Source organism: Neorhizobium phenanthreniclasticum (genome assembly GCF_040066075.1).
GTDB lineage: Bacteria > Pseudomonadota > Alphaproteobacteria > Rhizobiales > Rhizobiaceae > Neorhizobium > Neorhizobium petrolearium.
On sequence record NZ_JBEAAL010000001.1, the window covers coordinates 455,591 to 512,371 of the forward strand.

Here is a 56,781-nt window from a genome sequence, read left to right on the forward strand (position 1 = left end):
ACTGCGCGGCTCGAACAACGAGATCAGGGAATGCGTACTTTCGGCGATCAGCCCGCGCCAGCGCCGCATGATCGAAAGCGATCTCGCCGTCCAGGCTCCGAACCTCAATCCGCGCGAAGTGGCGATCGCCCGCCGCGCCGTCGCACAGGAAGCAATCCGGCTCGCCAACTCCGGCCAGATTCTTCTCAAGGAAGAAAAGAAGGACGAAGAAAAGCCGGCGGAAGCCGCCTGATACGGAATGATGCACGAGGAAGGGAAACGGGGTGGGAGCGATCCTCACTCCGTTTTCGTTGCGGTTGGCGCTGCCATCAATCCCGCAACCCACAGTCTTTTTGTTGACTCGATTAGCGGGTAGCCGGCGATGCGATAACATCGCTGGCGGCGGCGGCCGATTCGTTTGAGCCACGTCCCCGCAACCCAAGATCGATTGGTCCCGCGCCGTGTCGGATGAAGACAAGGACAGCAAAACAGAAAACCCCACCGCCAAACGAATGACCGAGGCGGCGGAAAAGGGTAACATACCCTTTTCGCGGGAAGTGCCGCTCTTCGCCTCCATCCTTGCCTTTTATGTCTTCCTCGTCTTCTTCCTTCCGTCAGGGATAATGCGGGTCGGCGAAACGCTGAAGGACCTTTTCGAGCAACCGGATCAATGGCGGCTGGAGAACACGCCGGACGTCGTCTCGCTTGGTGTCCACCTTGCCTGGGCGATCGCGGCCTTGCTGGTTCCGGCCATGCTGCTCTTTATTGTATTCGGGCTGGCTTCGTCGTTTGCGCAGAACATGCCGTCGTTGGTGCTCGAACGTGTGCGGCCACAAATTTCCCGGCTTTCGCCGATGAAGGGCTTTAGCCGGATCTACAGCATTCCGGGGCTGGTGGAGTTCGGCAAGTCGCTCTTCAAGATCCTGATTGTCTCGATCATCATGTATTTCGCATTGCGGGGCGAGTTTTTCGCCTCGCTGGATGCGATGTTCTCCGATCCTCAGGTCATTCTCGTCAAGCTGGACACGATTATCAGAAAGATGGTGATCGTCGTCATCCTTTCCGCCGGCTTCCTGGCGGTCGTCGACGTCCTGTGGACCCGTCATCACTGGTACAACCAACTCAAGATGACCAAACAGGAGGTCAAGGACGAATATAAGCAGGCGCAGGGCGACCCGATCGTCAAGTCACGTCAGAAATCGGTGGCTCGCGACCGAGCACGCCGCCGCATGATCAACAATGTGCCTCGCGCCACGCTCGTCATCGCCAACCCGACTCACTATGCCGTTGCCTTGCGATACGTGCGCGAGGAGAACGATGCGCCCGTGGTCGTGGCCAAGGGGCAGGACCTGATTGCCCTCAAGATCCGTGAAATAGCCGAAGCCAACGGCATCCCTGTTTTCGAGGATCCGCCCCTGGCACGCTCCATGTTTGCGCAAGTCTCAGTGGATAGTGTCATTCCACCAGCCTTCTACAAGGCTGTGGCAGAACTTGTGCACCGGGTCTACGCATCCCGGTCTCTGAAAAAACGGGCACGCTGAGCGTCATGAAAAAATGCACCTATTCCATCGAACGGGAAAAAATCGTCGCACAAGCAATCAGTCCGGTGGCTTCCGAGCTTCGCCTGCTCGATGCAGGCGACCTCATCTCGCTTTTACGCCTGGAGTGCTACGGCAGCCTTGCCGATCTCGTATCGTCTGCTGCCGAACTTTATTTTCATCCCGGTACGGTGAGCTTTGGCGCTGGTGGCGATTACAAGCTCGAATGGGACGGTGCGCCGGAGGTCGTCCTTGATCTCGAAATCAAGCCGCGCGGCGTTTCGGTTTACGCGCGCCTGACGCTAGCCTACAGCAAGGCCGGCCTGGAGATCGACCACATCTCCTTCCAGGAGCCCATGGACAATCCGGACGACAACACCGCGTTCCTGGCGAGAAGCCTGCAGGAAGCCAAGTTTGCGAGAACCGGCGCATCCTCCATGTGAGGAACGTTCATGTGAGGAACGTTACGGGGCGGCATCCGGGCCGCGCTTCTGTTTCCGGAAAATCAGTGGATATAACCGAGCCGAATGGCCTTGGCGATCGCCTGGATACGATTGACCGAATCGAGCTTTATGGTCGCCGAACCCAGATAGGCATTGACGGTATGGACGGACAGGCCGAGCTTCTCGGCGATCTCCTCGCTGATCCGGCCGTCGCCAGCGAGCTGAAGGCAGGCAATCTCGCGTTCGCTCAATGACTCGGCCGGCACGCTGCGGCGCTCATCGAGCGCCAGCAGATCCATCATGACCTGGCAGCTTCTGACATGCTGATCGATGATGGCATCACTCGATAACTCCATGGATGTGGCGACAAATGTCACATATCCGTTGCCGAGAGCTCCAAGTCGCACCGGAAACGCAATTCCCGAAAAGGGCACGACATCGGAAGGCAGCCGGCGCGTCAGTGGGGAAAATTCCCCCGCGTCGGCAAAACTGGTATTCTCCGATCCATTCCAAATCAGCGGCAGCAGGGAAATTTCGATATGGTCGAGCAGGATTTCCCCATAACCGCTGATCAGCTGGTTGCCGCTTTCGACCATGCCGGCCGCCCAGTTGTCCAATTCGCAGACGAGCTTGCGCTTGTTGGGCAGACCGGCGCCGGCGATGCGGAAAACCGCAAAATTGCGCGCCTTGAGATTCTTCTGCATGGCGGTGAGCTTGGGAAAGATATCCGACCGGCTCGAAGCGCGTTGGAGGCGCAGATACTGGATGCTTCCAGGTCCGTCTGCCGTGCCGCTGCGCGAATAACCCATTGAAAATCAGCCCCTACACCAGATTGTTCCGTACCGCGTAGGCAATCGCCTCGGAACGGGTTTTTGTTGCGGTCTTGCGCATCACGCTTGTGATGTAGTTGTTGATGGTGTTGCGCGATATGCCCAGGATCACGGCAATCTCGTCACTGGTCTTTCCCTCTGCGATCCAGAAAAGACACTCCAGTTCCCGCTCCGTCAACTCGAAATCCCGCTCGGTCCTGACGTCAGCACTCTCGGCAAAACTCGCGCCATAGGCGGCCAGCAGCCCTACTTCCCTCAGACGCTCCTGCGACAGTATGGTGCCTTCCAGGAAAAGCAGCATCAGCGAGAACCGCGTTCTGCCAACGCAGAACGTCAAAGAGCAGTATTGGCGGCTGATGTCGTCGGGCGGTGTCACATCGTCCGGTAAAAGCGCGAAACTCGGAGTCAGCAGGGAAAGGCATTTCTCAAGCTCGGTGGAGCGCGCGTAACCGCTGGCGAGTTCAGAGCCCAGACGCCGAACGAGATCGAAAGGCCAATTCGACGTGACGATAAAATCGAGGCCCTGTTCCTGGATCAAATCATAGCGGGCAAGAAGGAAGTGGGAAGCGCCGACATAATCCGCCAGCAGGCGCATCACCCCTTGAACATTGTTCGAACTCGTCACCACTGCGAGGCGGCGAGCCAGTTGCTCACGCGACAGGACCCTGGAGCCGGCAGCCTCTCTCAGGGAGAGCCCTTCCGTTGTCTTGTCTACCCCCGATAACTCCATCCGTTATCCACTCCCCGCCACGCCACGCATTTCCTGATGAATACGCGCATCGCGGCACTTCTGACTGACGCACAACCGTCCCAACGCCGAAACGATCCCGAATTTCCGGACGAATCACCCAAAGGGGCCTTGTTCATAGCCGCTTCTGCTTCTCGCCCGTAGCTGGATAGCGCGGCAGGTCCACCCTCCTCGGACCCTCAGAACTCACCGTGCGAATCATGGTCATTGTAGGAGAGACGTTATCAATTACCATCATCCGAAGGCAGGATTTCCCCAGTTGCCCTCCTCCTCCACTGATTCGCGGTTCAGAAGAATTGGCCAAGTGTGTGGCACCACTGAAAAGAAAGGGGCCGGAATGTATCCGGCCCCGCACGATCATATTTTCGTGATAGGTTGTCAGGCAGCTTTTTCGATGGCCCATTTGCGAAGAATCTTTGCGGCGCGCTCTTCGGAAATCTCGACCATCCGGGCAAGACGTTTCTCCGGGCCTTCCTTGACGCGACGGTTGAAGCCTTCGCCTTCGCCGCTGCCCAGAATATCGTCCGAACTGTCGAAGCCGAAATCTGCGCCGAACCCTTCCATAAGCGACGGACTGCCGCCGGCCGGAGAGAAATCCGGCAATTCGAGCCCGGCGCCTTCGGTCGCAACTTCGCCCGCCACGCCGGTGCCGCTGACGGTGCGGATGAGCGGGCGCAGACCGAGCCAGACCACCAGGAAGGCAACGAGGACAAAGGCGAGCGAATTGATGATGCCACCCACGTTGCGTGTCAGCGTCTCCATGAAACCCGGGCCGCTGGCAGCCTCTTCCAGAAGCTGATTCTCAAGGAAGTCCATAGCAGTCAACGTTACGACGTCGCCGCGCTCTGAACTGATGCCGGCAGCCGAAGAGACGATCTTCTGCATTTCGGCGAGATAGGCATCGATCTTGGCCTGATCGACCGGTTCGCCGACCATCCTCTCGATGCGCCCCTTGTTGACCACGACTGCCACCGAGACCTTTTCGATCTGATAGCTGTTGCGCGTCGTGGCGACGGTCCTCTGATTGATCTCGTAGTTGGTCTGCTCTTCCCGCTTGTCGGACTGATCGGAAGATTGCGGTCCTGCTGGACCTCCCTGCTCAGGAGCCGCCTGCGGTACGTTCTGCTCAACGGTTGCGGCGTTGTCATTCTGCATCTGCTGCGACTTCGCCGCTTCCTTGGTGGTGCGGACCGAACGCTCGACCCGGGAATTCGGATCATAGATCGTTTCCTGGATCTGCTGGCTGTCCGTGTTGAGCGTGGCCGTCACGCTGGAGCGGAAATTGTCCATGCCGAGGAAAGGAGCAAGCGCCTTGTCGATACTGTTTTCAATTTCCTGCTGCACATTCTGGACGATGCCCAGCGACTTGTTCAGCTCGCCGCCGGTCTCGTCACCGGAAGCAAGCAGCTGACCAGTGGAATCAAGAATGGTCACGTCATCCACATCGAGGCCGGGGACCGCAGATGCGACGAGATGACGAATCGATGAAGCGGCCTTGCGGCCGGCCGTTGCGCTCGCCCGGATCATCACCGAGGCGGTCGGCTTCTGCTCACCTCTGCGGAAGTTTCCGACATCCGGCATTACGATATGAACACGGGCGGCGGTAACGCCGTTGATCTGCTGGATCGAGCGAGAGATCTCCCCTTCAAGGGCACGAACGCGAGTCACCTCCTGCATGAAGGAGGTGAGGCCCAACGAACCAACGTTGTCGAAGAGTTCATAGCCGGCATTGGTGCTGTTGGGCAGGCCACGTTCGGCGAGCAGCAACCGGGCTTTGCTTGTGCTGCCGACCGGAACCTGGATGCTCGAGCCATCCGTGCCGACTTCGAACGCCATGTTCGCTTCAGCCAACGCCATGCTGACCTGATTCAGGTCGGCGGTGTCCAGGTTGACATACAGCGTCTCGTAGGCGGGCTTGTTCACAAAGATGGCCGCAGCAAGAACGATCGCAATCGAAACGACGCCGACGGCGCCTAAAGCAATAAGTCGAGTCTGGCCGAGATTGGCCAGATTTTTAAAGACTTGTGAAAATTGAGCTAACAGATTCATTCTGTTCCCACATCGCCAAACACGGATATAGAGCTTCTGCCCAGGCGCACCCTAGAAAGCGAAGCTTGTGCGAGCGTTTCGCAGGCAAGAAGCCTTTGACGATTACGGATGGGATTTGAAGAAGGCTTCCGAGCTTCGATAGCTGGAAGAAAATGCGTCAGAAGAAATCGAAATCTCCAGCCGCCTTGCTCAGCGGCTGAGAATGACCGTGACGCAGGCCGTTTGCCAGTGCCTTCTGCATGTCGGCAAGCTTGACGAGGCTGAGCGCGGTGGAAACATCGACTGTCCAGTTGTCCGGAATCGTGCCGGTGATCGTGTCGATGAATTCGGCGATGCCGCGGGTCTTCTGGACCGCAAGGTCGATGCCCTGGAGAACCTTCATGCTGTCCGGCGACTGCAGGATGTCCTGACCGCCGATCTCTATCAGCTGAGGTTCGACCCGCTCGATCAGATAGGCGATGTCATGGAGTTCCGACACCAGCCGCATCAGGATTTCGGGAAGGGATTCCTCAAGGGAAGCAATAGACGGCGTGGCGATATCGTTCATAGCTTCCTCGTGATCAAAAGAATTCGATAGAGCTTTCGACCGGCTTTGGCGGCATGCGTATGGGACGCTCTTCCATAGCCACGGTCCGTTGGGTTTCAGCACCCGTCAGCGGATATTGACGAGCCCGGCCGCTGACTGGCCAGAACTCGAGCTTGCGCCCGTGCTCCCCGCCCGTTGAGGACCCGACCACCGGGATACCTTCATCCTTGAGAAACTGCATGGCGAATGCGGCATTCTGTTCGCCGACATTCGAGAAACTGGCAATCGTCTTGGCACCGCCGAAAATCTTCGCTTCCAAGCGGTCCCGCCGCGCCCCTTGCTTCAGAAGGCCGTTGATCAAAAGTTCCATCAGATGCACGCCGTAGCGTGTCGCATCACCGCCCGATGCCGTGGAACCTCCCGAGCCCGGAAGCAGGAAGTGGTTCATGCCGCCCACACCGGCGACAGGATCGCGAAGACAGGCAGCCACGCATGAGCCCAGGATCGTTGACAGGACGACGTTCGGATCGTTTACGACCTTGTACTCTCCCTGAATAATATGGACACGCCTGGCTGCAGCCGCGTCATTCATTTCAATGCTCCAAACACCGCTTCGATGGCGGCCTTCATCTTTTCGATGGTGAACGGCTTGGCGAGAACGTTGTTCGCGCCGAGCTGAGCCGCTTTCTGAACCAGGGCACGGTCGCCCTGGGCCGTCAGGATGATGAAAGCGGCCTTCTTGGTGTTCGGATTGCTGCGAACGGCCTGCAGGAAGCCGATGCCGTCCATCTTCGGCATGTTGAAGTCCGAAATCACCAGATGATGGGGCTGTTCGGCCATGATCTTCATGCCCTGCTCGCCGTCGCCGGCCGCAGTGATCTGTTTGAAGCCGAGCTGTGTCAGAGCATCGCTGAGCAGCAGGCGGCTGGTCACCTGATCATCGACGATCAGAACTTTGATTTTTTCAGCGAGAGACATTATTCGGTACCTTCTTTTCGGGCGGCAGTTAACTTCAACACTTCTTCTCCAATGGAGCCCAGCGGCAGTTGCTGCTCGACGGCCCCCATTTCATGGGCGACCCTCGGCATGCCGTAGACCACACAGGTCTTTTCGTTCTGTCCGATGGTGCGCGCACCTGCGCTACGCATCTTCAGCAGACCGGCGGCTCCGTCGCGTCCCATGCCGGTCAGGATAACCCCGACCGCATTGCGGCCCGCCAGATCCGCGACTGAATCGAAAAGGACATCCACTGAGGGCCTATGGCCGTTCACGGGTTCCTTTTCGATCAGTCGGCAACAAGGCGCCGACGGATTGACTACCTGCAGATGCCGGTCACCACCGGGCGCGAGATAGATCCTGCCGATCTCCAGCCGCGCGCCATCGGTTGCTTCCTGCACCACAGGAGCGCAGATACGATTAAGCCTGTCGGCAAAACTTTTCGTAAACGTCGACGGCATATGTTGAGTAATCACCGTCGGTGGGCAATTTTTCGGGAACTTTTGAAGTACCGCGATGAGAGCCTCCACGCCCCCGGTCGATGATCCGATCGCCACGACCTTGCGGCCGACGCGATATTCGGCTGCAGGAGCAGCAACCGGAGCCGGAGCCGGTCCGTTCCTGCGGTGACCGGACCGGGCAGCAGCCTTCACCTTTTCGGCGAGATCCATGAAGGGACGCACGTCCCCGGGAGCCGGCTTGCCGACGCAATCGAAGGCGCCGATCTCCAGCGCCGCGAGCGTCGCGTTGGCTCCCTGATGGGTCATGGCGGAGACCATGATGACCGGCATCGGACGCAGGCGCATGATCTTTTCGAGGAAGTCCAGCCCGTTCATGTTGGGCATTTCGATGTCAAGCGTGACGACATCGGGGTTGAGCTGCTTGATCGCCGCACGCGCCTCCAGTGCGTCGCCGGCCTGCCCTACTACACTAACCTCCGGATCGGAATTCAGGACGGCCGTGATCAATCCCCGCATGGTGGGCGAATCGTCGACGACCAGGACTCGTGCCGGAGCGCTCATGCTTTCCTCCCCGCGTTCTGACCGACATAGCGATAAGTTGTTATACCGATGTTATCGAACAGGTTTTTCGCGTCGCCAGAGACGCGTTCGGAATGGCCGATATAAAGATGTCCGCCTTCGGCCAGCAGCGAGGCGAACCGCGACCAGATCTTCATCTGCGTCGGCTCATCGAAATAGATGACCACGTTGCGGCAGAAGATGACATCGAAATTACCCTTGAATGGCCACTGCGCCATCAGGTTCAATTCGTTGAAAGTGATGAGTTTCTTGACGCGCTCATCGATCTGGAACTTGCGGCGGCCGTTCACCTCGACTTCGCGGAACCATTGCTTGCGCATGGCCGGCGTCATGGTTTCGAGCGCATTCTCGTCGTATATGCCGGCCTTGGCTGCTGCGAGGATTTTCGGATCTATATCCGTCGCGAGAATACGGAAGTCGTAATCCGCGGCATTGGGCAAGAGTGAGAGCACTGTGAGCGCGATCGAATAGGGCTCCTGACCGTCCGAACAGGCGGCCGACCAGATACGCACGCGGCCGCCGCTCTTGGCGCGATTGATCAGCCCCGGCAGGACCTCGTCGCGCAGATGCTCGAAATGGTGGTTTTCCCGGAAGAAGCGGGTGAAATTGGTCGTCAGGTGCGAAAGCATCTCGCGGCGGGCGGCCGCACCGTCCGGCGAAGCCACCAGTGCGCAATAGTCCTTGAAGCCGCGCAACCCGAGCGCCCGGATATGCTTCGACAGACGCGAATAGACAAGCGAAGCCTTGGAATCGTTGAGATAGATTCCGGCATCCGCATAGATCATCGCCGCAATATCGGACAGGTCGCGGCGCGTCAGCGGATATTCTCCGCTCGCGAGCACGTCGTCCGGCGACTGCCGGCTTTCTACGGCGCCCAAAGGCTTCATGCAGCTTCGCTTTCCTTTTCCGGGAAGAGGGCATCAAGCTCGATCATGCAGATCATCCGCTTTTCGATCGCGAGAATTCCTCGGGCATATTGTTTCTCAAGGTCGGAAGAGACTTCCGGCACCGGCTGGATATTCTCGTCGGTAATCGTAAGAATATCGGAAACGGCTTCGACGAGCAGACCGACAACGCGAGTCTTCACCTGTGCCACGATGATCACGTGGCGTGCGGTGGGCTCCGCGTCCTTCATGCCCAGCCGGGCCGACAGGTCGACAATCGGCAGAACCGCACCGCGCAGATTGATGACGCCCATCACGTAGGGCGGCGCATGCGGCATCGGTGTTGCCGGCGTCCAGCCGCGGATTTCGCGGACGGACATGATGTTCACGCAGAATTCCTGATCACCGATACGGAAGGCGATCAATTCCCGACTTCCCTGAGTAAGGTTCTTCACGGCATACGACATAACCAACTAACCCGTCTTAACCCGTGGCTGCGAGTGACATTTCAGACTTCAGTGCCATTTCTGGTTTAAGAGATTGGCCTCGCGAGGCCGCGACGACCGCATCGACATCGAGGATGAGCGCGACACGACCATCACCCAGGATGGTGGCTGCGGCGATACCTGGCACATGGGTGTAGTTCGCTTCGAGCGACTTGATGACCACCTGGCGCTGGCCCTGGATCGCGTCCACCATCAGGGCGCGCTGACCGCCTCCTTCCGATTCCACCAATAGCGCGACACCGTCGACCGGGTTCGCCTGGATGGCGCGGAAGTTCAGGATGCGGCCGACATCGACCAGCGGGCAGAAGGAGTTGCGGATCGAAATGAGCCGCTGGTTCGCACCGAAGGAATGGATGGCGGACGCTTCCGGCTGCAGCGTCTCGACAATTGCGGTCAGCGGCACGACCAGGGTCTGACCGGCGACCGTCACGACCATGCCATCGAGAACCGCGAGCGTCAGCGGCAGGCTCATCGTGAACGTGGAACCGTGACCGGGCCGCGATGAGATCGAGATGCGGCCACCGAGCGCCTGGATCGACCGCTTCACCACATCCATGCCGACGCCACGGCCGGAGATGTCGGAGATCTTGTCGGCAGTCGAGAAGCCCGGCATGAAGATCAGATTGTCGATCTCATCATCCGAGAGATTGGCATCGGCGGCAATGAGATCGTTGTCGATCGCCTTCTGGCGAACACGTTCGCGATTGATGCCGGCGCCGTCGTCCTGAAGCTCGATCAGGATGCGGCCCGAACGATGTTTCGCCGACAGCTTGACAGTGCCTTCCGGATTCTTGCCGGCCGCTTCGCGCTTCTCGGGTGTCTCGATGCCATGGTCGACCGCGTTGCGGATCATGTGAGTCAGCGGCTCGGCAAGCTTGTCGATGACCGTCTTGTCGACTTCGGTATTTTCACCCTCGGTGACCAGGCGGATCTGCTTGCCGACCATGTCGGCCACTTCGCGGACGATACGCGACATGCGCTGGAAAACCGGCTTCACCGGCTGCGCGCGGATCGCCATGACCGAGTCCTGGATCTCGCGGGTGAGCTGCTGCAGCTCTTCGAGGCCCATGTTGATCGAGGACGTGCCGTTCGTGTCGTTTTCGATGACGCTTTGGGACAGCATCGCCTGGTTGATGACGAGCTCGCCCACCAGGTTGATCAGGCGGTCGACGCGATCGAGATCGACACGGATCGTCTGACCGGCTGCAGCGGCAGCCGCAGCAGCGTTGTTCTGGGTTGCAGCAGCGGCGGAAGAGGCAGCATCCTTCTTTTCGGCGACGCGAGCGGCCGCGTCGGCGGCCTTCATGATGCCTGTCGCCACCTTGGCAGCCGAGACAGCCGCAGCCGCGGTTTCTTCGACAGCAGACGGCTCCACGGCCTTGTCCTCTTCCTCGGCGGCAGAGCCGTCATCGAGGATCGACAGATCGAACGGAACCGGGATCATCGGCAGTTCTTCATCCGTCGATGCTTCCTCGGCAAGCTTCACTTCGAGATCGCAATCCCACTCGGCAAACTCGAAGACCGTGCGGATGTCGTCCTCGCCCTTGTTGGTCTTCAGCGAAATCTTCCAGCTGAAATAGGAGGCTTCCGGATCCATCTTGTCGAGAGCCGGCAGGTCGTCCATATCGCAGGCGATGCTCATCTCGCCGATACGGGACAGATCGCGCAGCAGGAGCGCCGCCTCATTGCCCTTGGAATAGAGTTCGCGGCGCGGCTTGAAGGTCACTTCGTAGATCGAGCCTTCGAACGCCGGCTCCTCATCGTCGAAACCATCGAAGGAGAAGGGGATCGGCTGGAAACCGCTCTCATCCGTAGGCTTGGGAGTTTCCTCCTGCGGGGCGGCGGACGCGGCCTTCGCAGCCTGCTTCGGTGCCTCGTGACCTGATGCGGATGGCAGCTCGCCGTTGGCAAGCGCTTCAAGTTCCTTGACCAGGCCACGGGTTCTCGACTCGTCGACGCTGCCACCGTCGCGCGAAGCGCTGACGAGGTCGGCGAGCACGTCCGCCGATTTCAGCATGACCTTCAGCACATCCTGGCCGGGCTCCAGCTTGCCGGAGCGCACACAGTCGAGGGTTGTCTCGAAAACGTGGGCGAAGGAAACCAGATCGTCCAGACCGAAGGCGCCAGCGCCCCCCTTGATGGAATGAACGGCACGGAAAACGGCGTTCACCGTTTCGGGGTCGCGGTCCCCGTCGTTCAGCTTGAGAAGACCCGACTCCAGTTCAGCGAGTTGCTCTTCGCATTCCTGAAAGAAGATCTCTTTGATTTCGTTCATATCCATCGGAGAAATTCCCGGCTCAGGCAGTTACACGCTCGATCGCATCAATCAGTTTGGCAGGATCGAAGGGCTTGACGATCCAACCCGTCGCACCGGCCTGCCGGGCCCTATTCTTCTTTTCCTGATCGCTTTCCGTCGTTAGGACGAGGATCGGAACGGCGCGATATTTTTCGTTGCGGCGGACGCCTTCGATGAAGCCAAAGCCATCGAGACGCGGCATGTTGATATCGGTGACGATGACATCCGGATTGGCGTCTTCGAGAACTTCGAGCCCTTCGACGCCGTCTTCCGCCTGAATGGTCTCGAAACCCGCATTGTTCAGGGTCACCAGCAGCATGTTCCGGATCGTCCGTGAATCATCCACGGTCAGCACTTTCTTCTTCATTGCTAGATCTCCTTAACAATCAAATTATCGGTCTCGATGCCGATGAGTTGCATCGTCTTCTGAAATGCGTCCGAAGCCTTTTCGACAAGGAAGGATTTTTTGTCGTCCTTCCAGGCCATGACACCAGCGACGAGAACCTGCGCGCACTGCACGCCGACCCGCTCAACGCCCGAAGCATCGATGACGAGATCGCTGCCGCGCATGGACATCAGCTTTCCGTGCAGAACCGAAGCCTCGTTGAGGTCCAGCACCGCCGACAGCTTCAAACTTCCGGGTCCAGCCTTCTTTGCTGCCATCAGCTTATTCCTTGCCGTTTCTGAATGAGGTATTCGTTATAGGCCGCCGGTTCTGCAACTGCTGGCACCGAGACGGGCGCTGACTGACTGCGTGGCGGCGCCGGGTGACGCTTTTCCGGATAACGGCTCTGCCGCTCGATTCGGAACTGGCGGACCGTGCGGCCGAGTTCCAGAATCACGGTATGAAGTTCATCGGCTCCCTCGCCGGCCCGGCTTGCCAGGCTCGCGTTCGAAGCCACGCGCTCGCTTACAGAGCCGATCTCGGCGGTCAGCCGATCAAGGCCATGAGCGTGGTCGCCGGTATCGCGGGCTATGCCGGCGATCGCGTCATTGATTTCAGAGACCTGCCGGACGATGCCGCCGATCGCGTCCTGTGTGCGATGGACCATCTCGACACCCGCATCCACCTGCGATTTCGTGCCGGTGACCAGCGTCTTGATCTCGCGGGCAGCTTCGGCGGAACGCTGGGCAAGTGCGCGCACTTCCTGCGCGACGACGGCGAAGCCGCGGCCTGTCTCGCCGGCGCGGGCGGCCTCGATGCCGGCATTCAGGGCCAGAAGATTGGTCTGGAAGGCAATGTCGTCGATAACGCCGATGATCTGGCCGATCTTCTCGGCCGAAGATTCGATATCGGCCATGGCGCTGATCGCGCGGCCGACAACCTCGCCGCTTGCCTCGACCGAACGGCGTGTCTCGGCAGCAGCCTTTTCGGCCTCAGTCGTTCCGGCGGCGGTTTCCTTGACCTTCGTGGCAATGTCGACAAGCGCCCGCATCGCGTCCTGAAGACGCTCTGATTGCTCCCCGGAGGTGGTTGCAAAGGAACGCGCGTCTTCGGAAAGTGAGTGCGTCAGCGCGCCGGCCTTCTCGCGATGGGCATCGGCGGTCTCGACCGAGGAACGCATGCCTGCGATTGCCCGGTTCAGAAGATCGGCGAGGTCGCGATAAGCCTCCGGCACGTCTGCCGGGAGACAAGCCGTCAGGTCGTGATCGGCAAGCGCCGCCATGACACCCGAGAACGTCTCGACCGCCTCGGCATGATCGGCTTCACGCTGCTCGGCGAGCGCCCGCTGATACCGCTGGCGCAATTCGTTGAAACGCAGCGAAACGGCGATCTCGGCATCAACCATCACGAGGCGCACGATCGCGCCAACCAGGTCGAGCAGTTCCTGCTCGCGCTTGCGCCCGCCCGGCAGGAGCGGTTTCGGGGCAAGGTCGGCGATCGCACCAGCGATCAGGTGTTCCAGCATCACCGCATGGCCGGCAATATGCCAGCGCGGATCGAGACCCATGCGGCTCTCGGTATCGGAAAGCAGTTTCACCCGCTCGGCATAGAGCGCATCGAAACGGGCATCCGTCAGCACGCCCCAATGGGAGGCTTGCAGGTCATGCAGCCGCTCGATCTGCTGCTCGCTCTCGAAATTGCGGGCGGCTTCGGGAGAGGATTGAAAGCGATGGAAGAGGTCACGCAGGCCGGTCTTCAAATGCCGGTCGAGCTGCGGCCGGCAGCGGCGCAGAAGATCGCGCAGTTCGCCGTCAAGGCCGGCGAATGCCAGTCTCTCGCCCAGGCTGCCCGCCTGGCCCCGTCGCGCCTGATCCGATGGCGTTTCCTGCACCAAAACCGTCCCCAAAATTCATCTAACCAATCCTCAAAGATTGGCGGCATGCGGCTCCTGTCCGCCAGGCACCGGAGATGAATAGGAGATGCTCGCCAGAGCGGATCAATATCCGTCGGCACGGGCAACACGGTCACCACAGGCTATCCTGGATTTTCATGAGCGGATACCGGACTGTCACCGGTACGGCTTTGCGGCTTCATGCCTGGTGGGAGACCCCGGTCATCCCATTTCGCCGTGCATTCCAATATGTATGGTTAATTCCTTGCCCGAAGGTTAATAGAAGGTGCAGGAACACCGGTTTTAGTTTGGATAAGACACAGGTTACGCAGTTGGGTGGGAGCGAGCTATCCGGCCGATCCGCCCTGCGGTTTTGCCCCAGCGCCCTCAGCGGCTCGGCCCGGAAGCTGCAAATGACCTTGTGGCCTATACGGCAAGACCGCCTTTTCCGGCGAATTTCCTGCTGACATGCAGTGAACCGGAGAGCCCGAAACGCCAGGGCAGATCGACCGCCTGCGAAATGCCGATCCGCCGGCCGATGACGATCAGCGGCGGCATTTGCGGACGTGTCAACTCGAACGGCGGCTGGCGCAAGGGCAAGCCGTTGTGCTCAATGGTTACACCGAGAGCCTGACAGACGCGGCCCGGACCGGAACATAGAAGCAGCGGATCAGAACGACCGCGACGTCTTTCCATTTCATCAATGCCTCTGACGGGCTGCAACGCCCTGATCAGCACGGCGCTGCCTGGCCGACAGACAAAATTCAGGCACCAGTGAATGCCGTATGAGCGATAGACATAGGCATGCCCCGGCGGTCCGAACATGACCGCATTCCTGGGCGTAGGTCCCCGAAAGCTGTGGGAAGCAGGATCATCCGGCTCATAAGCCTCGGTCTCGACGATGACGCCGCCAACGCCCTCGACATCAAACTCGACGCCGATCAGATCGCGTGCGACCTCGACCGCGCTTCTGTCGAAAAACTGCTGGTCCATTCCCAATTCGAAGCCCGCCGCCCGATGTGTGGGCATCCATAGACGGTCGGAGCGGATTTGTCTTCCCCACAATGAGTGGGCGTGACGGGGGCGTAGGGCGCGAGATCATCCACGGCCTACAGTTCCGCGAAGCCTTCAGCCGGTGTCAATTCTTAATCGGTTCAGCGGGCTATCGCTTTAGCGCCGGCTCAAGCCTGAGTGGTTGACCCGCCAGGCTCGCAATCTACGTTTGATTTGCATCAGGCGTCATTTCTCAGGTTTGACAAAACCCTGATCGCGGAACAGCGAGCGCACTACTACAAATGCCAGCGCAATAATCTGTCCCAGATTTTGAACGAGTAAAGCAGGCAGAAGCCATTCGTATTTCGAGAAACCCCAAACGCCCGCGCCAACCAGCCCTAGCAAAAAGGACTGGAAGATGATCATAGCCGACATGATTCCCATTAGAAACCAAGACCAATTGCCCTTGTGCCAGTAGTGATCTTGCAGACCTTTTAGGTGTGCCCACTCGACTTCTGACTGAACGGCAACTGCGGAAAACTCTCGCTCTACCTCCGTCTGATATTGTTCAGAGGCGGCCGCATCGAAACCTTCCGACGCTAAAATGTCCTCTGGCGTCGGAAGCTCGTCGTCACCTGGCGTCTTAACCGCGGACATTGTTGACGCGGTGCTCCATCATCGTGCGAGAAACGCGGAAAATTGAAGCCAGCGAGGCGATCGGCGCAGTTATAACCGGACGCAGGAGCCGCTCAGGGACGAGCAAGTTCGCTGCAAAGTAGTTTGCTTCCTTTTCCATCGGGCTATGCAAATCGACATTCTGGAAGCGCGGCAGCACAGGATACCGATCCGGATGCGCCAGAAAGACGTCGCGGTGAAGCACCCAATGGCCAAATTCATGGGCGATCGTGAAGAACTGACGCTCTGTGCGATCCTCTTTATTTACATAGAGGCGCGCATTCTTGAAGTCGCAGAACCCAGCGACGGATTGGCTATGCTGGCCAAAATCTGCGAATATCACGTTGACGCCGTTCCTCTCCGCTATCTCCAGGACCGGAATCGGAGGAGAGCGGTAGGGATCGGTTAAAGAGTTCGCCCTATCGCGGGCGAAGTCCCACCTCGCGTACGTCGGAACTTGGGGCGACGCATTCGTGGTGCGATGACTGGAGTCGTGCGGATGCGTCTTAACCATTGTCATGTCGCTCCTTTCCGGCATCACAGCCTGAAAAGCCTCCCTGAGCTATGGCCGGACAATACATTGAACCTCTGCAGCCCACAATATGGTGTCATTGTGCGATGCGGTAAAGGTCCCTCTATGCATTCGTTCACCGTGCCCCGGTATGTGAGGAAAACGACGGGATTACATAGCAGGCCGCCTTGCATGGCACTGGCCACGATGACTGTAAGCATTTCGCGTGAGAAGAGCGTCGAATAGCCAAAGAGACAAGGAGACGCGGCGCTCGTCGGGACGAATCACTATCCTTGGCATTGCCGCCGATCGGCATCAATTCTGCAGATCGCAGGGATTATGATCGTGATCCGCACATACCTTATGCCGTTGCAGAGGCGCGCTGCGCGCCGCCTTCCTGAAATAGCTCGATGAAGCGCGCTACGGGGATGGAAGTGCTAATCGACAGCCGTCTAACTCGACGGGAGAGTACGAAGTGACTTTCCGCAGAGTGTGCCCTTTGATGGCCACCAATTTAAAATCTGACCGGTCTTCGCTCTGAACTGGAAGTGGCCGTTAGTTTCGGTCCACGTGCCTTGTTTACCCGTCGCACTGACCGCAGCCTCCAATTCCGAAAGCTCGCCGTGAAATTTCGCCATCCTTAACCCCCGATTTCCTTCCCTATTGAAGCTGCCAGAGGTCTGACGGTTGCGCAATATGGGGTTGTTCCATGTCGCATGGATTCGCTGTCGTTCAATGGAAATGTCCGAAACTCAAGGGAATCCTTTTGCAACATGAGCGCGACATGCCAGCGAAGTGCGTTCTGCAATCATTTGATTTTCTTAATGAAAATGGTGCCCGGAGGCGGATTTGAACCACCGACACGCGGATTTTCAATCCGCTGCTCTACCAACTGAGCTATCCGGGCATCGAGGCTTCATCAAAGCCTTCCGGCGGAGGCCGGCGGGGGTCATGCCCCCGGAAGCGAGCGGGGTTATAACATCTTGTTCGGCCATGTCCAGCGCTACGGTCCACTTTTTTGACAGGTTTGCGAAAATCGCAAATTCCCGAACAAAAACAGCAAGGCAAGCGGCCCGATAGCCCGGCTCCCTTATTCGCGCTCGTCCGAGCGGTCCGCCCTGGTTTCATCTTCCGCCACAGGAATGGCGTAAGAGCCGTTCAGCCAGCGCGACAGGTCAAGCGTCCGGCAACGGTCGGAGCAGAAGGGATAATGTTCGCGCGAGGACGGCTTGCCGCATTCCGGGCAGGGTCTCGCCTTCCTGAGCGGCTCAACCTTGCCGCCGGTCTTGATCGGTTCGGATGCCATGGTGTTGCAACACTCCTGTATCTTGCGCGGAACCGCCAGCGCAAAAGCCGGCCTCCGACACATCCGCCGAAGGCCTCAGCCCTCCGGCCAGGTCGCCGCTACGTCGAAACCTTCCCCCGCAAGCAGCGCCGTCACTTCGTAAAGCGGCAGTCCGACGACATTCGTATAGGAGCCGACAAGCTTCTGTACAAAGGCGCCGGCAATGCCCTGGATCGCATAGGCTCCCGCCTTGCCGCGCCACTCGCCCGAGGCGATATAGTTCTCGATTTCGCGGGTGGAAAGGCGCTTGAAGCGCACTTTGGTCTGCACGACCTTCTGGCGGAACTGGCCGCCCGGGGTCACCAGGCAGATGCCGGTATAGACCCAATGGCCGCGCCCCGAGAGCAGATGCAGGGCGGAAGACGCCTCTTCCGTATATTCGGTCTTCTCCAGAATGCGGCGCCCGACCGCCACCACCGTATCGGCCGAGAGAATGTAGCTATGCCGCCAGGCCGGATCGCCCTTGACGGCAGCGAAGGCCGCTTCGGCCTTCTCCGTCGAGAGCCTGCGGGCAAGCGAACGCGGATGCTCGGATTTCTTCGGCGCCTCATCGATATCCATCGGCATCAGCCGCACAGGCTTGATACCGGCCTGATTGAGAAGATCGAGACGGCGCGGAGAACCGGAGGCCAGTATCAGCTTTTGTTCCAGCGCCATGAGAGACCACCGCGGAGTAAGAACAATTATTTGAAGCGGTAGGTGATGCGGCCCTTGGTGAGGTCGTAGGGCGTCATTTCGACAAGCACCTTGTCGCCGGCAAGAACACGGATACGGTTCTTGCGCATGCGGCCGGCGGTGTGGGCAATGATCTCGTGTTCGTTTTCAAGCTTCACGCGGAATGTCGCGTTGGGCAGAAGCTCGGTCACGACGCCCGGGAATTCGAGGACTTCTTCTTTAGCCATATATAGGTTTTCTTCCTGTTGTTGAATTCGGGCTGCGGCAAAATGTGCGCTCACCCGGAAATGTGCGCGGAACCTACACAATCATGTCCGCTTTGTGAACCTCGCTTGAAAGCGATTCTCAATGTCTTTCAGGCCGTCTCGGCCGGATGCCGGCTCATTCCCGAAAAGCGTTCATCGATCAGCCGCCAGAGATGATCGCGAACCTCCCGATAGGCGTGAAGCTTTTGCTCGCGCGTACCCGTCGCAGCGGTCGGATCCATGGTCGGCCAATAGACGACGTCAACGGCGTTGGCGCGGGTGAGTTCCAGTGCGGCATGATGGGCTTCGGGCGTCAGGGTGACGATCAGATCGAAGAAATCATCCTCGAGTTCCTCCAGCGTCCGAGGCTGATGCCGGCCGAGCGACAGCCCGACCTCTTGCAGCACCACATCCACGAAAGGATCCCGCTCGCCAGAGCGCACCCCCGCCGATTTCACATAGATATCGGGTGGCAGCAGCCGTTTTGCAATGGCTTCGGCCATCGGCGAGCGGATGACGTTCCAGCCGCACAGGAAGAGGATGGCACCCGGTCGTTTGACACTTGTCTCGGGCAAGGTGGCGCTTTCCATGATCAGCCGCGCCAATAGAGAACGCAGACCAGGGTGAAAAGCCGCCGCGCCGTATCGAAATCGACACGGATCTTGCCATTCAGCCGATCCATGAGCGTCTGGGAACCCTCGTTGTGGATGCCGCGACGGCCCATGTCGATCGCCTCGATCCTGCTCGGAGAGGAGGATCGGATCGCTTCGTAATAGCTCTCGCAGATCATGAAATAATCCTTGATGATCCGCCGAAAGGGGGTGAGCGAGAGGATATGGGTGGCGACTTCCTCGCCCTTTTCCGTGGTGATGCCGAGCACGAGCTTGGAATCGACCAGAGAGAGCCTGAGCTTGTAGGGACCGCCGGCATGGCCTACCGGCTCGAAGGAATTTTCCTCGACGAGATCGAAGATGGCGACCGCCCGCTCATGTTCCACATCCGGCGTCGAGCGCCCGATCGAGTCGTCCAGAACGACATCCGAGAGCCGGAAGTCCCCTCGCCCCATCCGTCAGCCCCCATCATTGAGAGGCATGGCGTTCAGGCGGATCGAGACGGACCGGGCATGGGCGTCGAGCCCTTCGGAATGGGCAAGCGTGATTGCGGCTGGCGCGAGTTGACCAAGCTGATCCGGCCCTAAACGCAGGATCGAGGTTCGCTTGACGAAATCGAGCACCGAGAGGCCCGAGGAAAAGCGCGCTGAACGCGCCGTCGGCAACACGTGGTTGGATCCGCCGACATAATCGCCGATCACTTCGGGCGTATGGCGGCCGATGAAGATCGCGCCGGCATTGCGGATGCCCGGCATCAACGCGTCGGGATCGGCGACGGCGAGTTCCAGATGCTCGGCAGCAATACGATTTGCGAGCGGCAGGGCGGCTTTCAGATCCGGCACGAGGATGATCGCGCCGAAATCCCGCCAGCTTGCAGCAGCGGTTTCCGAACGCGACAGGGTTTTGAGCTGCCGCTCGACGGCCGCTTCCACCGCCTTGGCGAGGCCGGCATCGTCGGTAATGAGAATCGACTGGGCACCGGGATCGTGCTCCGCCTGGGCAAGCAGATCGGCAGCCAGCCAGGCCGGATCGTTTTCGCCGTCGGCGATGACGAGAACCTCGGAAGGACCCGCGATCATGTCGATGCCGACCGTGCCGAAGACCTGGCGCTTGGCCGCCGCGACATAGGCATTGCCGGGACCGACGATCTTGGCAACCGGCGCAATGGTCTCGGTACCATAGGCAAGTGCGGCTACCGCCTGGGCGCCGCCGATCCGGTAGATCTCCGTGACGCCGGCGATGCGGGCCGCTGCCAGTACGGCCGGATTGATCTTCCCGCCGCTCGCCGGCACGACCATCACGAGGCGCGGCACGCCTGCGACCCTGGCCGGCACGGCATTCATCAGCACAGAGCTCGGATAGCTCGCCGTGCCGCCCGGCACATAAAGGCCGACCGCCTCGATCGCCGTCCAGCGGGAGCCGAGGCCGACACCGATCGCATCCTCGTAGATATCGTCCTTCGGCATCTGTCGGGCATGGTGTCTTTCGATACGCTCGGCAGCGAACTTCAGCGCGTCGAAAACCCTGGGATCGGTCTCGGCGACGGCAGCGTCGATATCCGCATCGCTCACGCGGATGCCGGCCTTGGCGAGATCAATGCCGTCGAAACGGGCGGAATAGTCGATCAGCGCCGCATCACCGCGGGCACGCACGTCATCGATGATGGCACGCACCACCGCGTTCACATCTTCCGAAACCTCGCGTTTGGTCGAGAGAAAAGCAGAAAACCTCGCCTCAAAATCCTGCGATGCCTGCTCCAGCCAGATTGCCAAGCGGATATTCCTTCCAACTCAAGATGATGTTCTATCTCAATCAGGGCGGTCCCGATCAGGGATGGCGGGGCCTCACCGCCGTTTCCCACGCGCCGCCGATATCCGCAAGAGCAACTTCGATGCATTCGACATCAAGCGCAATCGTGGCCGTGCCGGAAAGCACCAGTTCCACCGTGCCTTCCGGCCCCTCGCCCTTGCGTGTGAAGGTGATCGCGAGCAGCGAGAGCACATCGTCCGTCCTGTTGCGGTCGATGCCGGTGGAACGCACCGCTTCAACGCGTTTGAACACCAGGGCGGCGCGGTGCCGCTCGAAACCCTTGCGCTTCTCGCCGGCCTTCTCCCAGACGAAACGGTTGGCGGCGAGGGAAAAGTTCCTTTCCGGCGGCGACCAGCGGACGTCACCTACCTTGAAGACGGCGTCCTGCATATGGGCGGAAATGATGCCTAAATCGTCCGTGTCGAGGGCAAGCAGCTTCAGCTCGGTCATCGCTTTCAAATATCCACTCAAAGGTTGCGTTTTCACGCGAAAGTTTCTTGTCTGGAGATAGGATGTGAAAGCGAAAGAAGCAACTGGCCGCTATTGCGGGAAATCCGCGCCGAGGCTGATATCCTTGAGAGCCTCGATCTGGGACCGGCGCTCGCCGAGCTTCTGCGTGATATTGTCATAGGCAAAAGCGCCCAACACGAGATGCCGCGGCGCATTCTCCGTCTGCGTGATACGGATCATCGCCTCGCCTGCTCTGACAGGATCGCCCGGCTGCCTGCCGCTATATCCGGATGTCGTGGCCATTCGCGCACCCGCGGTTTCGGCATAGTCGGCGATCCTGCTCGGCGTCTGCCTCAATGAACGGCCTGCCCAATCGGTACGGAAGGGGCCGGGTTCGACGCAGGTCACCTTGATACCGAGCGGAGCCGTTTCCAGGGCGAGCGCATCGGAGAAACCCTCGACCGCATGCTTGGTGGCCGCGTAATAACCGGAGCCCGGCAATCCCATGAAGCCGGCGAGCGAGGTGATGTTGAGGATGTGGCCCTTGCGGCGGGCACGCATGCCAGGAAGCACGGCGCGCGTCATGGCAAAGAGGCCGAAGACATTGGCATCGAACATGGCGCGGATCTCGTCTTCCTCGCCCTCCTCGATCGCCGCCTGGTAGCCGTAGCCGGCATTGTTCACCAGCACGTCGATGCGGCCGAACTTTTCCTCCGCAGCCCTCACGGCGGCGATGATCTGGCCGGTATCGGTGACGTCGAGATCGAGCGCCAGCGCATTGTCCCTGCCATCGGCCAGATCGGCGACGCGGCTTTTGTCGCGAGCAGTCACGACCGTCGGCCAGCCGCGATCGAGGGTGAGCTTGGCAAGCTCGCGGCCGAAGCCGGTCGAGCAGCCGGTAATGAACCATACGGGAGCGGAAACATCAGCCATGGGAAATCTCCATAAGAAGCTGGATCAGAAATATGAGGCGGGGAAGAACACAGGATACCTCCGACACATAGGGATGCAAAAAAGGACGGCAAGGGTAGTACCCTTGCCGTCCTTCATCACGTTTTCGATTCCTGGAACCCGGTCAGTCGCTGACGCGTTCGACGACGGCACCGCAGCGGGTGAGTTTTTCCTCCAGCCGCTCGAAACCCCGATCGAGATGATAGACACGATTGACCGTGGTTTCTCCTTCCGCAGCAAGGCCGGCAATCACCAGCGAAACGGAAGCGCGCAGGTCAGTCGCCATGACAGGCGCGCCCTTCAGCCGAGGGACACCTTCCACCCTCGCCGTCTGGCCGGAAAGCGAGATTTTCGCGCCTAGGCGTGCAAGCTCCTGCACATGCATGAAACGGTTTTCGAAAATCGTCTCGGTGATGTTGGAAACGCCCGATGACCGCGTCATCAGCGCCATGAACTGCGCCTGCAGGTCGGTCGGGAAACCCGGGAACGGCTCGGTCGTCACGTCGACCGGCTGAATGCCGTTGCCGTTGCGCACGACCCGAAGGCCGCTCTCCGTCTCGGTGATATGGGCACCCGCCATGCGCAGCGTGTCCAATGCGTTTTCAAGCAGCGCGGCCTGCGTGCCTTCGAGGATCACGTCGCCGCCGGTCATGGCGACCGCCATGGCGTAGGTGCCGGTCTCAATACGGTCGGGCAGGACGCGGTGGCGGGCGCCGGACAGCGAGGTGACGCCTTCGACGGTGATAGTCCTGGTGCCGGCGCCGGAGATCTTCGCACCCATGGCGTTGAGGCATTTCGCCAGGTCGGCGATTTCCGGTTCGCGGGCCGCGTTCTCGATGACCGTCGTGCCCTTGGCAAGCGTCGCGGCCATCATCATGACATGCGTGGCGCCGACCGAAACCTTCGGGAAAACGTAGCGGGCGCCGACGAGGCCGCCCTTCGGCGCCGTGACGTTGACGTAGCCGCCATCGATCTCGATCTCCGCGCCGAGCGCCTGCAGGGCTTCGAGGAAGAGGTCGACCGGCCGCGTACCGATGGCGCAGCCGCCCGGCAGCGAGACGCGGGCCCTGCCCTCGCGGGCGACGAGCGGGCCGATCACCCAGAAACTGGCGCGCATCTTGGAGACCAGCTCATATGGGGCGGTCGTATCAACAATGGTGCGACAGGTGAAATGGATGGTGCGGGAATAGCCGTCCTCCTGCCGTTCGCGCCGTCCGTTGACGGCGATATCGACGCCGTGATTGCCGAGGATGCGCATCAGGAGCTCGACATCGGCAAGATGCGGCACATTTTCGAGCGTCAGCGTATCGCTCGTCAAAAGGGACGCGATCATCAAAGGCAGCGCGGCGTTCTTTGCCCCGGAAATCGGAATGGTGCCCCTGAGTTCGTTGCCGCCAGAGATTCTGATGCGATCCATAAGTTGTCACTCTTCCTTCTTAGAGCGCGAAAGGACGCGTCCTTAAACGAGATCCGCCGCCGCTTCAATGTCTGCTGAAATTGCCAAAGCCCGTCCGCCCAGCATAGATCAGGATGATTCGTCCGTTTTTGCGGCAGGCAATCCATGGGTGGGATCAGCCTCGCCGGCCCGGCGTGCGCGCGCCTGTGACTTGCGGCGCATCAAATTTTCCCGAAGCTTGGCGGCTGCGCGCGCTTTCCGCTTGGCAACCCGCTCATCTGCCGCCGCACGCGCGCGGTCGCCGCGGGTTTCCTTCGTCTCTCCGGCCTGCGAATCGGGCAATTCTTCGTCATTCGCCATGGTTCTCCATAACCAAAAAGCCGGTTCAACAAAAGCAAAAGCAATGTTTTCCCTCCATACCGACGAAAGAACTTGGAATTTGCGGCTTGCGCTCCCGGTGAAGCTATGGCAATAGGCCCCTCGCCGACGACGCGATGATTTTGCGGCGGCTACAAGCTGCTATAGCTCAGGGGTAGAGCACTCCCTTGGTAAGGGAGAGGCCGAGAGTTCAAATCTCTCTAGCAGCACCATTCTTCTTCCGGAAAACATAACCTCCGCCGATTGTCGTACCGGCATTCCCACGACTTGTCTCGTCCGTGTGTCTCGCCACAGCCACGCCACGGAATATTCTCACGCGCTGATGCAACGAGTTGGCACCCTCATGCGTTGCCGGGCATCCGCTCGCACTGTGCGAGCTTTGGGAACAACTAATTGACGCCTGTTTGATGCCACTTCGCGGAATTCTCGATCGCTGGAACAATCAATCGCTTGCCCGGCAGTTCCTGATCGCCGGCGGGCTGGTTTCGCTTGCAGCCATGATGCTCGTCGGAGCGTATGTGACGACGCTTATCGAAGCTGCGGTCACCCGCAATTCCGCAGCGTCGACTGCGCTCTATGTCGACAGCATCATCGCGCCGCTGCTCCCCGACATGAAGACCAGCCAGCGGCTCGACGACGTCACGACCCGAGCGCTCGACGAAACCTTCGGCCAGGGTGCGCTCGGCGGCAAGGTCGTCTCATTCAGGCTCTGGCGGAAGGATGGAACCGTCCTCTACGCCACTCCCGACAAGAGCATGGTGGGCAAGCGGCTCGATCCAGGCGAGGATCTCCTGACGGCGTTCTCCGGACAGATGGTCGCGCAGTTCGGCTCTGCGGAGCCGCGAGACGCGTCCGAACGATCGAGGGACGATCCGCTCCTCGAAATCTACAACCCCATCCTGCAACCCTGGTCGGGCGAGGTTGTCGCGGTCTCGGAATTCTATGAAGTCGCAGACGAATTCCAGCAGAGCCTCCACCAGGCGCAGCTTAGAAGCTGGCTTGCGGTTTTCGGTGTCACGCTTGCTTTTTTCCTGCTTCTGTCGGCAATCGTCTTCCGCGGCAGCCGCATCATCGACCATCAGCAGCAGGCGCTGACCCAGCGTGTTACCGAACTCTCCGAACTGCTCTCGCAGAACAAGGCGCTGCATGCCAGGGCCCAGCGTGCCTCGCTGCGCGCGACGGCGCTTAACGAAAGCTATCTGCGCCGGCTCGGCGCCGACCTGCATGACGGTCCGGCCCAGCTCGTCGCCTATGCCGCCCTGCGCGTGGACAGCCAGCTCCTTACGGATCCCCGCACGCCGCACCAGGCGCGCGAGAAGGAAGTCTCCACGATCAAAGCCCGATTGGACGAGGCGATGGACGAGATCCGCAGCATATGCAGCGGGCTCGTGCTGCCGCAGATCGAAACCGCCGAACTCCCGGATGTCCTGAAGCGCGCCGTCGACGCCCATCGTCAGCGAACGGGACTCAAGGTCGCGTTGTCGATGACCAACGGTTCCAAATCCCTCCCTCCTTCCGCCAAGATCTGCATCTACCGCTTCGTACAAGAAGCCCTCAACAACGGTTTCCGGCATGGTGGCGGCGTAGACCAGAGCGTCCGCCAGACTTTCGACAATGGCAATGTCGTGATTGAAGTGGCCGACCGCGGACCGGGTTTCGATCCCGCTTCGGTTGGTCCGGACGGCCTGGGGCTTGCCGGGCTCAGGGAACGGATCGAGAGCCTTGGCGGCACATTCAATATTTTCACATCGAAAAGCGGAACTACGGTCAGGATGTCCCTGAACGTGCAGGAAATGGAGCAGGCTTGATGACAGCAGTCAAAATCGCGGTCGTTGATGATCACCCCTTGTTCCGGGAGGGCGTTACGCGCAGCTTCAGCGAGATCGAGGATTTCGAGATTGTCGGGGAAGGCGGATCGCGGGACGATGCGATCCGCATCGCGCGGGAATTCTGCCCGGATGTCATGCTGATCGACATCTCGATGCCTGGAAGCGGTCTCGAAACCATAACCGATGCACTCGAATACTGTCCCACTCTGAAGATCGTCATGTTGACCGTCTCGGAAGCAAGGGACGACATCACCAAGGCGCTCAAGCTCGGCGCGAAAGGCTATGTTCTCAAGGGGATCGGTTCGAGAGGACTTGCAGAAGTCGTCAGGACCATTGCCGCCGGGGGGAGTTATGTCTCGCCGGCCCTTTCGGCCCAGTTGATCGCCGGACTTTCAGCATCCGCTGAAGCCGTCGAACAGCCCGATCCGATGGCAGAACTCACCGATCGGGAACAGGAGGTGCTGAACCTCGTCGCATCGGGCCTCAGCAACAAACGTGTGGCACGGGAACTCGATCTTCACGAAAAGACGGTCAAGCACCACATGACCCGCATCTTCTCGAAGCTGAAGGTCTCCAACCGTACGGAAGCGGCGCTGGCCCTTCGCGACGCCACCGTCCAACGCTCAACGACCGAACGACCGCAATCGTGACGTGTCGGAAGGAGTGGCCTGCCGATTGACGATCGTGCGCGACCGCGAGTCGCGCATCTCGTAGCGCCCCTGGGAGATCCGTTCCGTCGCGCCGTTACCGTGGCGTACGGTAATCGAATTTCCCCGAACGTCGACTTTGACATCCGATTTGGAACGGGCCGCCGGTGTCGCCGGCTGCGTTGGCGAACGCTGCCCCGCTGTCTGGCTGTCGGCAGCAGGTTTATCGGCCTTGTCCGAAGCGCTCTTGCCTGTACTTGTACCGGCGCCAGTGCCAGTGCCGGAACCGCTGCCGGTGCTGCCGTCATTTTGTGATTTGCCAGAAGTGCCAGAAGCGGAGTTGCCGGCATCCGTGCTGCTGTCGTTCGCGCCGTCGCCCGCATCACCGTCGTCGGCAGCGCCTTCGCCGACGCTGCCGGCATCATTCCCTTCATTGCCTTTGCCGGAGCTGTTTCCGCCCCCGCCGCTGCCAGCGCCCCCATTATCACCATTGCCCGCGCTGTCATTATCACCGCCGTTGCCACTGTCGCTGTCACCGCTGTCGCTGTCACTGTCCTTTGCTGCGGCGGACGAGGCAGCGAGGCAAGGCACGCCATTCGCGTCAACGGCCAGCTTGAAGGGCATGGCTGCTGCAAAGATCGCAGCGAGCGCCCCACTTAAAACAAACAATCTACGCGTAGACATGTTCGACTCCCGGTTTCATCGTTCCCTGCATTCGCGGCATCGGCCCTCCTCAAGGAAACCGAACATCTCTCCCGATGGTTCCGCCTCGGTCAAAGGACCCGCCGACCGCGCACGGCGATCGGCGGGCAAGGTTCTGCGCTGAAAGGGACCGATGATCGCGCAGGAATCCGGCTTCCATAAGTCATTGGCCGCGAACGTTTCGGTGGCAGCAATGAAGTCCTCTGCCGCGGACATCAAAACCTCCGTGCCTGGCCCTGTGTCTGTGACGGAACCTCCTGAAAAAGCTTCAGGATCAACCGCATTCTACGAGCACGGTTCCGCGATTTCAGCCCCCTTGGACCTTTGCGTCAACCTATCGGACCAAAGACCTAAACCACATCGGGACTGAAGTCCGACCTTAGGGCCGACTGAAGCCCAAAAGGCGGAACGCACAGTCCCAGACCTCGTTGGAAAAAGGCATTGCGGCTCATGCAGAGCCTCGCAGGCGACATGAAAACAATAGAGGAAACACCCATGAAACCGTTGATAAAGCATACGCTCGCAATGGCGCTCCTTGCTGGGTCCACGCTCTCTGCGGTGCCGGCAATCGCACAAACTGAATCTCCCTCCGCAGGACAGAGCGGCGGAGGTTCCGGTGCCCCCATCCTGCCCCGCCGAGGGACTTCCGGCGACAAGGGCTCGTCCGGCACGATGACGCCGGGCGCTCCAAGCCAGGCGCAACCATCGCAGGGCATGCAAGGCTCCGCGCAGCAGCAGCCTAAGCCGGGTACGGACAACGGTTCGACAAATGCCCAAAGCCAGGGTACGGATCAGCGCCCGAACACGCAGGGCAGCGATACCGCACAACAGCCGACAGACCAGCCTGGCGAGACGGATGGCTCGACAACGGCTAGGAGCGGCTCCGGTTCGGAAACCCGCACGCCTGCAACGAGCGATAGCGCTGGCCAGAACGACGGCGCGGAACAGCAGGACCAGGATCGAGCTGCCACCGATCGCCCGTCAAGCGAAACCACCGGCAGCATCGACATCTCGACCGAACAGAAAACCGAGATCCGTAATGTCCTCGTTGAGAACAGGGTCGAACCTGCTGATATCGACGTCGATGTGAGTGTCGGGGTGGCCGTGCCGCAGACCGTGGAACTCCATCCGCTGCCGCCACGCATCGTGGAAATCGTCCCGGCTTACCGCGGCTACGAATATTTCGTTCTCGCCGATGGCCGGATCATCATCGTGGAACCCGCAACCCATGAGGTTGTCTACATCCTGACCGGCTGACGCCCGGGATTCACGGGAGAAGGACCATGAATGACGGAGAACCGGCAGCGATCCACACAAGTAGCGTGAGCCTGCCAAGGATCAAGACACCCGACCCCGTCACGAAACAACCGGTCTCGACCAAACCCGGAGACTGAGCGCGAATCGCGGTCGTCTCCCCAAACTCAAAGGAGAATACCATGAACACCAAGATCATCGTTCTTTCCGCCGCGGTACTGGCTATCCTCGCCCCTGCCGCATCCGCCCAGCAGGGTACCGTCAATGGTGCGGCGGGCGGCGCCGTCACCGGCGCGATCGTGGGCGGCCCGGTTGGCGCTGCTGTCGGCGGGGTCGTAGGGGCGATTGCCGGCACGGCCATCGATCCGCCGCCGCCGCGTGTCGTCACCTATGTCGAACAGGCACCAATTCCGGCAGATCCGGTCGTCATCCAGGAGAAGATCGTGGTCGGCAAGCCCATCCCGCAGACCGTTGTCCTCACTCCGGTCCCGGATGCGCCGCAGTATGCGTACGCAGTCGTCAACCAGGAACGCGTGATCGTCGATCCGCAGACGCGCACGGTCGTCCAGGTAATCCGCTGATCCGGATCACGGACAGCCGAAATCAGGGAGGGCTGGGAACAGCCCTCCCCTTTTGCTTATCCCGGATCGGTTCAGCGATCCGGCATCTGCAACACATGACCATCCCGCGATCCTGAGCCCATCACTGCGTCGTATCGTCGTCGCCGATGTCATCCACGTCCGAAAGGCGCACGAACTCCACACCTTTCCGCTTGAGTGCAAGAAGCGCACGGGCCACGCCCTCACCCGCCGCATGAGTCGGCTGGTTGATATGGGCGATCACGACATCGCCATCCTTTGCCGCAGCGATACGCTTTTCGGCGGCGGCGGCGCCAAGCAGCGATCCGTCATCGCCGTTCACCGAATAACCGGCAATCCTGTATCCCATGCCGCGGATCTGACGGATCGCGGAGAGATCGTATTTCGCGGTCGAACCACGGAACCATTTGGGCGCAGGCAAGCCGGCGGCCAGCATGGCTTCGGCGCCGCCGAGCACTTCCCCCCGGACGGCCTCCGGCGAGCCGGCAGCAGCAATGCCATAGATCAAAGCGGGCGTATCGACTGCCGGTACGTGGTTCTGGCCGTGGTTCGCCAGTTCGAAGAGATCGAGGTTCTGCAGGAAGATGCCGACCCCCTGCGGGTTTTTCTTGAGCCAGCGAGCCGTGACGAAAATCGTCGCCGGAATTCTCTCACGAACGAGTACCGAAAGAATCCGCTCGTCCGCCTGTCCCATGCAGGCATCGAAGGTCAAGGCTATCCTTGCGCGGTTCAAATTGCCCGAACGCGCCAGATGCAGATGCGGCTCGACCAGTTTGGTACCGTGCATGCCGTTCCTGTGCCGGGGGACGTCTTCGGCCCAGGCTGCAAAAGGAAGGAGTACACAAAGAGCGGAGAGGAGGAGGCGTCGCATGGAATACCTGTGTGGGGACGCGCTCCGCTTATCCCCAATACCTCGATAACGCCATGCGACCGATTGGCCGGTGCCGAAGCCTCAGAACCGGGCTGATGCAAGACGGTGCTGCAGCGACCGCAGATCGCCGGCCTTGCGCGCGGCCAACCCCTTTTCCCAGGCAATGGCCGTCTCAACGATGAGATCGAGATCGTCATGGCGTGGCTTCCAGTCGAGCAACCGGCGCGCCAGCGTCGAATTGGCGACAACGCTTGCCGCATCGCCCGGCCGGCGAGGCCCGTAGCGGATCTCAAACTTGCGGCCGCCGGCACGCATGACCGCTTCCAGCACTTCGAGAACGGAATAACCCCGGCCGTAGCCGCAATTGGCGATCAGCGGCTCCCCGCCGCGGCGCAGGTAGCTCAGCGCCTTCAGGTGCGCGTCCACCAGATCGGAGACGTGGATATAGTCGCGAATGCCGGTCCCGTCCGGCGTGGGATAATCGGTTCCGTAGATATCGACGCCACGCCGCTTGCCGAGTTCCGCCTCGCAGGCGATCTTGATGAGATGTGTTGCGCCCTCGGTCGACAGGCCTGCCCGCCCCAGCGGGTCTGCCCCGGCAACGTTGAAGTAGCGCAGCGCCACGAAACGGAAGTCATGCGCGGCTGCGGCATCCCGAAGCATCATCTCGGACATCAGCTTTGACTGGCCGTAGGGGTTCTTCGGATTGAGCGGCGCGTTTTCCAGCACCGGTGTGTCGTCCCTCTGGTCGCCATAGACGGCAGCGGTCGAAGAGAAGACGAAGTGGCGGATGCCGGCCTCGACCGCCGCCGCCGCCAGCAGGCGCGTGTTGCCGGTATTGTTTTCGTAATAGTCCAGCGGATGGGCTACCGACTGCGGCACGACGATCGAGCCCGCGAAATGCAGAATGGCGTCGATATCATTCTCGGCAAAGATCTGCCTGAGGATGGCGCGATCGCCGACATCGCCGAGATAGAACCGCGCGTCAGCAGGGACTGCCCAGCGGAAGCCCGTCGAAAGCCGGTCGAGGACGACGACGTCCTCCCCGGCGTCGAGCAAAGCCCAAACCATGTGGCTGCCGATATAACCTGCACCGCCCGTTACCAGAACCGCCATGCTCTTCTTCCCTGCCTTTTATCTTTGGCAGGAGCAAACCATGGCCGATCTTCAACAATGCTTACCCGGCGATAGGCCTGCCGGGTTTATCTTCCATCAGGGCAAATCCACCCTTGAGCAATTCGCTCGAATTTTAACGAACTGTCTCAGAGGCGCTTGATGTAATCGGAAAGGCGCGCAGCGGCCTCCTCGATCTGCCTCGGATCGCGCAGGAAGCAGGCGCGCAGGAAAAGCTCCCCGCCCTTGCCGAAGGCCGAGCCCGGCGCCAGCGCCACGCCGATCTTGTCGACGATGTCGAGCGCCGCCTTGCGGCTGTCGGTAATGCCGTCCACCTTCACGAAGGCATAGAGCGCGCCATCGGGCTTCAGGGTCTCGACCCGGTTGGTGGCGATCAGGGCATCGCAGAGGATATCGCGCGCCTTGGTCGCCCGGTCGATATTCGCCTGGACGAACTCGTCGCCCTCATTGAGCGCCACGACCGCGCCGCGTTGCAGGAACTGCGCGACGCCGGAATTGGAATACTGCACCAGGTTCTCGATGACCTGGCCCATTTCCGGCGGGGCCACCAGCCAGCCGACGCGCCAGCCGGTCATCGACCAGTTCTTGGAAAAGGAATTGGCGAAGATGATCCGGTCACCCTCTTCCATGATGTCGAGGAAAGACGGAGCACGGGCCGCGCCGCCATAATAGTAGCGGGCATAGATCTCGTCGGCGATGATCCAGAGCCCATGCCTGCGGGCGAGCGCCAGGATGTTTTTCAGATCTTCGAGCGTCGCGGTCCAGCCGGTCGGGTTGGCGGGCGTGTTGATGAAGAGGCCCCTGGTCTTCGGCGTGATCCTCGCTTCCAGCTTGGCAAGATCGAGCGACCAGCGGCCGCCCGCGAAGTCGAGCGGCAAGCCGACCGAATGCGCGCCGGAAATATCGATCGCCGAGATGATGTTCGGCCAGGTCGGCGAGAGGTAGATCACTTCGTCGCCCGGCGACGCAATGGCCTGGACTGCAAGCATGATCGCATGCATGCCGGAACCGGTGACATAGAAATGCTCGATCGGCAGCGAGACGGAAAAATGCCGGGCATAATAGTCCGACAGCGCCTGGCGAAGCTCGGGAATACCGCGCTGCCAGGTATAGAAGGTCTCGCCGGCCATCAGCGCTTCGGTTGCCGCCCGGTTGATGAAGTCCGGACTCGGCAGATCCCCTTCGCCGGCCCAGAGCGGAATCAAGCCCTCGCGGCCGCGAGCATGATTGATGATCTCGACGATCCCGCTTTCAGGCGCGGAGACGGCGCGAGGACTGAGACTGGCAATGATCGACATCGGATTTCCTTGACCTGTTTCCCCTTCTCTAACTCAGGGAGGCCAGAAAATCCCATGATAATCCGTGAGCCGGCAATCGATTCCGATGATGATTCCTGAAAATGTGATCAAAAGATCACTTTGTTTTCAGGATATCGCGAATCTCCGTCAGAAGCTGGACGTCGGCGGGCGGCGGGGCGGGCGCGGCTTCTGCCGGCTTCTTCTCTTCTATCACGCGCAGTCTGTTCACGCCCTTGACCATGAGGAAGATGATCCAGGCGAGGATCAGGAAGTTGATCAGCACCGTTATGAAGCTGCCATAGGCAAAGACGGCGCCCTGTTCGCGCGCAGCTGCGAGGTTCGGAGCCGTCACCGCGCTCGACAGCGGCAGGAAATAATTGGAGAAGTCGAAACCGCCGCCCGTGATGGCCCCCACGATCGGCATCACGACGTCGTTCACCAGCGAATTGACGATGCCGGTGAAGGCGCCACCGATGATGATGCCGATGGCGAGATCCATCACATTGCCCTTGGCGATGAAGGAACGGAATTCGCTGATCATTGACATGGTTCTATAGCCCCGCTTTCCAGGTTGCGACGATGTACAACATAGCGCAAACGCCCGACCTGAAAAGATGCGGATGTCCAAGGGCTTAATCATGAGCGTTTATTGGACTTTTTGCCGATGGCGCCGCTGATTTCCAAGCGCATGCTTTTCCCCTAATGTTCAGGCCACCGCAATTTCCGCGGGGAGGAGCCATGCTTCCAGGCTGGGTCATTTTTGTTTCGGCTTTCGCCTATGTCCTACTGCTTTTCGCAGTGGCGAGTTTTGGGGACCGGCGAAGCCGTCTCTTCGGCGTGCCGAAAAACGGCCGGCCGGTTGTCTATGCGCTCAGCCTTGCGATCTACTGCACCTCCTGGACCTATTTCGGCGGCGTGGGGCTTGCCTCGCAAAGAGGGCTGGAATTCACCGGCATCTATATCGGCCCAATCCTGGCCTTCACGCTCGGCATGCCGGTACTGAAACGCATCATCGAGCTCGCCAAAGCAGAGAAACTCACATCGGTCGCGGATTTCATCGCCGCCCGCTACGGCAAGAATTCCACCGTTGCGATGATCGTCGCGGTGATCGCGCTCGTCGGCGCCATTCCCTATATCGCGCTTCAGCTCAAGGCGGTGTCGAGTTCGGTCGCCGTCATGGTCAATCCATCGGATTACGGGCTGGGCAGCGGCAATCTCTATTTCGTCGATCTCGCGCTGATCGTGACAATCCTCATGGCCTGCTTTGCGGTCATGTTCGGCACCCGGCACACGGATGCGACGGAGCATCAGGACGGGTTGATCCTGGCGGTCGCAATGGAATCAGTCGTCAAGCTGCTCGCCTTTGCGACGGTCGGCGTCTCCGTCCTCTTCATCCTGTTCGACGGGCCTGCCGATCTCTTCACCAAGGCGTCGGAAAACCTTCTGGTCAGCTCGTCGCTTTCCTATCAGACGCCGCTCAGCCGGTGGCTCGTCCTGATCGCGCTCTCCGCCTTCGCGATCATCCTGCTGCCGCGGCAGTTCCACGTCACGGTGGTCGAGAACCGAACAGCCCGAGAGCGACGGGTCGCCGGTACCCTGCTGCCCCTCTATCTCATCGCGATCAATCTCTTTGTACTGCCCGCGGCAATGGCGGGACTGATTACCTTCGGCGGCATCGGCGATGCTGATCTCTATCTGCTCACCCTGCCTCTGGCCGGCGAACTCAAGGTCATTTCCCTCATCGCCTTCATCGGCGGCTTTTCGGCAGCTACCGCCATGGTGATCGTCGAATCGGTGGCGCTCTCGATCATGGTGTCGAACGATATCATAATCCCGATCTTCCTCCGGCAGAAGCTGATGGCAGCGCGCTCCGGCCAGCGCTCGGATTTCACCCGCACGCTCCTCAACATCCGCCGTTTGGCGATCTTCGCGGTGTTGATCCTCGGTTATGGATATTACCGCATGGCGGACAGCCAGTCGGGCCTCTCCTCGATCGGTCTGCTGGCCTTCGCGGCGATCGCCCAGGTCGCGCCTGCGCTTTTCGGCGGGCTGATCTGGCGGCGGGCGAACGCCCGGGGAGCAATCCTCGGCATGTCGTTCGGCTTCCTTGCCTGGGCTTATCTGCTCTTCCTGCCCAGCCTCGGCGGCCCGGACAATTCCCACGTGGCCTCGGCCGTCCTCAACTTCCTGTTCCCGGGTACCGGCATCTTCTCCGGACCCGAGACGGACGCGCTGGTCAATGCCACAATCTTCAGCCTGACGCTCAATACGCTTGCCTTCGTACTTGGATCGATGTCGCGCAATCCGCGGCCGGTCGAGCGCATCCAGGCCGGCATCTTCGTCAAGCGGCACGTACGCTCGCAATTCGCCACGCGCGGCTGGAAGACCCGCGTCAGCGTCGGAGACCTGAAAGCTGCGATCGCCCGCTATCTCGGCGAGGAGCGCATGCGGCGATCCTTCACCAATTACGAGCAAACAGCCGGACGGACGTTCAGCGACGACCAGCCGGCCGACATGGCGATGATCCATTTCTCCGAGCAATTGCTCGGCAGCGCGATCGGCTCCTCCTCCGCGCGGCTCGTGCTGTCGCTCATCCTGCAAAAGGCCGAGGACACCAATGCCGACACCGCCTGGCTGCTCGACCAGGCGAGCGAAGCGCTGCAATACAACCAGGACATGCTGCAGACCGCCCTTTCGCAGATGGACCAGGGCATCGCCGTCTTCGACAGTTCCGAACGGCTCACCATATGGAACCGGCGCTTCCGCAATCTGCTCGACCTGCCCGAACAGGTAGGCCAGGTGGGGTTCCCCCTCGCCGACATCGTCGCCATCCTCTCGGACCGCGGCGACATTCCAGCCTCCGATCAGACGGAGGTGATTCGTCAGTTCCAGACGCTCGATGCACCTTTCTCCCTCGTTCTCAATGGTGGGGGCCGGATCATCGAAGTGCGCTCCAATGCCATGCCTGACAAGGGCATCGTTGCAACATTTACCGATATCTCCGAACGTGTCGCCGCCGACAGGGCGTTGAAACAGGCGAACGAGACGCTGGAACAGCGCGTCGGCGAGCGCACGGCCGAGTTGATGCGGGTAAATCATGAACTCGCCGAGGCCCGGGCTTCTGCCGACGAAGCCAATATCGGCAAAACCCGCTTCTTCGCCGCCGCCGGTCACGATATCCTTCAGCCGCTCAATGCCGCCCGGCTTTATTCCTCCGCACTGGTCGAGCGGCTCGGCGCTTCCGACTCAAATGGCGTGCTGGTCCACAACATCGATTCCGCCCTGGAATCGGTCGAGTCGATCCTCGGAGCAGTGCTCGACATTTCCCGGCTGGATACGGGGGCGATGAAGCCGCGCTTCACATCCGTGCCGCTCGAGGATCTCTTCCGTCGCATCGAGACGGACTATGCACCCATGGCGCGCGAGAAGAACCTGCAATTTGTTGTTGTTCCGACGTCGCTGCGGGTTCGGTCGGACGCCAATCTTCTGCGCCGTCTGGTGCAAAACCTCGTCTCCAACGCGATCAAATACACGATCAGCGGCAAAGTTCTCGTGGGCGCGCGCCGGCGGGGTGACCAGGTGGTCATCGAAGTTCTGGATTCGGGCATCGGCATTCCCCCTTCGAAGTTCCGCACTGTCTTCAAGGAATTCGCACGACTGGACGAAGGCGCAAGGACGGCGGGAGGGCTCGGGCTTGGCCTGTCGATCGTCGATCGCATCTCCCGCGTCTTGGACCATCCCGTCCGACTTGCCTCGACGCCCGGTCGCGGCACGATATTTCGCGTTCAGGTGCCCATGGATCTCTTGGCGCAGCAGACAGTCCGCGCCGCCGATCAACCCGAACGCCGCAAGCGCTCGCAGCCGCTCAACGGGCTGCGCGTCCTCTGCATCGACAATGAACCGAGAATTCTTGAAGGCATGGCACTGCTCATCACCGGCTGGGGCTGCACGGTCGGCCAGGCGGTTTCGATTGCCGCCCTGGACGACATCGCCGACCATCGCGAACCGCCGCCTGAAGTGATCATCGCCGATTACCATCTCGACGATGGAGATGGCATCGACGCGATTCTGAAGCTGCGTGCCCTATATCAGGCCGAGATCCCTGCATTGCTCATCACCGCCGACCGGACGCCGGAAGTCCGGGCCGAAGCGGAGAGGCACGACATCAGCGTGCAGCACAAGCCGGTCAAGCCCGCCGCCTTGCGCGCCTACCTCACACAGGTTGCAGGCCTCAAACGCGTCGCGGCCGAATAGACCTGAACACCGGCCAACCTTCCGTTCATCGTAGGGTCATCACGCACAGTTTACGCTCGATCCTGCTTAAACTGTCTAGAAGAACCGTGCTTACCGATTTGCAGACGGAACCCTCAGGCTTTTTTCGACGTTTAGGCGGGTAAGTTCCCGGCCCGGAGAGGCCTTACGGACCGACCGGCGCCAGCCATCGGGACCGGCAAAGACGGAGACCGCGACCGATGAAACGCTTTGATATAATTGACGGAATGCGAGGATATTTCCTCGTTTTCATGCTGATCAATCACCTGATCTTCGCCGGCGGCTATTTCCTGGTGAAAATCAATCACAACCAGCTTGCTTTCGTGGAAGATGCGCAAGGCTTCGTCTTCCTGTCCGGCCTGCTGATCGGCATGGTCTATGCCAAGAAGATGATGAGAAACGGCTATGCTGCCGGCCGTGCCGCCATCTACACCAGGGCGTTCGAACTTTATCGTTATGCGATGGGCATCGTCCTGGTTGTACTGGCCGCACAGATGCTGCTGCCCGGCGCCTATACGATCTGGTTCAATTGGCTCGGCTACACGAACTTCGACGATCCACTGCGTCTCGCCGCGATCGCCTCCTTCCTGTACCAGCCGACCTTCATGGATATCCTGCCGCAATACATCGTCTACATGCTCTTTGCGCCGATGCTCGTGAAGCTCGTGCTGGAAGACAAGTGGCACTATGTCATCGCCGGCTCGATCATCCTCTGGATGACCGCACAGCTCGGTCTGCAACAGATCGTCACAACCCCGCTTAATGACCTGGTTATGGGCGTGGACGACCAGGGCGTCCGCGTGTCGTTCAACCTGCTCGGCTGGCAGATTGTCTTCTATTCGGCCCTGGTGCTCGGTGCGCTGACCTCGGCGGGCAAGATCGACTGGAAGAAGATCCTTTCGCCGGACAACACCTTCATCCCCAAGGTGGCGCTGGTGCTGGTGCTGTTTTTCCTGCCGCTGCGCCTCATCACGGCACATGAGCTGATGCCGCCGCACATGATCGGCAAGTTCGCCTCAATGGAAATCCGCGCCGATTTCGGCCCGGTCTATCTCCTGAACTTTGCCGCCGTGGCTATGCTCGTCACCTGGCTGATCGTCGCGGGTCCGAAGCACAAGGCTGCGTGGGTTCGCCGTATCGCAGGCGCTCTCACCTGGGTCTTCTCGCTGAAATACCTGCAGCTTCTCGGCCGCCATTCGCTCTATGTCTATGTGTGGCACGTCGCGATCGTCTATTTCGTCTATTATTTCGACGGGCGTTCGCCGGAACTCGATGAGCTGACGAAGACCGCGATCGCCTTTGTCTCGATCGCCCTCCTGTCGATCCCGGCGCTGTGGCGCGAGCGGGACCGGTTCTTCGGCACCCCGGCCCCGCAGACGGTCCAAGCCCAGCAGCAGAAGCCGGCCGGATCGCGGTAGGCCCTCATCCGGTAAAACAATCCTCGGGGCGGCGGCTCAGGTCACCGCCCCGACCTGCCACGGCACGAATTCGTTGTCGCCATAGTCGTAGATCTCGCTCAGCGTCTTCTTGCCGGAAGCCACCGCGATCACATCCTCGAAAATGCGAACTCCTGCCTCCTCGATCGTCTCCTCGCCGGTGACGATGCCACCGCAGTTCAGGTCCATATCCTCCTTCATGTGCTCGTACATCTCGGAGTTGGTGGCGATCTTGATGCAGGGCGCCGGCTTGAAGCCCGAGACCGAACCGCGGCCGGTGGTGAAACAGATGACATTGCAGCCACCCGCAACCTGGCCCGTCACCGCCACCGGGTCGTAACCCGGCGTATCCATGAAGACAAAACCCTGATCGGTGACGGTCTCCGCGAATTCGTAGACCGCCTTCAGCGGCATGGAACCACCCTTGGCGACCGCCCCGAGCGACTTTTCAAGAATGGTGGTCAGGCCACCCAGCTTGTTGCCATGAGAAGGGTTGTTGTTGAGCTCGTCTCCGTTGCGGGCGGTATAGTCCCGCCACCAGTCGATCCGCTGCAGAAGTTTCCTGGCGACATCCGGCGTCACTGCACGCCGCGTCAGGAGATGTTCGGCGCCGTAGATTTCCGGGGTTTCCGAGAGCACGGTCGTCCCGCCGTTGCGGACGATGAGATCGGAAGCATGGCCAAGCGCCGGGTTGGCGGAAATACCGGAGTAACCGTCCGAACCGCCGCATTCCAGCGCAAGCTTCAGTTTCGAAAGGGGCTGCGGCGTGCGTTTCGCCGCATTCACACCTGGCAGCATCTCCTTGATGATGGCGATCGCCGCATCGATGGTCTTCCTCGTTCCGCCATGCTGCTGGATCGTCATGGTCCTGAGCCGATCGCCCTCTTCCATGCGATAATGTTCGAGGATCGGCGCGATCTGGTTCGTCTCACAGCCCAGCCCGATCATCAGGATGCCACCGAAATTCGGGTGTTTTGCGTAGCCCTGGATGGTGCGGATCAGGAGCTGGTAGCCTTCCGACTTGGTATTCAATGCACAGCCGCCGCCGTGGGTGAGCGCCACCACGCCGTCGACGTTCGGGAACCCCTCCAGTCCCCCCATTCGATTGAAGTAGTCGGCGATGTAGCGCGACACGGTGGCGGAACAGTTCACCGAGGAAATGATGCCGATAAAGTTGCGCGTGCCGGCGCCGCCCAAACCCCGGTCGTAGCCGAGGAAAGTGCGCCGCTCCGCTTCCGGCAGCATGCCCCTTTCCTCGATATCGACGCTGAACTGATGCTTGTGCTCTGAGGGCAGCATGGCAAGATTGTGCAGATGCACGTGACTGCCTGGCTCGATATCCTGCGTCGCGACACCGATCACCTGGCCGTATTTCTTCACTTCTCGACCGGCCGGGATTGGCCTGATCGCCACCTTGTGGCCACGACCGATCAGCTCGCGTGCCACAAGATCGGCGTAACCGGTCGATCCGCCCGCCGGCAGAGACCGCCGCGCGACCCCCACATCATCGGCCGGATTCAAAATGATGATCGGCGAAACCGCCTCGTTCATGCCTGTCTCCTCCCCAGGCCGGCGCAAATATCACCGGGCCTCATTGTTCATCCAGCGCTGTTTGGATTCCTCCAGATGCGAATGCATCATCGCCTGGGCAAGCAGCGGATTGCGCGCCTCCAGCGCCGCATAGATCGCCTCGTGCTCGGCAAGCGCGAAACCCCAGGTCTCGGGTGTTTCGAAACGGACGCGGATCTGCGCCGAGAGCGGGCTGTGCCGTTCGTCGAAAAGGTCGCCCACGATATGCGCCAGCACGGAATTTCCCGACTGGCCGGCAATCGTCAGATGGAAAAGCCGGTCAAGATCGAGCGGCTTGCGGCCTTCGGCGATCTCCGCCCGCATCTGGTCGAGCGTCTGGCGCAGCGATTTGAGCCCATCCTGGGTGATCCTCGCCGCCGCCAAAAGGATGACCGCGCCTTCGACGGCGGCACGCGCCTGCATCAGTTCCAGCGGGCTCTCACCCATGGAGCCGGTCTGCCACGGGCGCCTATCCGGCTCGGCCGTCACATAGATGCCGGAGCCCATGCGGATTTCGACACTGCCATCGATTTCGAGCGCGATCAGCGCCTCACGCAGGGAGGGGCGCGACACGCCGAGTTGCTGGGCCAGTTCCCGCTCCGCCGGCAGGCGCGCACCCGCCGGAAACTGTCCCGCCTGAATGAGGGACCGGATCTGGTCGGCAATCTGCTGATACAGCCGCCGCGGCTCAGCCGCCTTGATGGATTCGTTCATGGATTTCGTCATCCCGAATATTTGGCCTTACCATAAGCCCACCGACCGAACAGAGCAAGGCGCAAATCATATAACTGAAATACCGTAACTTTTCCTGTTTTCAGGTCAGAAAGCCCCCATCAGTCAGCAACCATTCCGCTGCTTGAATAAAAATTGGCTTGACCACTTTTCTCCTGAGGGTTACCCATTAAGCAACGCCAGCGGGAGGAGCCGAGGGCGGATCGGGCCATCCGGGCCTCGGGAGGAGATCATGGAAAGCAGGCCCGCCGAGCCACGCCAGAGCGCCCATAGGCCCGCCATGACGGCGGGGCCTGCGCTTTCGGCTTCCGGCGAGCCGCTGCTCCGCCTCGACAATATCAGCAAGGAATTTCCCGGCGTCCGGGCGCTCTCCAACGTGCATTTCGATCTGCGGCGTGGCGAGGTGCATGCCGTCTGCGGCGAGAACGGCGCCGGCAAATCGACGCTCATGAAGATCATCAGCGGCGTCTACCAGCCGAGCGCCGGCACGATCATCTACAAGGGCGCGGAACGACACTTTTCCTCCACTCGGGACTCCGAAGCCGCCGGCATCGCCATCATTCACCAGGAGCTCAACCTCGTTCCGCATCTCACGGTCGCCGAGAACATCTATCTCGCCCGCGAACCCCGCCTCGGCTTCATGGGGCGCGGCTTTCTGGTCGACCGGAAAAAGCTGCGGGCAGATGCCAGACGCTGCCTCGACCGGCTCGGCGTCGACATCGATCCGGGCCGGCCGGTGCGCGGGCTTTCCGTTGCGCAATGCCAGATGGTCGAGATCGCCAAGGCGCTGTCGCTCGACGCAGAGGTTCTGATCATGGACGAGCCGACCTCCTCGCTCACCGAGCAGGAGACGCGGCTTCTCTTCAAGGTCATCCGCGACCTGAAGGCTTCCGGCGTCGGCATCGTCTACATCTCGCACCGGCTCGACGAGATGGCCGAGATCGTCGACCGGGTCACGGTGCTGCGCGACGGGCGCTACATTTCCACCGACGATTTCGCCGCCACCACCGTCGATGCGATCGTCTCGAAAATGGTCGGCCGGTCGCTGGACGAAAAATTCCCGGACCGGACCTCGACCCCGAGCGACGAGATCGTCCTTAGCGCCGAGGGCCTCAGCCGCGCCGGAACCTTCCGCGACGTCTCCTTCACGCTCCGCCGCGGCGAGATCCTGGGGTTTGCCGGCCTGATGGGCGCCGGTCGCACGGAAGTTGCCCGCGCCATATTCGGCGCCGATCCGCTCGATGCCGGCACGGTCACGTTGCACGGTCAGGCTCTATCGATCACATCGCCACGCGATGCGATCGCCGCCGGTATCGCCTATCTCTCCGAAGACCGAAAAGCTCAGGGACTGGCGATCAAGATGCCGGTCGACGCCAACATGACGCTCGCCAACATGGAGGCCGTCTCCAATCGCTTCGGGCTGATCGATTTCGCAAGACAAGCCAAGGCGGCGAACGACTACGTCAACCTTCTCAACATCCGCACGCCCTCGATCAGGCAGCCGGTGCGGCTTCTTTCCGGCGGCAACCAGCAGAAGATCATCATCGGCAAGTGGCTATTCCGCAAATCGAAAGTGCTGTTCTTCGACGAACCGACGCGCGGTATCGACGTCGGCGCGAAACTGTCGATCTACCGTATCATGGACGCGCTCGCGGCCGAAGGCATCGGCGTCGTGCTGATCAGTTCCGAACTGCCGGAAATCCTCGGCATGACGGATCGCGTCGCGGTCTTCCACCAGGGCCGCATCACCGGCGTGCTCGAGACGAAGAAGACGACCCAGGAAGAAATCATGCGATATGCCTCCGGCTACGCGCGGTCGGCAGGATGAGGGACGACATGGCCGAAATCACCGAAGTTTCCAAGCAGAAGGGCGTCTCGCTCAGCGACCGGCAGAAGGACATCATCCAGAAGTTCGCCGCACTCGGCAGCCTGTTCGTGCTGATTGCCGTCTTTTCGCTGACCAGCAGCGCCTTCTTCACCCTCAACAACGGCATGACGATCGCACTGCAGGTGACGTCGATCGCACTGCTCGGCATCGGCGCCACCTGCGTCATCATCACCGGCGGCATCGATCTTTCCGTCGGCTCGGTGCTGGCGCTGTCCGGCGTCGTCGCGGCGCTGGCGGTCAAGGATTTCGGCACGCCCATCTGGCTCGGCATGATCGCCGGCATCCTGACCGGAACGATCTGTGGCTTCATCAACGGCATGCTCGTCACCAAGATGCGGCTTCCGCCTTTCATCGCCACGCTTGGCATGATGCTGATCGCCCGCGGCGTTGCGCTGCAGATCACCGGCGCCCGCGCGGTTTCCGGCCTTGGCGAATCCTTCGGCGAACTCGGCAACGGCTCTTTCCTGCGCGTGGTCAATATCGGCGACGACGGGTTTCCGACCGTCGTCTTTCCGGGCATCCCCTATCCCGTCATCCTGATGGTGGTGATTGCGATCGCTGTTTCCCTCATGCTGAACCGCTCGGTGCTCGGTCGGCATATCTATGCCGTCGGCTCGAACCCGGATGCCGCGCGGCTTTCCGGCGTCAACGTCACCCGCATCGTCAGCTTCACCTATGTGCTGTCCGGCACGCTCGCCGGTCTCACCGGCTGTGTGCTGATGTCGCGCCTCGTCACAGCCCAGCCGAACGAAGGCGTCATGTACGAACTCGACGCCATCGCCAGCGCCGTCATCGGCGGCACCTCGCTTATCGGAGGGGTCGGCACGATCTCGGGCACGGCAATCGGCGCCTTCGTCATCGGCATCCTGCGCAACGGATTGAACATGAACGGCGTCTCCGCCTTCACGCAGCAGATCATCATCGGCCTCGTCATCCTGGTCACCGTGTGGATCGACCAGCTTCGAAATCGCCGTTGAGAGGGGTGCGGACCCGTTTCCGCAAGACTTCAGGGAGTGAGGAGCTCTCTCGAAAACCGGCCGGTCAGGCCATCAAGAGGAGGAAGACAAATGAGAAAGCTTGCTGCCGCACTGCTGACATCCGTGATCGCGCTCGCCGCCGTTCCGGCCCAGGCCGACGAAATCGCGGTCATCGTCAAGACCGTCAATTCCACGTTCTGGCAGAACGTCCAGAAAGGCGCCGATGCCGCCATGAAGGCCGGTGGCGGCGACAACACCATGACCTTCCAGGGGCCTGCCGCGGAATCGGCCATCGCCGACCAGGTGAACATGGTCGAGAACGCCGTCAACCGGAAAGTTTCCGGCATCGTGCTGGCGCCTTCCGATCCGGATGCGCTCGTCCCCGCCGTCAAGAAGGCCTGGGAAGCCCGCATCCCGGTCGTGATCGTCGACTCGATGCTCTCCAAGGATGCCGAGCAATATTATCAGTCCTTCCTCGCCACCGACAACAAGAAGGCGGGTGAGCTTGCCGCCCAGGCGCTGATCGACAAGGTCGGCACCGAAGGCAAGATCGCGGTCATGTCCTATGTGGCGGGCGCCGGTTCCGAAATCGGCCGCGTCGGCGGTTTCACCGACTATATCAAGGCGCATTCCAAGCTTCAGATCGTCGGCCCGTTCTATTCGCAGTCCCAGATGGCCACCGCACTCAACCAGACGACCGACGTGCTGGCCGCCAATTCCGACCTCAAGGGTATTTTCGGCGCCAACGAACCGACCGCAATCGGCATGGGCCGCGCGCTGAAGCAATCCGGCAAGGCGGGAAAGGTCGTGGCGATCGGCTTCGACGGAAACCAGGATCTGCAGGAATTCGTCAAGGACGGCACGCTGTCGGCCATCGCGGTGCAGGGCTCGTTTCAGATGGGCGAACTCGGCATCCAGACCGTGCTCAAGATCATGAACAAGGAGAAGGTCGAGAAATTCGTCGATACCGGCGTCTTGGTCGTCACCAAGGACAATATCGACAAGCCGGAAGCCAAGAACGTCCTCTACTGAGCCGCCTCCTGCGGACACGCATCGTCAATGATGCGTGTCCCTTATTGCTTATCCAGGGATTACACCGATGCACGTCGCCGACCGCCGAAAGCTGCCCAACGCCACCGTCGAACTGACCGTCATGGGGCTCGGCTGCGCGCAGATGGGCAATCTTTACCGCAAGACCTCCTACGAAGAGTCCGCCGGCGCGTTCAAGGCGGCCTGGGATGCCGGCATCCGCTATTACGACACGGCGCCCTTCTACGGCTACACGCGTTCGGAACGCCGGCTCGGCACCATGCTGACCGACCTCGATCGCGGCGACTATGTGCTCAGCACCAAGGTCGGCCGCGTCATGGTGCCGGACGAAACGGTCGACCCGGAAGAGGATGGCTACATCGCGCCGCTGTCCTTCCGCCCGGTCTATGACTACACCCATGACGGCATCATGCGCTCCTTTGAGGCGAGCCAGCAGCGGCTCGGCATCCTGAAACCCGATATCCTCTATGTGCACGACATCGGCAGCATGACACACGGGGATAGGCACCTGCACTATTGGGAGCAACTGACCGACGGTGGCGGCTTCCATGCGCTCCGCAAGTTGCGTGAGCAGAACCTCACCAAGGCCATCGGCCTTGGCGTCAACGAATGGGAGATCATTCGCGACGCCATGGGGGTTTGCGACATCGACGTCGCGATGCTCGCCGGGCGCTACACGCTTCTCGAACAGCGGAGCCTTGCCTTCATGGGCGAATGCGCAAAGCGGGGCGTCGGCATCGTCGTCGCCGGTCCCTTCAATTCCGGCCTGCTCGCCGGCAACCGCAAATTCAACTACACGGACGCGCCAGCCGAAATCCTGGCGCAACTCGACACCCTCAACACGGTCTGCGAAGAAGAGGGCGTGACCCTGCAAGCGGCTGCGCTGCAATTTCCCCTCGCCCATCCCGCTGTAATGACCATCGTCTCTGGCGCCCGCACCGCCGAACAGATCAAATCCAATGTCGACTGGTTCTCCGAAAGCATTCCGGCATCGTTCTGGGTTCGGCTGAAGGAGCGCGGGTTGATTGCCGAAGGGGCTCCCATTCCACGGGAGGAGGCCTGAGATGCGGATAGACGCCCACCAGCATTTCTGGCGGATCGCCGACCGGGCCGGCCAATGGCCGCCACCGGAGCTTGCCGCCATCCATCGGGACTTCACGCCGGAAGACATGCGGCCGCTTCTTGCCGACGCCGGTGTGGACGGCACCGTTCTGGTCCAGACAATGGAGAACGAGGCCGATACCGCTTTCATGCTGGACCTTGCGGACAGGACGCCCTTCATCCTCGGCGTTGTCGGCTGGACCGACATGAAGGCTTCGGATGCACCTGCAAAAATCACCCGGCTGGCGCGGCATCCGAAGCTGAAAGGCTTTCGCCCGATGCTGCAGGATATTTCGGACGACCGCTGGATCGACGATCCGCGCCTCGATCCCGCGGTCGTCGCGATGATCGAACAGGGCCTTGTCTTCGACGCACTCGTCCTGCCGCGCCACCTTGAGCCTTTGCTTGCATTCGCCCGACGCTATCCGAACCTGCCGATTGTGATCGATCACGGCGCCAAGCCCCCCATCGTGGAGGGCCGCATTATCGGCTGGCATGTCCATATGAAGGCGCTCGCGGAACTGCCGCATGTTCATTGCAAGCTTTCCGGCCTGCTGACGGAGGCAGGCGACCAGAGACCACAGGCAGTGCGGCCTTACGCGGAAACCATCCTCGATCTATTCGGCTCGGAACGGGTCATCTGGGGCAGCGATTGGCCGGTTCTGCGGCTGGCAGGCGAATACGGCACCTGGCTCGATCAATGCCTGGACATCGTGCCTGCCGAACATCATGCGGCGGTCTTCGGGGGCAATGCCAACCGCTTCTATCGGCTTGGAGTGTAAGTATATGCTAACTATAATCTGCGACGCGCCCGGCAAGCTCAGCGCCATCAACCGCCCGAAGCCTGCCCGCGGCGAAGGCGAGGTGCTGGTGAAGCTCCGCCGCATCGGGGTTTGCGGCACGGACCTGCATATCTTCACCGGCAACCAGCCCTATCTTTCCTATCCGCGGGTCATGGGACACGAGCTTGCGGCGACCGTCGAGGAAGCGCCCGCCGGCAGCCACCTTTCGCCGGGCGATACCGTTTCGATCATTCCCTATATTTCCTGCGGCCGCTGCCATGCCTGCCTGAAGGGCAAGACCAATTGCTGCCGCACCCTCGGCGTGCTCGGCGTTCATCGCGACGGCGGCATGAGCGAATATCTCAGCCTGCCGCAGGAATTCGTCTTGAAGGCCGATGGGCTTTCGCTCGACCAGGCCGCCATGGTGGAATTCCTGGCGATCGGCGCCCATGCGGTGGCCCGCGCCCGGGTCGAACCCGGTCAGAAGGTTCTGGTGACCGGCGCCGGGCCGATCGGCCTCGCCGTGGCGATCTTCGCACTGCTCGATGGCGGCGACGTAACGCTGCTTGACGGCCGGACCGATCGGCTCGATTTCGCCCGACGACATCTCGGCATCACGTCGATCGTGCAGCTCGGCGCCGAAGACGAGGCTCAGCTTTCGACCGTGACCGATGGCGATTTTTTCGATGTGGTCTTCGATGCCACCGGCAACCCCAAGGCGATCGAACGCGGTTTCGGCTTCGTCGGCCATGGCGGCACCTATGTGCTGGTCTCCATCGTCTCAAGCGACATCACCTTCTCCGATCCGGAATTCCACAAGCGCGAGACCTCCCTGCTCGGCAGCCGCAATGCGACACGAGTGGATTTCGAGCGCGTCATGCAGGCCATGCGGGAGGGCCGAATCCCCGCGGCGCTGGTCACCCATAGAATGACGCTGGCGGATGTGCCGGAACGTTTTCCGAGGCTGACCGATCCGGCGGCCGGCGTGGTCAAGGCGCTGGTGGAGGTCTGAGGAGGAAATGATGCAACGCATGGGCATGCTGATCGGCGTCGAACCGCATATGATCGCGGAATACAAGCGGCTGCACGCCGCCGTCTGGCCGGAAATTCTCGACCTCATCAGCCGCTGCAACATCAGGAACTACACGATCTTCTTGCGCGAACCGGAGAACCTGCTCTTCGGCACCTGGGAATATCACGGCACGGATTTCGAAGCCGACATGGCGGAAATGGCGGCCGATCCGAAAAATCTGGAATGGTGGTCCTTCACCATCCCTTGCCAGAAGCCGCTTGCGAGCCGCAAAGAGGGTGAATGGTGGGCAATGATGGAAGAGGTCTTTCATCTGGATTGAGGATTCCTCAATCAGACTGACCGGCCACACCACGAACCGAGGACATGACATGACGACCAGACTGGATGGAAAGACCGTACTCGTGACCGCCGCGGGCCAGGGCATCGGCCGCGCGACCGCGCTCGCCTTCGCCGAGGCTGGAGCGACCGTCCATGCGACCGACATCAACGAGGCCCTGCTCGCGGAACTTCCGAATATCGGCCATCTCACGACCGCCCGGGTCGACGTGCTGGACGATGCCGCGGTCAGGGCTTTCGTCGAGAAGACCGGGACGATCGACATTCTCTTCAACTGCGCCGGCATGGTGCATGCCGGCTCCATCCTCGACATGAAGGATAGCGATCTGGACCTCGCCATCAACCTCAACGTCAAATCCATGGTGCGCACCATCCGGGCCGTGCTGCCCGGCATGCTGGAGAATAAGGAGGGCGCCATCATCAACATGTCCTCCGTCGCCTCCAGCATCAAGGGCGTGCCGAACCGCTTCGCCTATGGCGTCACCAAGGCGGCCGTGATCGGGCTCACCAAATCGGTCGCCGCCGACTATGTGACGCAGGGCATCCGCTGCAATTGCATCTGCCCCGGTACGGTCGAAAGCCCCTCTCTTCAGGACCGCATGAAGGCGCAAGGCGACTACGAGGAAGCACGTGCTGCCTTTATCGCCCGCCAGCCGATGGGCCGGCTCGGGACGCCGGAAGAAATCGCCGACCTCGCCGTCTACCTTGCCTGCGCCACCTATACGTCAGGTCAGGCTTACGTAATCGACGGCGGCTGGACCATCTGAATACACGAGAGACCCCAACACGAGAGCCCCATGACCCGCATCACCGATCTCCGCGTCTTCGACCTGCGTTTCCCGACATCGCAAAGCCTCGACGGCTCCGATGCCATGAATCCGGACCCGGACTATTCGGCGGCCTATGTCATTCTCGACACCGATCGCGACGGTCTTGCCGGCCATGGCCTGACCTTCACGATCGGCCGCGGCAACGACATCTGCTGCATGGCAATCAAGGCGATGCGGCATCTGGTGGTCGGCCAGGAACTCGAGGCCTTCGCGGCAGCGCCCGGAAAGTTCTGGCGGCATCTGACAAGCGACAGCCAGCTTCGTTGGATCGGTCCCGAGAAGGGTGCGATCCACCTTGCCACCGGCGCGGTCGTCAACGCCTTCTGGGACCTTTACGCCAAGGAGCGCGGCAAGCCGGTCTGGCAGCTCGTCTCCGAGCTCTCGCCGGAACAGATCGCCGATATCGTCGACTATCGCTACCTCACCGACGTTCTCACCCGCGAGGATGCGCTGGCGATCCTGAAAAGGGCCGAAGCCGGCAAGGCGGAGCGGATCGGGACGCTGAAGCGCGAGGGTTACGCCTGCTACACGACCTCCGCCGGCTGGCTGGGATATCCGGAGGAGAAGCTGCGCCGCCTCTGCCGGGAAGCCGTCGATGCCGGCTTCAACCACGTCAAGATGAAGGTCGGCCGCGATCTCGAAGACGACATCCGGCGGCTGACCATCGCCCGCGAGGTGATCGGCCCGGACCGTTACCTGATGATCGACGCCAACCAGGTCTGGGAAGTCGGGCAGGCGATCGACTGGGTGAAGAAACTCGCCTTCGCCAACCCCTTTTTCATCGAGGAGCCGACCAGCCCGGACGACATCGCCGGCCACCGCAAGATCCGCGAGGCGATCGGCCCGGTCAAGGTCGCGACCGGCGAGATGTGCCAGAACCGCATCATGTTCAAGCAGTTCATTGCGGAAGGCGCGATCGACATCGTGCAGATCGATTCATGCCGGATGGGCGGTCTGAACGAGGTGCTGGCGGTGCTGCTGATCGCCGCGAAATACGGCCTGCCCGTCTGGCCGCATGCCGGCGGCGTGGGCCTCTGCGAATATGTTCAGCACCTGTCGATGATCGACTATGTCGCCGTATCCGGCACCAAGGACGGAAGGGTGATCGAATATGTCGACCACCTGCACGAGCATTTCGTCGATCCCTGCGTCATCAAAAATGCCGCCTACATGCCGCCGGTGCGGCCCGGCTTCTCGATCGAGATGAAGCCGCAGTCGATCGCCGATTACACGTTCAGGGGTTAGAGTTTTTCGAGTTCCGCGTTCACCAGCGCACGCCAGGCGCGGTTCTCGACCAGGGCCTGCGGAAACAGGCCCGGAATTGCGAAGAACGGCGCCGAAGGATCATTCGGCATCGCTTTCGCCGCCGCGGCCTTGAGCTCGGCGGCGCGCGGATCGTTGATGTCGCTTATCTTCATCAGATAGGCCATCCAGACCGCCGATACGTAAGCGAATGCCGACGCATCCTTGCCTTGAGCAAGCTCTTCCACGGCCGGCACCATGATCCGCTGAGGCAGTTTCTGCGATCCGTCCATGGCGACCTGGCGCGTCAGATGGGCGATGCCGGGATTGGAGAAGCGCTCGATGAGTTCGTCCTGATAGGCGGAGAGATCGATGCCGGGGACCGGATCGAGCGTTTCCAGAACCGCCGCCATGTGCCGCCGGACTCTTTCACGGTATTCCGGCACGGCGATCACGTCGCGGATATAGGTGAGGCCGTGAAGCTGCCCGAGATAGGCCATCATGGAATGGGAGCCGTTCAGGAGCCGGAGCTTCATCTTCTCGTAGGGCTCGACATCGCCGACGAAAAGCGCGCCGCCGGCTTCCCATTTCGGCCGGCCGGAGACGAAGCGGTCTTCGATGACCCATTGCAGGAACGGTTCGGTATCCAGCGCCAGCTTGTCTTCCGCGCCGAGCAGCTTTTCGGCGCGGGCGCGGGTTTCCTCCGTTGCGGCGGGGACGATACGATCCACCATGCTGCAAGGGAAGGCGCCCTCGCCGGCGATCCAGGTGGCGAGCGCCGGATCGCGGCTGCCGGCCATCTCGATCGTGAGCCGCCGGACGATGCGGCCGTTGGTCGGCAGGTTGTCGCAGCAGAGAACCGTGAACGGCGGCAGGCCGGCGGCATGGCGGCGCGCCAGGCCTTCCACGATATAGCCGATCACCCCGACGGGGGCGGTGGGGTTGGCGAGATCGGCCACGACGGCTTGATGGTTGCGGTCGAGGCCGCCCGAAACCGGATCGTAGCCATAGGCCTTTTCGGTCACCGTCATGGTGACGATCCTGATCGCCGGATCGGCCATCAGGGACAGGATTTCCTCCTGGTCCTCCGTGCCCGACAGCCCCTGCACCACCGAACCGACGACCCGGGCGCTGTCTCCCGCGGCACTGCGGGCGATGACCGTATAAAGCCCGTCCTGCGCCCTCAGGTCATGGACGATATCGACCGAGCGTAAGCTGACGCCGACAATGCCCCAGTTCCCGAACTCCTCCGCCAGAGCCGCGTCCGTATAGACCGCCTGATGCGCCCGGTGGAACGCGCCAAGCCCTATATGGACAATACCGGGCTTTAACGAAGCACGGTCATAGGCAGGCTTTATAACATGGGCCGGAAGGGGGGTGGACGCGGTAAGACGCTGCATTTTTGATCAATGATGCCCGAGACTTCGTGGCATCCTCCCGTTTGGAACCGAAGCAGTGATAGCCTCCGCCGGACGGGAGGGTCAACGTCATACTTGCGACATTGGGGACCTTTTCTCCTTCTCCCCGCGGTGCTTGAGAATGCCGCCGGCGACCTTATTTCAAATGATGCAGCTTCTCACCCGCAGGAGACGAAAATGACCGCGCCGCACCCTTCCAAGACGCATATCGGCAACCACAAGCTCCATCCCGAAACGCAGATGCTGAACTACGGCTACGATCCGGAGCTTTCCGAAGGGGCGGTCAAGCCGCCGGTCTTCCTCACCTCCACCTTCGTGTTCAAATCGGCGGAAGAGGGCCGCGACTTCTTCGATTTCGTCTCCGGCCGCCGCGAGCCGCCGCCCGGCACCGGCGCGGGCCTCGTCTATTCCCGCTTCAACCATCCGAACAGCGAGATCGTCGAGGACCGGCTGGCGGTCTACGAGCAGACGGAAAGCTGCGCGCTCTTTTCCTCCGGCATGTCGGCGATCGCCACGACGCTGCTGGCCTTCGTCAAGCCGGGCGACAGCATTCTCCACTCGCAGCCGCTCTATGGCGGCACGGAAACGCTACTTGCGAAAACCTTCCTCAACCTCGGCGTCGCGGCGGCCGGATTTGCCGACGGGGTCAACGGGTCGTCGGTCACCGCCGCCGCGGAAGAGGCGATGGCGAAAGGCCGCGTCTCGGTGATCCTGATCGAGACGCCGGCCAACCCGACCAACAGTCTGGTCGATATCCCGCTGATGCGGAGCGTGGCGGAGGCGATCGGCAAACGGCAGGGCCACACGCCGGTGATCGCCTGCGACAACACGCTGCTCGGCCCGGTCTTCCAGCGGCCGATCGAGCATGGCGCCGATATCTCGCTCTATTCGCTCACCAAATATGTCGGCGGCCATTCGGACCTGATCGCCGGGGCGGCGCTCGGCTCCAAGGCGGTGATGAAGCAGGTGAAGGCGCTGCGCGGGGCGATCGGCACGCAGCTCGATCCGCATTCCTGCTGGATGCTCGGCCGTTCGCTAGAAACGCTGTCGATCCGCATGGAAAAGGCGAATGCCAATGCGGCCGCGGTCGCCGAATTCCTGCGCAGCCATCCGCGGGTGGAAAAGCTGCACTACCTGCCCTTCGACGACCCGCAATCACCGACCGGAAAGGTCTTTTCGCGGCAATGCAGCGGCGGCGGCTCGACCTTCTCCTTCGATATCAAAGGCGGGCAGCCGGCCTCGTTCCGGTTCCTCAACGCCTTGCAGATCTTCAAGCTGGCCGTGAGCCTCGGCGGCACGGAATCGCTTGCCAGCCACCCGGCGACCATGACCCATTCCGGCGTGCCGGCGGAAGTGCGCGAAAGGATCGGCGTGCTCGACAGTACCATCCGGCTTTCGATCGGCATCGAGCACCCGGACGACCTGATCGCGGACCTGACCATGGCGCTCGACAAGGCCTGAGCGGGGGGCGTGAACAGGGAGGCGGACGGTCGACCAGGGCTGTCATGCGTCATCTGCTCCCGTCCGCTGCCGGCCATCATATTTGGGCTCGTCGTCCTCCGTCCTGCCGCTTAACCGCCTCATGCCGTCCAACACCTCCTGCTGGCAGGCCCCGCCAGGGCCGACACAGGGCGGAAAGCCCTCGTGGTAACGCGGCTCGTCGCGATATTGCGCCTCCGTGAGAAAGCCCCTGCAGGCCCTGGCGCGGCGGCAGGACGAAAGATCACAGGTCTTCCAGAAGCCGAGATAGGTCGTGAAATACTGGGTGAGCTTTTGCCATTCGCGCGATTTCTGGCGCTCGGAGAGCCGGTTGAATTCACGGTGGGTCATCCACGGAAATTTGAGCGAATTCTGCTCCTCTTCCCACAACCGGCATCTTTCTTCCTCACTCATCCGCATGGCTTCCAGCCTCCTTCAGGCACGGGGCTGCGTTCACGCAGCCGGCTTCGGCCCTCGTGCTCAACTTCAAATCTCGCTATTCCCGGCGAACCGGGCCTGCCCTTGTCCAATCGGAGAGCCCACACGAATGCGGAACCTCGATTGATTTTAGTATGTGGCTCCGCATTCGCGTGGCCTTCGGCGTTCTTTCGGGGTGTCCAGCCCCTACAGGTGATCATCTCGCCTCGCTGCGTGGCCTTGTTCAGGCCACTTGCACGGCTCAACCGAACCTGACCCGGCGGCCAGGGGGAGGCTTGATAGGGAGAAGTCCGGTTTCCCGTTCCGCTCCCATGGCTTTCACCTCTTCCACCCTTCCCGCACGTTACGGTTCCGATGGAAGCGCCGGCTTCCGCCTGCCCGCAAACGTCTCGCGAAACACTCCGGCGACGGAAGCGAGGAGATTGTAGGCATGGGAAAGGAGGGCGGGGATGAAGAACGGCGATTTTTCCTGCCGATTTCTTTCAAGGCTTTGATTTACCTTGTCACCCCCCTCTGCCCTGCCGGGCATCTCCCCCACAAGGAGGGAGATCGGATGGACGCACCGGCTTCCCCAGCCAAGCAACGTTCCACTCAGGAGGTGCTTGAGAGGTGGGAAATCCGAGCCGCTTGTGATCTCCCCACCTGTGGGGGAGATGGCCGGCAGGCCAGAGGGGGGCTTATTGGAAAAACGGGAATGATGAAGGATACCCTCAATCGCTGCCGCTGCGCACCTCTTCCACCGCAAGCGAACCTTCAGGCAACGGCCGCAGCAGTTCGCTTTCCGGCTTCGTCAGATGCAGCCAGTGGCGCCAGTTTTCCGGCCGCAGCACCACGATCTGCCGGTTGTGGATGGGTGCCACATCCGGACCCGGCGCGGTGGTCAGCATGGTGAAGGCGGGCGGCTGGTTTCCCTGCCCCTCTCTCCAAAGCCCGGCGATGGCTATGAACGGCGCATCGTTCAGCGTGAAGCGGTGTTTTGCCTTCGGATATTTCGTGCCGGTGAATTCGAAGAAGGCCGAGGCCGGGATGAGGCAGCGGCGGCTTGCCGCAAAGCTGCGGCCCTCGGAGCGAAAGTTGAAGACCGGCCCACCCTTTCTCTTTCCCCCTTTGGCCTCCGGCGGCGGAAAACCGAAAGTCATCGGGAAAAGCTCGACCGCCTCGCCCTCCGCCAGCCGCATCACCGGGCCGGTATCGCCGATGCGGATGTCATGGGCCTGAGGCAGCGCGAGTTCCGTCTCGTGCGGCGGGACGCGGAGATCGATCGCCTCCATGGCCTTGCGGTATTCGGCGTAGCGGATGTGTTGTTCGTAGTCGTTGCACATGGGGGAGAAGGTAGGGCGGGGGTGGGTGAGTGGGGAGACGTCCGAAAATGCGATCGCCTTAACCCACGTTAGGCAGGTATCAGTAAAGTAACCCCACCAGTCTCCTTTGGCTAAGCTCACAGGGTCGACGTTGAAGTTAACGCAGATTCAAGTAAGGTTCTGTTCTAAGGTTGGGGGTGATATTGAGGGCAGGTGCTAATTGGCGCCCGACTCGGATCGAGCGGGTGAACCGAGTGCTTTCGACGAGTACTAAGCCGTTACATGTGATGACGGACGAAGGAGCGGCTCTCGTCAAGTACATGGGAAACCGCGCCGGTCTGGACGCTCTCGTTTCCGAACTGCTTGCGGGTGAATTGGCTGGTAAAGTTGGGCTGCGAACCCCCGACTTTGCGGTTGTCGATATACCAATCATAGAAACCAGTGATCCCTTTGTAACTGTTCAGCCTGGGCCGGCATTCTTCTCTCGTTGGGAGCAAGCGCAGAGTTTGGCACCGAATTCCAAGCTCCTGGCGAGCTTACGCGACCCCGGCGACGTATCCCGATTGGTAGTTTTTGATACCTGGATAAGAAACAAAGATAGGTTCGCTGATGATCCCAATGGGACTTTGCTGAACTACGACAACATTTTATTCAAAGCAGATAAACGCAAGACGCAGTTGCTTGTTATCGACCATAGCCACGCATTCGCCGAAACTTCGCTGGAGGCAGAGATGCACGATGATTGGGCAACTGAGCGAGTGGTTTATGGCCTCTTTAACGAATTTCTACCAATGCTAAAGCGGAGCGATGTGAAATCGGCAATCGACACGGTCTTGGCTTTGGCTATTGAGGAGATAGAGACTATATGTCAATCAACACCAGTTCAGTGGGGCATCACAGCTGCCGTCGCCGACCGAATAGCTGAGCTGTTGGTCAGAAGAGCAAACTTGATGAGCGAATGGATGCCCGACGCTATTTTCGCTCAGTTAGAACTCGATTTTGATGGAAAGGAGGAGTGATATGGAAGCGATAAGAATGCTCTATTCAATTATCCAGTTCAGCCCTTTTCCCGAACGATTCGAATACGTCAACGTAGGCATCGTTGTTGTTGATGCCCACAACAAAGCGGCCATCAAGCTCGCTGATGATGTTTCGCGAGTGAAGAAGTTCTTTGGCGAAATCAACGCCAGCTTTCTAAAGAGTGCCCTCCACGATTTTTCTCAAAGAGTTGTCCTTTACCTATCAAAACAGGACGCAGGATCCTTGCGAATTGAGGAGTTCAACTCCAAGCGGGCCGACCTCTTCAGACTGACTCCGTTAAACGCGGTTGCGGGTAGCAAGGCGGAGATAGTTGTAGAGCGTTTGTTCAGCGAGCTTGTGGCTTGGCACGCGAATGCAAAGAAAGTGGAGAGGATCAATACTCTTCTCACAACTGCATTCCAAGAAGCGGGCGTGCTTTCCCTTCTCGATAAGCGGCCGGCTCCAGTACATATCGATCAGTATGGCGTTGATGTACAAGCTGACTACGGATATCAAAACGGCGTCTACAATCTGATTGACGCTGCTCGTTTCGATAGTCCGCAGCGAGGTCTCGCCGAGGCCGGCAAACGAGTGCTCGAAGGAAAAGCGATTTCCGAGATGCTCGGGAAACGCCTTATCGTGGTGGGAGACTTCGGCACTCAGTCTGATCGAGTTGTTGATACCTTGCGAGCCGACTTCGAGAGCGTAGGAGCTAAGCTCTTTCGCCTTGAAGAAGTTGATGATCTCTCGAACGAAATCCGCCGAGCGCTACATTGACGCATTTCACCGGATATCGTCATAGGGGTCAAGCTGAGCCCCTTCGGGCTCAGCCCTAATACTCCGTCTGGTTAGAAAGCGGCCTCACGCCGCCTCCCTCGCCTTCCCATACGGGTCGAACCGCCCGTAAAACGTCTCGCCCTTCGCGGCCATGTCCTTCAACAGCTCCGTCGGCTTGAAGTGCGGTCCGTAGGTGGCCGCCAGCTTCTCGCAGAGGGCGACAAAGTTCTTCACGCCCATGCCGTCGATGTAGGAGAGTGTGCCGCCGGTATAGGGGGCGAAGCCGAAGCCCAGGATGGAGCCGACGTCGGCTTCGCGGGGGTCGGTGACGATGCCTTCTTCCATCGTGCGGGCGGCTTCCAGCGCGATCGTCACCAGGAGGCGCTGTTTCAAGGTGTTGACGTCTACCTCCTCGGCCTTCTTCTGCGGGTAGAGCGTCTTCAGCTCCGGCCAGAGATATTTTCTCGCGGGTTTGGCCGGGTATTCGTAGAAACCCTTGGCATTCTTGCGGCCGCGGCGGTCGAAGACGTCGACCATCTGGTCGATCAGCGCCATATGCTCCGGCTTGACGGCATTGGGGCCGAGATCGGCGATCGAGGCCTTCATGATCTTCTGG

58 protein-coding genes and 2 tRNA genes (2 of these 60 only partly in view) are annotated in these 56,781 nt (G+C 60.7%); 22 read left to right on the plus strand and 38 right to left on the minus strand.

The features are described 5' to 3' along the window. The 3 genes from fliG to ABK249_RS02195 form a co-directional block, all read left to right on the plus strand. On the plus strand, positions 1–232 hold the 3' portion of the coding sequence (fliG, locus tag ABK249_RS02185; RefSeq protein ID WP_037158796.1) for a flagellar motor switch protein FliG. 821 nt of this gene lie to the left of the window's left edge; only the last 232 of its 1,053 coding nucleotides appear in the window; its start codon lies off the left edge, out of view; its stop codon occupies positions 230–232. 208 nt (positions 233–440) lie between these two features. Next, entirely contained in the window at positions 441–1,520 is a 1,080-nt protein-coding gene (gene flhB, locus ABK249_RS02190) for a flagellar biosynthesis protein FlhB (protein WP_037158799.1), read from the plus strand. Between the two features lie 5 nt (positions 1,521–1,525). Continuing rightward, positions 1,526–1,960 carry a hypothetical protein gene (locus tag ABK249_RS02195; protein WP_037158801.1) on the plus strand — a complete coding sequence of 145 codons (435 nt, stop codon included), beginning with the start codon at positions 1,526–1,528 and terminating at the stop codon, positions 1,958–1,960. 62 nt (positions 1,961–2,022) lie between these two features. Here ABK249_RS02195 and visR read toward each other — a convergent pair whose 3' ends face one another. From visR to ABK249_RS02330, 27 genes are all read right to left on the minus strand, one after another. Further along, positions 2,023–2,769, minus strand: coding sequence for a transcriptional regulator VisR (gene visR, locus ABK249_RS02200; protein WP_348862072.1), 747 nt, complete (start codon positions 2,767–2,769; stop codon positions 2,023–2,025). Positions 2,770–2,782: 13 nt separating this feature from the next. Beyond that, positions 2,783–3,520, minus strand: a complete 738-nt coding sequence (gene visN / locus ABK249_RS02205) for a transcriptional regulator VisN (RefSeq protein ID WP_227701907.1) — start codon at positions 3,518–3,520, stop codon at positions 2,783–2,785. A gap of 396 nt (positions 3,521–3,916) precedes the next feature. Further along, positions 3,917–5,587: a flagellar basal-body MS-ring/collar protein FliF gene (fliF, locus tag ABK249_RS02210; protein WP_037158810.1), complete on the minus strand. Its 1,671-nt coding sequence runs from the start codon at positions 5,585–5,587 to the stop codon at positions 3,917–3,919. A 157-nt stretch (positions 5,588–5,744) separates the two neighbouring features. After that, positions 5,745–6,134 carry a chemotaxis protein CheT gene (gene cheT / locus ABK249_RS02215; RefSeq protein ID WP_227701906.1) on the minus strand — a complete coding sequence of 130 codons (390 nt, stop codon included), beginning with the start codon at positions 6,132–6,134 and terminating at the stop codon, positions 5,745–5,747. A 13-nt stretch (positions 6,135–6,147) separates the two neighbouring features. After that, a complete protein-coding gene (gene cheD / locus ABK249_RS02220) occupies positions 6,148–6,705 on the minus strand; it encodes a chemoreceptor glutamine deamidase CheD (protein WP_037158813.1) in 558 nt (185 codons plus the stop codon). Next, positions 6,702–7,091: a response regulator gene (locus tag ABK249_RS02225; RefSeq protein ID WP_037158816.1), complete on the minus strand. Its 390-nt coding sequence runs from the start codon at positions 7,089–7,091 to the stop codon at positions 6,702–6,704. Before ABK249_RS02225 ends, cheD begins: the two co-directional genes overlap by 4 nt. Next, entirely contained in the window at positions 7,091–8,131 is a 1,041-nt protein-coding gene (cheB, locus tag ABK249_RS02230; protein WP_210048552.1) for a protein-glutamate O-methylesterase CheB, read from the minus strand. Before cheB ends, ABK249_RS02225 begins: the two co-directional genes overlap by 1 nt. Beyond that, positions 8,128–9,036 (minus strand): protein-glutamate O-methyltransferase CheR, encoded by a 909-nt coding sequence (cheR, locus tag ABK249_RS02235; RefSeq protein WP_348862073.1) that lies wholly within the window; start codon positions 9,034–9,036, stop codon positions 8,128–8,130. The genes cheB and cheR overlap by 4 nt, the downstream gene beginning before the upstream one ends. Next, entirely contained in the window at positions 9,033–9,500 is a 468-nt protein-coding gene (locus tag ABK249_RS02240; protein WP_227701904.1) for a chemotaxis protein CheW, read from the minus strand. The genes cheR and ABK249_RS02240 overlap by 4 nt, the downstream gene beginning before the upstream one ends. A gap of 16 nt (positions 9,501–9,516) precedes the next feature. Then, entirely contained in the window at positions 9,517–11,820 is a 2,304-nt protein-coding gene (locus ABK249_RS02245; protein ID WP_348862074.1) for a chemotaxis protein CheA, read from the minus strand. Positions 11,821–11,836: 16 nt separating this feature from the next. Next, positions 11,837–12,202, minus strand: coding sequence for a chemotaxis response regulator CheY1 (cheY1, locus tag ABK249_RS02250; RefSeq protein ID WP_037158833.1), 366 nt, complete (start codon positions 12,200–12,202; stop codon positions 11,837–11,839). Between the two features lie 2 nt (positions 12,203–12,204). Beyond that, positions 12,205–12,498: an STAS domain-containing protein gene (locus tag ABK249_RS02255; RefSeq protein ID WP_348862075.1), complete on the minus strand. Its 294-nt coding sequence runs from the start codon at positions 12,496–12,498 to the stop codon at positions 12,205–12,207. Further along, on the minus strand, positions 12,498–14,114 hold the full coding sequence (locus ABK249_RS02260; RefSeq protein WP_348862076.1) for a globin-coupled sensor protein: 1,617 nt from the start codon (positions 14,112–14,114) through the stop codon (positions 12,498–12,500). The genes ABK249_RS02255 and ABK249_RS02260 overlap by 1 nt, the downstream gene beginning before the upstream one ends. Before the next feature lie 423 nt (positions 14,115–14,537). After that, positions 14,538–15,104, minus strand: coding sequence for a DNA-3-methyladenine glycosylase (locus ABK249_RS02265; RefSeq protein WP_348862077.1), 567 nt, complete (start codon positions 15,102–15,104; stop codon positions 14,538–14,540). A 246-nt stretch (positions 15,105–15,350) separates the two neighbouring features. Then, positions 15,351–15,761: a hypothetical protein gene (locus ABK249_RS02270; RefSeq protein WP_348862078.1), complete on the minus strand. Its 411-nt coding sequence runs from the start codon at positions 15,759–15,761 to the stop codon at positions 15,351–15,353. Next, complete coding sequence (locus ABK249_RS02275) at positions 15,748–16,293, minus strand: ImmA/IrrE family metallo-endopeptidase (RefSeq protein WP_348862079.1); 546 nt, start codon at positions 16,291–16,293, stop codon at positions 15,748–15,750. Before ABK249_RS02275 ends, ABK249_RS02270 begins: the two co-directional genes overlap by 14 nt. Before the next feature lie 828 nt (positions 16,294–17,121). Next, positions 17,122–17,197, minus strand: a tRNA-Phe gene (locus ABK249_RS02280). Positions 17,198–17,380: 183 nt separating this feature from the next. After that, entirely contained in the window at positions 17,381–17,596 is a 216-nt protein-coding gene (gene yacG / locus ABK249_RS02285) for a DNA gyrase inhibitor YacG (protein WP_210048531.1), read from the minus strand. A gap of 75 nt (positions 17,597–17,671) precedes the next feature. Next, positions 17,672–18,292: a Maf-like protein gene (locus tag ABK249_RS02290; protein WP_037158844.1), complete on the minus strand. Its 621-nt coding sequence runs from the start codon at positions 18,290–18,292 to the stop codon at positions 17,672–17,674. Positions 18,293–18,318: 26 nt separating this feature from the next. Continuing rightward, a complete protein-coding gene (gene infA / locus ABK249_RS02295; protein ID WP_004435948.1) occupies positions 18,319–18,537 on the minus strand; it encodes a translation initiation factor IF-1 in 219 nt (72 codons plus the stop codon). A 128-nt stretch (positions 18,538–18,665) separates the two neighbouring features. Then, positions 18,666–19,145, minus strand: coding sequence for an arsenate-mycothiol transferase ArsC (locus ABK249_RS02300; protein WP_348862080.1), 480 nt, complete (start codon positions 19,143–19,145; stop codon positions 18,666–18,668). 2 nt (positions 19,146–19,147) lie between these two features. After that, a complete protein-coding gene (locus ABK249_RS02305; protein WP_037158850.1) occupies positions 19,148–19,621 on the minus strand; it encodes a UPF0262 family protein in 474 nt (157 codons plus the stop codon). Positions 19,622–19,624: 3 nt separating this feature from the next. Beyond that, a complete protein-coding gene (gene hisD / locus ABK249_RS02310; protein WP_348862081.1) occupies positions 19,625–20,938 on the minus strand; it encodes a histidinol dehydrogenase in 1,314 nt (437 codons plus the stop codon). A 55-nt stretch (positions 20,939–20,993) separates the two neighbouring features. Further along, positions 20,994–21,425 (minus strand): DUF2948 family protein, encoded by a 432-nt coding sequence (locus tag ABK249_RS02315; protein WP_037158855.1) that lies wholly within the window; start codon positions 21,423–21,425, stop codon positions 20,994–20,996. 90 nt (positions 21,426–21,515) lie between these two features. Next, positions 21,516–22,358, minus strand: a complete 843-nt coding sequence (locus ABK249_RS02320; RefSeq protein ID WP_348862082.1) for an oxidoreductase — start codon at positions 22,356–22,358, stop codon at positions 21,516–21,518. 142 nt (positions 22,359–22,500) lie between these two features. Then, positions 22,501–23,793 carry a UDP-N-acetylglucosamine 1-carboxyvinyltransferase gene (murA, locus tag ABK249_RS02325; RefSeq protein ID WP_037158860.1) on the minus strand — a complete coding sequence of 431 codons (1,293 nt, stop codon included), beginning with the start codon at positions 23,791–23,793 and terminating at the stop codon, positions 22,501–22,503. 108 nt (positions 23,794–23,901) lie between these two features. Then, the gene (locus tag ABK249_RS02330; RefSeq protein WP_227701895.1) at positions 23,902–24,132 is read right to left on the minus strand and encodes a hypothetical protein; all 231 of its coding nucleotides are present in this window, start codon (positions 24,130–24,132) and stop codon (positions 23,902–23,904) included. 155 nt (positions 24,133–24,287) lie between these two features. On the opposite strand from ABK249_RS02330, the gene ABK249_RS02335 reads away from it, so the two are divergent. From ABK249_RS02335 to ABK249_RS02345, 3 genes are all read left to right on the plus strand, one after another. Next, positions 24,288–24,362: transfer RNA gene (locus ABK249_RS02335), tRNA-Thr, on the plus strand. A gap of 195 nt (positions 24,363–24,557) precedes the next feature. Continuing rightward, on the plus strand, positions 24,558–25,958 hold the full coding sequence (locus ABK249_RS02340) for a sensor histidine kinase (protein WP_348862083.1): 1,401 nt from the start codon (positions 24,558–24,560) through the stop codon (positions 25,956–25,958). Then, entirely contained in the window at positions 25,955–26,629 is a 675-nt protein-coding gene (locus ABK249_RS02345; protein WP_348862084.1) for a response regulator transcription factor, read from the plus strand. The genes ABK249_RS02340 and ABK249_RS02345 overlap by 4 nt, the downstream gene beginning before the upstream one ends. Here ABK249_RS02345 and ABK249_RS02350 read toward each other — a convergent pair. Continuing rightward, positions 26,603–27,310 carry a hypothetical protein gene (locus tag ABK249_RS02350; RefSeq protein ID WP_348862085.1) on the minus strand — a complete coding sequence of 236 codons (708 nt, stop codon included), beginning with the start codon at positions 27,308–27,310 and terminating at the stop codon, positions 26,603–26,605. The genes ABK249_RS02345 and ABK249_RS02350 overlap by 27 nt on opposite strands. A 513-nt stretch (positions 27,311–27,823) precedes the next feature. On the opposite strand from ABK249_RS02350, the gene ABK249_RS02355 reads away from it, so the two are divergent. Beyond that, positions 27,824–28,585 carry a DUF1236 domain-containing protein gene (locus tag ABK249_RS02355; protein ID WP_348862086.1) on the plus strand — a complete coding sequence of 254 codons (762 nt, stop codon included), beginning with the start codon at positions 27,824–27,826 and terminating at the stop codon, positions 28,583–28,585. 179 nt (positions 28,586–28,764) lie between these two features. Then, positions 28,765–29,163 carry a DUF1236 domain-containing protein gene (locus ABK249_RS02360; RefSeq protein WP_037158874.1) on the plus strand — a complete coding sequence of 133 codons (399 nt, stop codon included), beginning with the start codon at positions 28,765–28,767 and terminating at the stop codon, positions 29,161–29,163. A gap of 121 nt (positions 29,164–29,284) precedes the next feature. Here the strand turns inward: ABK249_RS02360 and ABK249_RS02365 are convergent, their stop codons facing one another. From ABK249_RS02365 to mscL, 4 genes are all read right to left on the minus strand, one after another. Continuing rightward, the gene (locus tag ABK249_RS02365; protein ID WP_348862087.1) at positions 29,285–30,052 is read right to left on the minus strand and encodes a polysaccharide deacetylase family protein; all 768 of its coding nucleotides are present in this window, start codon (positions 30,050–30,052) and stop codon (positions 29,285–29,287) included. Between the two features lie 81 nt (positions 30,053–30,133). After that, positions 30,134–31,168: a UDP-glucose 4-epimerase GalE gene (gene galE, locus ABK249_RS02370; protein WP_037158880.1), complete on the minus strand. Its 1,035-nt coding sequence runs from the start codon at positions 31,166–31,168 to the stop codon at positions 30,134–30,136. Between the two features lie 146 nt (positions 31,169–31,314). Continuing rightward, positions 31,315–32,484: a pyridoxal phosphate-dependent aminotransferase gene (locus tag ABK249_RS02375; protein ID WP_037158883.1), complete on the minus strand. Its 1,170-nt coding sequence runs from the start codon at positions 32,482–32,484 to the stop codon at positions 31,315–31,317. Between the two features lie 115 nt (positions 32,485–32,599). Further along, the gene (gene mscL, locus ABK249_RS02380) at positions 32,600–33,025 is read right to left on the minus strand and encodes a large conductance mechanosensitive channel protein MscL (protein ID WP_037158886.1); all 426 of its coding nucleotides are present in this window, start codon (positions 33,023–33,025) and stop codon (positions 32,600–32,602) included. A gap of 197 nt (positions 33,026–33,222) precedes the next feature. Between mscL and ABK249_RS02385 the strand changes: the two genes are divergently transcribed. Beyond that, positions 33,223–36,738, plus strand: coding sequence for a PAS domain-containing hybrid sensor histidine kinase/response regulator (locus ABK249_RS02385; protein ID WP_348862088.1), 3,516 nt, complete (start codon positions 33,223–33,225; stop codon positions 36,736–36,738). 218 nt (positions 36,739–36,956) lie between these two features. Then, entirely contained in the window at positions 36,957–38,174 is a 1,218-nt protein-coding gene (locus ABK249_RS02390) for an OpgC family protein (RefSeq protein WP_037158892.1), read from the plus strand. Between the two features lie 36 nt (positions 38,175–38,210). Here ABK249_RS02390 and ABK249_RS02395 read toward each other — a convergent pair whose 3' ends face one another. Further along, positions 38,211–39,743, minus strand: coding sequence for a UxaA family hydrolase (locus ABK249_RS02395; protein WP_348862089.1), 1,533 nt, complete (start codon positions 39,741–39,743; stop codon positions 38,211–38,213). Between the two features lie 30 nt (positions 39,744–39,773). Then, the gene (locus ABK249_RS02400; RefSeq protein ID WP_348862090.1) at positions 39,774–40,475 is read right to left on the minus strand and encodes a FadR/GntR family transcriptional regulator; all 702 of its coding nucleotides are present in this window, start codon (positions 40,473–40,475) and stop codon (positions 39,774–39,776) included. A gap of 298 nt (positions 40,476–40,773) precedes the next feature. On the opposite strand from ABK249_RS02400, the gene ABK249_RS02405 reads away from it, so the two are divergent. The 9 genes from ABK249_RS02405 to ABK249_RS02445 all read left to right on the plus strand — a co-directional run bounded on the left by ABK249_RS02405 (position 40,774) and on the right by ABK249_RS02445 (position 49,735). Then, complete coding sequence (locus tag ABK249_RS02405; RefSeq protein WP_348862315.1) at positions 40,774–42,321, plus strand: sugar ABC transporter ATP-binding protein; 1,548 nt, start codon at positions 40,774–40,776, stop codon at positions 42,319–42,321. 8 nt (positions 42,322–42,329) lie between these two features. Next, positions 42,330–43,358, plus strand: a complete 1,029-nt coding sequence (locus ABK249_RS02410; protein ID WP_037158900.1) for an ABC transporter permease — start codon at positions 42,330–42,332, stop codon at positions 43,356–43,358. Positions 43,359–43,448: 90 nt separating this feature from the next. Then, positions 43,449–44,390 carry an ABC transporter substrate-binding protein gene (locus ABK249_RS02415; protein WP_348862091.1) on the plus strand — a complete coding sequence of 314 codons (942 nt, stop codon included), beginning with the start codon at positions 43,449–43,451 and terminating at the stop codon, positions 44,388–44,390. 67 nt (positions 44,391–44,457) lie between these two features. Continuing rightward, positions 44,458–45,471, plus strand: a complete 1,014-nt coding sequence (locus ABK249_RS02420; RefSeq protein WP_348862092.1) for an aldo/keto reductase — start codon at positions 44,458–44,460, stop codon at positions 45,469–45,471. Position 45,472: 1 nt separating this feature from the next. After that, positions 45,473–46,291 carry an amidohydrolase family protein gene (locus tag ABK249_RS02425; RefSeq protein ID WP_037158909.1) on the plus strand — a complete coding sequence of 273 codons (819 nt, stop codon included), beginning with the start codon at positions 45,473–45,475 and terminating at the stop codon, positions 46,289–46,291. Between the two features lie 4 nt (positions 46,292–46,295). After that, a complete protein-coding gene (locus tag ABK249_RS02430; RefSeq protein WP_348862093.1) occupies positions 46,296–47,303 on the plus strand; it encodes a zinc-binding alcohol dehydrogenase family protein in 1,008 nt (335 codons plus the stop codon). 10 nt (positions 47,304–47,313) lie between these two features. Next, positions 47,314–47,643: an L-rhamnose mutarotase gene (locus tag ABK249_RS02435; RefSeq protein WP_348862316.1), complete on the plus strand. Its 330-nt coding sequence runs from the start codon at positions 47,314–47,316 to the stop codon at positions 47,641–47,643. 49 nt (positions 47,644–47,692) lie between these two features. Beyond that, the gene (locus ABK249_RS02440) at positions 47,693–48,427 is read left to right on the plus strand and encodes an SDR family oxidoreductase (protein ID WP_348862094.1); all 735 of its coding nucleotides are present in this window, start codon (positions 47,693–47,695) and stop codon (positions 48,425–48,427) included. Between the two features lie 30 nt (positions 48,428–48,457). Then, the gene (locus ABK249_RS02445; protein WP_348862095.1) at positions 48,458–49,735 is read left to right on the plus strand and encodes an L-fuconate dehydratase; all 1,278 of its coding nucleotides are present in this window, start codon (positions 48,458–48,460) and stop codon (positions 49,733–49,735) included. Here the strand turns inward: ABK249_RS02445 and ABK249_RS02450 are convergent. After that, complete coding sequence (locus ABK249_RS02450; protein ID WP_348862096.1) at positions 49,732–51,132, minus strand: mannitol dehydrogenase family protein; 1,401 nt, start codon at positions 51,130–51,132, stop codon at positions 49,732–49,734. The genes ABK249_RS02445 and ABK249_RS02450 overlap by 4 nt on opposite strands. 195 nt (positions 51,133–51,327) lie before the next feature. Here ABK249_RS02450 and ABK249_RS02455 point away from each other — a divergent pair, with 195 nt between their 5' ends. Further along, on the plus strand, positions 51,328–52,611 hold the full coding sequence (locus ABK249_RS02455) for a cystathionine gamma-synthase family protein (RefSeq protein WP_348862097.1): 1,284 nt from the start codon (positions 51,328–51,330) through the stop codon (positions 52,609–52,611). A gap of 42 nt (positions 52,612–52,653) precedes the next feature. Here the strand turns inward: ABK249_RS02455 and ABK249_RS02460 are convergent, their stop codons facing one another. After that, positions 52,654–53,043, minus strand: coding sequence for a hypothetical protein (locus ABK249_RS02460; RefSeq protein ID WP_348862098.1), 390 nt, complete (start codon positions 53,041–53,043; stop codon positions 52,654–52,656). Between the two features lie 734 nt (positions 53,044–53,777). Further along, a complete protein-coding gene (locus ABK249_RS02465; protein WP_348862099.1) occupies positions 53,778–54,389 on the minus strand; it encodes an SOS response-associated peptidase in 612 nt (203 codons plus the stop codon). A gap of 233 nt (positions 54,390–54,622) precedes the next feature. On the opposite strand from ABK249_RS02465, the gene ABK249_RS02470 reads away from it, so the two are divergent. Continuing rightward, positions 54,623–55,387, plus strand: coding sequence for a HipA family kinase (locus tag ABK249_RS02470; RefSeq protein ID WP_348862100.1), 765 nt, complete (start codon positions 54,623–54,625; stop codon positions 55,385–55,387). A 1-nt stretch (position 55,388) separates the two neighbouring features. Further along, the gene (locus ABK249_RS02475) at positions 55,389–56,165 is read left to right on the plus strand and encodes a DUF3037 domain-containing protein (RefSeq protein ID WP_348862101.1); all 777 of its coding nucleotides are present in this window, start codon (positions 55,389–55,391) and stop codon (positions 56,163–56,165) included. A gap of 84 nt (positions 56,166–56,249) precedes the next feature. Here ABK249_RS02475 and ABK249_RS02480 read toward each other — a convergent pair whose 3' ends face one another. Continuing rightward, positions 56,250–56,781, minus strand: partial view of an FAD-dependent oxidoreductase gene (locus tag ABK249_RS02480; protein WP_348862102.1) — the 3' end only. The gene runs 1,685 nt beyond the window's last position; 532 of the gene's 2,217 nt are visible here — the last part of the coding sequence; its start codon lies beyond the right edge, outside the window; the stop codon is at positions 56,250–56,252.

Coding starts and splice junctions, on each gene's coding strand:
- ABK249_RS02195 (WP_037158801.1), top strand. CDS start 1,526: ATGAAAAAATGCACCTATTCCATCGAACGGGAAAAAATCGTCGCACAA.
- visR (WP_348862072.1), bottom strand. CDS start 2,769: ATGGGTTATTCGCGCAGCGGCACGGCAGACGGACCTGGAAGCATCCAG.
- visN (WP_227701907.1), bottom strand. CDS start 3,520: ATGGAGTTATCGGGGGTAGACAAGACAACGGAAGGGCTCTCCCTGAGA.
- fliF (WP_037158810.1), bottom strand. CDS start 5,587: ATGAATCTGTTAGCTCAATTTTCACAAGTCTTTAAAAATCTGGCCAAT.
- cheT (WP_227701906.1), bottom strand. CDS start 6,134: ATGAACGATATCGCCACGCCGTCTATTGCTTCCCTTGAGGAATCCCTT.
- cheD (WP_037158813.1), bottom strand. CDS start 6,705: ATGAATGACGCGGCTGCAGCCAGGCGTGTCCATATTATTCAGGGAGAG.
- ABK249_RS02225 (WP_037158816.1), bottom strand. CDS start 7,091: ATGTCTCTCGCTGAAAAAATCAAAGTTCTGATCGTCGATGATCAGGTG.
- cheB (WP_210048552.1), bottom strand. CDS start 8,131: ATGAGCGCTCCGGCACGAGTCCTGGTCGTCGACGATTCGCCCACCATG.
- cheR (WP_348862073.1), bottom strand. CDS start 9,036: ATGAAGCCTTTGGGCGCCGTAGAAAGCCGGCAGTCGCCGGACGACGTG.
- ABK249_RS02240 (WP_227701904.1), bottom strand. CDS start 9,500: ATGTCGTATGCCGTGAAGAACCTTACTCAGGGAAGTCGGGAATTGATC.
- ABK249_RS02245 (WP_348862074.1), bottom strand. CDS start 11,820: ATGGATATGAACGAAATCAAAGAGATCTTCTTTCAGGAATGCGAAGAG.
- cheY1 (WP_037158833.1), bottom strand. CDS start 12,202: ATGAAGAAGAAAGTGCTGACCGTGGATGATTCACGGACGATCCGGAAC.
- ABK249_RS02255 (WP_348862075.1), bottom strand. CDS start 12,498: ATGGCAGCAAAGAAGGCTGGACCCGGAAGTTTGAAGCTGTCGGCGGTG.
- ABK249_RS02265 (WP_348862077.1), bottom strand. CDS start 15,104: ATGGACCAGCAGTTTTTCGACAGAAGCGCGGTCGAGGTCGCACGCGAT.
- ABK249_RS02270 (WP_348862078.1), bottom strand. CDS start 15,761: ATGTCCGCGGTTAAGACGCCAGGTGACGACGAGCTTCCGACGCCAGAG.
- ABK249_RS02275 (WP_348862079.1), bottom strand. CDS start 16,293: ATGGTTAAGACGCATCCGCACGACTCCAGTCATCGCACCACGAATGCG.
- yacG (WP_210048531.1), bottom strand. CDS start 17,596: ATGGCATCCGAACCGATCAAGACCGGCGGCAAGGTTGAGCCGCTCAGG.
- ABK249_RS02290 (WP_037158844.1), bottom strand. CDS start 18,292: ATGGCGCTGGAACAAAAGCTGATACTGGCCTCCGGTTCTCCGCGCCGT.
- infA (WP_004435948.1), bottom strand. CDS start 18,537: ATGGCTAAAGAAGAAGTCCTCGAATTCCCGGGCGTCGTGACCGAGCTT.
- ABK249_RS02300 (WP_348862080.1), bottom strand. CDS start 19,145: ATGGAAAGCGCCACCTTGCCCGAGACAAGTGTCAAACGACCGGGTGCC.
- ABK249_RS02305 (WP_037158850.1), bottom strand. CDS start 19,621: ATGGGGCGAGGGGACTTCCGGCTCTCGGATGTCGTTCTGGACGACTCG.
- ABK249_RS02315 (WP_037158855.1), bottom strand. CDS start 21,425: ATGACCGAGCTGAAGCTGCTTGCCCTCGACACGGACGATTTAGGCATC.
- ABK249_RS02320 (WP_348862082.1), bottom strand. CDS start 22,358: ATGGCTGATGTTTCCGCTCCCGTATGGTTCATTACCGGCTGCTCGACC.
- murA (WP_037158860.1), bottom strand. CDS start 23,793: ATGGATCGCATCAGAATCTCTGGCGGCAACGAACTCAGGGGCACCATT.
- ABK249_RS02330 (WP_227701895.1), bottom strand. CDS start 24,132: ATGGCGAATGACGAAGAATTGCCCGATTCGCAGGCCGGAGAGACGAAG.
- ABK249_RS02340 (WP_348862083.1), top strand. CDS start 24,558: ATGCCACTTCGCGGAATTCTCGATCGCTGGAACAATCAATCGCTTGCC.
- ABK249_RS02350 (WP_348862085.1), bottom strand. CDS start 27,310: ATGTCTACGCGTAGATTGTTTGTTTTAAGTGGGGCGCTCGCTGCGATC.
- ABK249_RS02355 (WP_348862086.1), top strand. CDS start 27,824: ATGAAACCGTTGATAAAGCATACGCTCGCAATGGCGCTCCTTGCTGGG.
- ABK249_RS02360 (WP_037158874.1), top strand. CDS start 28,765: ATGAACACCAAGATCATCGTTCTTTCCGCCGCGGTACTGGCTATCCTC.
- ABK249_RS02365 (WP_348862087.1), bottom strand. CDS start 30,052: ATGCGACGCCTCCTCCTCTCCGCTCTTTGTGTACTCCTTCCTTTTGCA.
- galE (WP_037158880.1), bottom strand. CDS start 31,168: ATGGCGGTTCTGGTAACGGGCGGTGCAGGTTATATCGGCAGCCACATG.
- ABK249_RS02375 (WP_037158883.1), bottom strand. CDS start 32,484: ATGTCGATCATTGCCAGTCTCAGTCCTCGCGCCGTCTCCGCGCCTGAA.
- mscL (WP_037158886.1), bottom strand. CDS start 33,025: ATGATCAGCGAATTCCGTTCCTTCATCGCCAAGGGCAATGTGATGGAT.
- ABK249_RS02385 (WP_348862088.1), top strand. CDS start 33,223: ATGCTTCCAGGCTGGGTCATTTTTGTTTCGGCTTTCGCCTATGTCCTA.
- ABK249_RS02390 (WP_037158892.1), top strand. CDS start 36,957: ATGAAACGCTTTGATATAATTGACGGAATGCGAGGATATTTCCTCGTT.
- ABK249_RS02395 (WP_348862089.1), bottom strand. CDS start 39,743: ATGAACGAGGCGGTTTCGCCGATCATCATTTTGAATCCGGCCGATGAT.
- ABK249_RS02400 (WP_348862090.1), bottom strand. CDS start 40,475: ATGAACGAATCCATCAAGGCGGCTGAGCCGCGGCGGCTGTATCAGCAG.
- ABK249_RS02405 (WP_348862315.1), top strand. CDS start 40,774: ATGACGGCGGGGCCTGCGCTTTCGGCTTCCGGCGAGCCGCTGCTCCGC.
- ABK249_RS02410 (WP_037158900.1), top strand. CDS start 42,330: ATGGCCGAAATCACCGAAGTTTCCAAGCAGAAGGGCGTCTCGCTCAGC.
- ABK249_RS02415 (WP_348862091.1), top strand. CDS start 43,449: ATGAGAAAGCTTGCTGCCGCACTGCTGACATCCGTGATCGCGCTCGCC.
- ABK249_RS02420 (WP_348862092.1), top strand. CDS start 44,458: ATGCACGTCGCCGACCGCCGAAAGCTGCCCAACGCCACCGTCGAACTG.
- ABK249_RS02425 (WP_037158909.1), top strand. CDS start 45,473: ATGCGGATAGACGCCCACCAGCATTTCTGGCGGATCGCCGACCGGGCC.
- ABK249_RS02430 (WP_348862093.1), top strand. CDS start 46,296: ATGCTAACTATAATCTGCGACGCGCCCGGCAAGCTCAGCGCCATCAAC.
- ABK249_RS02435 (WP_348862316.1), top strand. CDS start 47,314: ATGCAACGCATGGGCATGCTGATCGGCGTCGAACCGCATATGATCGCG.
- ABK249_RS02440 (WP_348862094.1), top strand. CDS start 47,693: ATGACGACCAGACTGGATGGAAAGACCGTACTCGTGACCGCCGCGGGC.
- ABK249_RS02445 (WP_348862095.1), top strand. CDS start 48,458: ATGACCCGCATCACCGATCTCCGCGTCTTCGACCTGCGTTTCCCGACA.
- ABK249_RS02450 (WP_348862096.1), bottom strand. CDS start 51,132: ATGCAGCGTCTTACCGCGTCCACCCCCCTTCCGGCCCATGTTATAAAG.
- ABK249_RS02455 (WP_348862097.1), top strand. CDS start 51,328: ATGACCGCGCCGCACCCTTCCAAGACGCATATCGGCAACCACAAGCTC.
- ABK249_RS02460 (WP_348862098.1), bottom strand. CDS start 53,043: ATGAGTGAGGAAGAAAGATGCCGGTTGTGGGAAGAGGAGCAGAATTCG.
- ABK249_RS02465 (WP_348862099.1), bottom strand. CDS start 54,389: ATGTGCAACGACTACGAACAACACATCCGCTACGCCGAATACCGCAAG.
- ABK249_RS02475 (WP_348862101.1), top strand. CDS start 55,389: ATGGAAGCGATAAGAATGCTCTATTCAATTATCCAGTTCAGCCCTTTT.